Here is a 57,671-nt window from a genome sequence, read left to right as displayed (position 1 = left end):
TCAAGCGCAAATAGCATTTTTTCATAGAGAGCTCCGATGACATTAGTACGCTTCTTTGCTTGCCAGTTGTAGCTATCGATACAGGGTTTACCAATCGGTGCATAGCCATGAGAACGAATGGTTTCAGCCTCAAAGCCGCTTTCATCCATATAGACAATGGGATAGCCTTGCTGCGTAAAGCGATCAAGCCTACTCTGGAATATCGCTCTTTTTATCGGACACGCTTTTGGATGTTCCAAGGTCTTTTTTTTGACTGATACCAAGACGCTTTAAAGCATTAAAGATGCCCGTTTTACTACAGTTCAAGCGACGAGCTCTTTCATAGTTATAATCATCTGGGTATCTTTTTACGTCTTCAATCAATGCGTCATCAGGTATTTTAGTCGGTGCTTTATTTCTGGTTGTTTTAGGCGCTAATTTCTTCTGCCAGCTGTGAATGGTGCTGGTGCTAAGTCCATAAAATAGCGCAGCTTCTCGTATGGTCATACCATCAGTGATGCTAGAAAGTACCTGTTTGCGATAGTCTATTGAATAAGTCATCGTTTATTTCATTAAATGCAATTGTTAATAGGGTTGTATCGGTTTTATTTGGATTAGACTATAAGTTTAATCAAGTGAATTGATCTATCTTCTAGGAGTTCTTCAGAAATTATCGAAAAGAACTTTCCTCCTTCAAATTCATGTTGATAGATTGTGTCCAGTTTTGAGTTGAAAATAATTTCTTCTTCGGTGGGTTTGGTTAAAGGAAACATAATTGGTTTATCACTACTTTATAGACTATTGTTTATAGTAGAATGTATCATAAGTATGATTGCTAGTATTAAGTATTTTCTAGTTTAAGGAAAGAGATGACCCTAAAATCAACTTTCAAAGGTTTGCTAGGTGAGACCATCAACAAGTGGCGGCAAGCAAGGAAAACTTATGCCAGTCGCATATCACTATGAACACATGGGTTTTATGTTGAAATGACGATAGTACGTGCCTAGTGTATCCACTCTAAAACATGTTTATTATTGATATTGGTAGATAAACTTTGATAATTGTTAATAAGAGTTTTTAATATGCCGCATTTGACTTGTCCACACTGTCACAATGATGAAGTGCCTAGAGGTGCTTCGATATGCAGAGGTTGTCATGCAGAAGTGCACTACGGATATTCGGTAAAGGCTTACTGTTTCTTATTCATAGGAGCGGGTGTTTTAGCAATAATAGTCGATAGCACTATAGGAATTTTTGCTAATACAGCTTTTTTTATTGCCCTAATTGTTGGCTTCATATATATGCGTATAAAAGCTAAAGATAGAGTAATTTTTAGAAGAAGATATAGGACTTAGTCGGATTATTAAAAGATTAAGTGTTTTATCAATGCGCTGAGCATACTCTACAAACTAACCGCTATTTCATAATAAAAGCCACATCAAAATCGTGCGTTGGAATAAAATTGCTCTCTTTAATCTCAAACGTCGTCGCGCTTACCTTTTTGACCTTACCCTTTCCTTCCCAGCAAAACGACACTAATTCATCAGGATCGCGCTCTACGGTAAGTTTGAAATTGGCAATAGGTTTGGCCCAGTTAGCCCCCGTAGTCAATATATAACTCAAGGCATGATAGGGGCGACCACCATTCTTGTGAAACCCTCGTTGGGTTGAAGCATCCACGCAAAAATCTGGGAATTGTTCCTCACCTAGATGAACTGAGCCACCCACAAGCGGTGTATATGAATGCTTGATTTTGGTCATCGCATTGGCTTTGAATTTTTGCTTCCAGCTATAAATCATCTGCGAATCCCAAGGTATATCAAGACTTTCTCTATCATAGATGAATTTATCTAATGCCTTGTTATTACAATCTAAAAGCTGTTGATTGACATATTCAGTGTCCACTTGATATGTCCAAGGCCCCATCATATCAGCCTCGTTAAGACCACAGGACTTGAATATTTCAGTCGTATCGACAGAGGTGTTCGCATAGGTTCTATCACCGTCTTTGACGACTATTGGGTACATAAAAGTGCGAACATGTAGTTCTGGATTAATGAGTTTGCCATTGACCCAAAGTTTAAAATTATTATAAGTTTCGCTAGTATCAGCAAAATCTGAGCCTGTAAAACTAGGAACAGCGGGCATAGGAAATAAAACGGTTTCGGTAATATCCTTATTGCTTAAGTTTTTAAACTCATAATTGACGCGGATTTTATCTTTGGAGATATATAAGTCTTCACTGTGCATGCTGATATTTTTATTTTTAAGATATTCAACACCGCCTGTACCTATGTAGCCAGTAGAGTCGTTTGCTTGGGCAGCAGTCATTGCTAGCAGCACAGTGTAAGCTAATGTACCGCTAAACATCAGATGGCGCTTATCCATATATTTCTTCTAAACGTAAACAAGCCACCAATCGACCGTCCCACTCTCGCAGTTGTGGCTCTATTTCGCTGCACTGCGACTTGGCATAGGGACAGCGTTTGTGCAGGGCGCAGCCACTTGGTGGATTAAGCGGACTTGGTAACTCGCCTTGTAGGGTCAGATCGTTCTTGTGGCCATTCACAGTCGGTGCAGCAGCCAATAGGGCGATGGTATATGGGTGTTTTGGCGCATTATAGATTGCCTCTTTCGGGCCGTGTTCGACCGCTTGACCTAAATACATCACCATCACATCATCAGCGACATGACGCACGACTGATAAGTTATGCGAGATAAAAACGTAAGCAGTACGATACTCGTCCTGCAAGTCCATGAATAGATTTAGAACTTGCGCTTGAATGGAAACATCGAGCGCGGAAGTTGGCTCATCAGCGACGACAATTTTAGGATTGAGCATCATGGCGCGGGCGAGAGCAATACGTTGGCGCTGACCCCCTGAAAACATATGTGGATAGCGGCCAGCATGTTCAGGACGTAGGCCAACATTTCTCATCATCTCGTTGATTTTGTCACGCTTGTCGTCTTTAGACAGTTTGGTATGGATATCCAGTGGTTCAGTCAATTGATAGCCAATGGTATGGCGTGGGTTGAGACTGCCATAAGGGTTTTGAAACACCATTTGGATTTCGGTACGCAGCTCTTTTAGCGCTTTTCTGCTATAGCCAGTGGTGGCTTCATCATTGATAAATAGCTCGCCATCAGTAGGCTCTTCGATGAGTGTGAGCTGGCGGGCAAGGGTAGATTTACCGCAGCCTGATTCACCGACGACGGCCAGTGTCTTGCCAGCCTCAAGCTCAAACGACACGCCATTTAGCGCTTTAACATAGGCTTTTGCTTTACCCAAACCTTGAGATACAGGGTAATGCTTGTGTAGATTGTCTGCTTTTAGGACCACTTTATTACTCATACTTGTGACTCCAATATAGCAGCGTGAGAGGTAGATAGGTGAGAAGGTGAGCTTGGTAGGTCAGCGTGAATACAGCGTACTTTGCCATTGGGCGTATCTAAAATGGGCGGTGGAACCTCACAAGCGGCTTCTTTATACGGACAACGAGGAGAGAGTAAGCAACCGCTTGGGCGGTCATACTGGCTTGGCACCACACCCGGCAAACTATTCAGTCGATCTTGACCGATAGCCAGCTCTGGGATGGCTTGCAGCAACGCCTCAGTATAAGGGTGAGCAGGCTTTTGGAAAATCTCCGGCACGGTACTGCTTTCGACCACTTGTCCGGCATACATGACCGCGACATCACGCGAGTTTTGCGCGACCAAACCCAAATCGTGGGTAATAAGCACCATCGCCATTTGTTTTTCGCGTTGCAATCGGCTTAGCAAGTCCATGATTTGCGCTTGCACGGTGACATCGAGCGCGGTGGTAGGTTCATCGGCGATCAGAAGCTTTGGCTCACAAGCAATTGCCATCGCAATCATAACTCGTTGACTCATACCGCCTGATAGCTGATGCGGATAAACCTTGAGTCGGTTTTTAGCATCGGGCATCTCGACCAACTCTAACAGCTCTAGGATACGCGCCTGTACGGCTGAGCCACGCAAGCCTAGATGCTTACGTAATACTTCACCCAATTGCATCTCAACCGTGAAGCTTGGGTTTAAGCAAGACATGGCATTTTGAAAGATCATTGAGATATCTTTGCCAATGATGCCGCGTTTTTCTTTGGCTGACATACTGAGCATGTCTTTATCATCGAACATAACGCGCTTGGAACGGACAGTTGCAGAGGGTGGTAGTAGCCCCATTAGTGCCATCATAGTAACTGACTTACCCGAGCCAGATTCACCCACGACTGCGATGACCTCACCTTGTGTAACCTTTAACGACACATCATCGACTGCACGAAAAGCGCGCACCCCTTGCCCGAAAGTCACTGAAAGATTTTCAATATCTAACAGCAATGGTGATTCTTTTTTTGATGCGTCATTCATAGAAGTGTGAGTGGTAGGCGTTTTAATTAATGGTTCAGTCATCTTAGGTCACCTGCTTTAATTTGGGATCTAGCGCATCGCGTAGGCCATCACCAGTCAAGTTAATTGACAATGCGGCTAAGAAAATAGCGACACCGGGCCAAATAGCGAGCCAAACATTACTCTGAATATATTGACGTGCTGTACCGAGCATCGCGCCCCATTCTGCATCGGGTGGCTGTACACCAAAGCCTAAGAAACCAATCGCACCTGCTTCTAAAATAGCAGAGGAGAAAATCATCGTCGCCTGCACGATGAGCGGTGCCATACAGTTGGGCAAAATGGTGATAAATAACAATCTAAGCACACCAGCGCCCATCACTTGTGAAGAGATAAAATACTCACGCTGTAGCTCTACCATCGCAGTTGCGCGCGTCAGACGAATAAAAGGTGGCGTACAGACCAAAGCGATGGTAATAATCGTATTGGTCATAGAAGGCCCTAAGATAGCGGCAATGATGATCGCCAACAGTAAGCTCGGGTAAGACATCAAAATATCATTGACCAGCATGACCGCTTTGCCCCAAACCTTGGGCCAAAATGCAGCACTAAGTCCTAATGAAACACCGACTAACATGGCAAGAGTCGTCGCGCTCAGACCGATAAATAGAGAATAACGCGCGCCATACATCACCCGAGACAAGGTGTCTCGTCCAGCATCATCCGTGCCCAGCCAAAACATGGTATTGCCGCCATCCAGAAAGGCAGGCGGCAACTGCTCTTGACCAGTAAATAACTCGTAAGGGTCATGGGGCGCAATGGCAGGCGCAAGGATGGCAATAATGACCATCAATGCCAGTACAATAAAACCAAGCACCGCGCCTTTGTTACGGCAAAACGTCGATAAAAATAACTGCCAAGATGACGGCGGTGTGGCGGCCATAAGATTGACATCAGAGGGAAGAACAGAAGGCTTCATGAGCAGTTCCTATAGTGGCTAGCGCGTTGAAAGTATGCCAGTCTCGTTTTTAGCAAGCATTTAAAATGTGCTAAAACTTACTCAAGACCATACAAACACCAATAACCACTATTTATAATATGAGTATTTATCAATGTTAAATTAAGAAGTATGTCGAATACGCGGATTGATAAGACCATACAAAATATCAATAAATAAACTAACCAAAATCAGGGCAGTGGCGACCAATAAAATACCGTTTTGCACGATAGGATAATCACGAGTGAAAAACCCATCGAGCAGCCAATTACCAACACCTGGCCAACTAAAAATAGTCTCAGTGATAATAGCCCCCGCGAGCAAGGTCGCCATCTGTAAGCCAATCACCGTCACCACAGTGATTAAGGCATTACGCATGACGTGTACCAATATCACGCGGCGCGGCGATAGGCCTTTGGCGCGCGCTGTACGCACGTAGTCCTCATCTAACACCTCTAGCATCGCCGAGCGTGTCATCCGTGCAATCATCGCGAGTGGTATGGTCGATAAGGCAATAGACGGTAGGATAAAGTGTTTGACCACATCCCAAAATGCGCCAGGTTCGCCTGATGTTAAAGAGCCAAGTAGCCATGATCCATATAAAGGTTTGACGTCTAAAAACTGCGCGACAGATATGACGCCAGCGACGGGCAACAGGCCGAGATAATGGGCGAATATACCAGTCAGGATAGGCCCCAATAAATAGATGGGCATAGAGTAGCCAGCCAGCGCCCCTGACATTAGAGTGTAGTCAATCCATGTACCACGTCGTAGCGCGGCAAAGATACCTAAGCTCACACCGACAACACTGGCAATGACAATGGCACACAAAGCCAGCTCTAAGGTTGGTACGAAATGAGCAAAGAAGTCTTGTAATACTGGAGTACGAGTACGAAAGGATTGACCAAAATCACCAGTCAATATTCCAGTTAAGTAATCCCAGTATTGGACAATGAGGGGTTTGTCTAAGCCAAGTCTTTCTAACGCTCGAGCATGTAGCTCTGGATCGACCATACGCTCACCCATCATAATCTCGACAGCATCTCCAGGGACGAGCCGAATTAAGGTGAATGTCGATAGCGTTAAGCCAAGATAGACAGGAATTAGAATGGCAATGCGACGCAAAATGTAAAGTAGCATGGGCTGCTCAATTCAATAGTTGTGGTTCAATCGTTTGAGATCGATGAGTAGAATGTTGGCAGAGATGAGAGAGTCGGTGACAAAATGCTTAAAAAATGCTTAATAAGGCGCTTAATTCATATAAATACGGCTGGAGCAGAGTGTCTGACCCAGCCGAATATAAATTAAACAATCATGCATGCATGTCTTACCGGACGTCATCAGCTCAGGTTATTCAACCTTTACACCATCGAAGCGTATTGAGCCAAGCGGACTAATTTTATAATCGACGACGTTTGGTGCGGTGAATACCGTGACCACCGAATGCGCCATTGTCGTCCAAGGCAGCTGCTCTTTGAATATCTGCTGAGCTTGTACATAGTCGCTGACGCGCTCATCTTGATTGGTAATCTGACGGGCGTTAGTCACCAAAGTGTCAAAGTCTTTATTACACCAGCGTGAGTAGTTATTGCCACCGACCGCATCACAAGATAGCAACGTACCAAGCCAGTTATCAGGATCCCCATTGTCACCAGTCCAGCCCGCTAGAATGACATCAGGCTCACCTTTAGCAGCGCGGTTTAGATACTCGCCCCATTCATAGGTCACAAGCTTGGTATCGACACCAATTTTCGCCCAATCTGCTTGTAGCATTTCAGCCATGAGTTTGGCATTAGGATTGTATGGGCGTTGCACTGGCATATACCATAGATTAATGGCAAGTTTGTCCGCGCCTGCTTCTTTGATAAGGGACTTGGCCTTTTCTACATCGTAAGGCGCATCTTTGATAGATTTGTCGTAACCCCATTGTGTGGGCGGCATAGGATTGGTGGCTTTTAATCCTTCGCTTTGATAAACCGCATTGATAATGGCGTCTTTATTGATGGCCATATCTAATGCTTGGCGAACTTTAAGGTCGCTAAGCTTCGGTTTTTCAACGTTATAGCCCACATAACCGACGTTAAAGCCAGGTTGATCGAGAACGGTGGCCTTACCAGATTTTTTGACAGAGTCAATTTCGGCAGGTTTTGGATAAGCGGACACATGACATTCGCCTGCTTGCACTTTTTGCGCACGAACCGCCGAATCTTTGGTGATAACAAACACGAGATTATCGATATGAATATCGTCTTTGTTCCAGTAGTCTGGATTTTTGGTATAACGAATTTGCGCGTCTTTTTGATAAGAAGTAAAGACGAAAGGTCCTGTACCAACGGGTTTAGTGTTGATATCAGCAGCATTACCAGAAGCCATTAACTTTTCTGCATACTCAGCAGAATCGATATAAGCGAAGGGCATCGCTAGGTTCTGTAAAAATGGTGCATTGGTTTCGCTGAGGGTGATTTTGACGGTAGAGTCATCAACCTTTTCGATATTGGAGATAATATCAGGTAGCCCCATACCTACCGAATAAGGGAACTCAGCAGGATAGGCTTTATTAAATTCAAACTCTGGATTGGTGATACGCTCTAGCGTAAAGACAATGTCATCTGCGTTGAAATCACGGGTTGGGGTAAAGTAATCGGTCTTACCATATTTAACCCCTTTACGTAGGTTAAAGGTATAAGTCTTGCCGTCTTCACTAATATCCCAGCTTTCGGCTAAGGCTGGCTGAATCTCAGTACCATCTCTTTTGAATTCCACTAAGCCGTTGTAGATGGGAAAGGCGCTCGCATCAAAATCTGTACCTGCAGTGTACTGTGCGGGATCGAATCCAGCCGGACTACCTTCTGAGCAATAAAGTAAGGTTTTGGCTGCTTTAGCATCTGAGCTGGCAGCAGATTCATCGGTGGTTTTGTTGTCGCCGCTACAGGCACTGATGCCTAGAATAACTGTCGCCAACATCGTCAATTTGAAGAGTGATTTTTGCATTATTACATCCTATGTAATGATAAATAGTCGCCAATATATTTATAAAATCATTTTTGACCTATAAATATAATGAGCGTGCTTTTAATTCCCTTTAAAGCAATTGTTTATATCGTGTTTCTAATATGCAAAATAAAAAATATTTCAGGTTATATTAACCATTATTCAGATTTGCAAAAAATATCGATATAAATAAGTGGTTTAAATATACTCTGTTCAACAGTGGTAATGCAAGACATCCGTAAGCTAATTTGATAGAAAACGTTCTGTTTTAATATCTTTATTGCTGAATTGGTTAGAGTTCCTCCTTATTTTAGAAATGCTGATAAAATAATCACGAAAAAACAAAGGTTAAAGTTTTATATAATTCGCTTATTTTCATTTTATTGAATATAAAGTTTTAATATATAAGCTTCTTAAATAAAAATACTAATTATAATAGGCATATCTTCCCATGTTTTATGGCGTGATATCATTCGATATGACCATGATTTGCTTTGATAAGGTCTGCGAGTTTTTCGGCAATCATAATCGTTGGCGCATTGGTATTACCGCTGATTAAAGTCGGCATGATTGAGGCATCGATGACCCTTAAGCCATTTACGCCGCGTACTTTTAATTGCAAATCAACCACGGACTGGTCATCTGAACCCATACGGCAAGTGCCGACAGGATGATAAATGGTATCTGACTTGTTGCGAATATAGCCGAGCATACCGTCTTTTTCGATATAGGGAGCAGGGTAGTCTTCAGTAATATATTTGGCGATGGGTGATTCTTGCATGATGGCGCGCGTACGCTCCGCGCCTGCAATCATATATTCCACATCTTTTGGGTGCGAGAGGTAGTTTGGATCAATCAATACCGCGTCTGAGGGGTCGGCGGAGTCCAGTCTGACCGTACCGCGGCTTTCAGGGCGTAGGTAGCAACTGTGACAAGAGACCGCAAAGCCACGTCTGAGATCACGACCGTGCTCAATCACGCGGGATATGACAAAGTGCAGTTGGGTATTTGGCCACTCTTTTGGATCATCACCGACACTAAAGAACGCGCCCGCTTCAGCATAGTTGGTAGACAAGAGTCCTGTACCATCCTTTCTCCACTGCCGAATACTTTTGGTCAATGTCGAAATTGTCGCCATACCAATACCGATGACGTCAGTGGTATTGACCTCGTAATCAAAAACGACATCTAAGTGATCTTGTAGATTACCACCAACATCGGGCGCATCTACCACGACGTCGATGCCATGCGATTGTAGATGCTCAGCAGGTCCAATACCTGACAACATCAGGACTTTGGGTGAGCCAAAAGTGCCCCCAGATAATATCACTTCATGACGCGCCATAACCGCATGCTCGACGCCATCTTTTTCATAAGCGACACCAACGGCTTGTTTGTCTTCAAAGATGACGCGGTTGGCTTGGGCGTGGGTGATGACGGTCAGATTTGATCGGTTTTGTACTGGATGTAGATAAGCCGCTGCCGCAGAGCAGCGTTGACCTTGTTTTTCGCCATGAAAGTGGGTGACTTGATATAGCCCTGTACCGTCTTGCTTTTCGCCATTAAAATCTTGATTATGATCTAAACCATTGGTGATGGCGGCTTCTACGAATGCTTTGGAGATATCACGCGGACTCAGTAAGTCACTTACATGCAGCGGTCCGCTATCACCATGTAGCTCGCCGCTACCATGAATATTATTTTCTGCTTTGATAAAGTAGGGCAGTACATCATCAAATCCCCAGCCTTCGCAGCCTTGCTCAACCCAACGTTCATAATCGAGCGCACTACCACGCGTATAAATCATGGCATTAATAGCCGATGAGCCACCCAAGCATTGACCACGTGGTTGGAAGCCACGACGGTTGTTCAGATGCGCTTGCGGCGTAGTTTGAAAGCACCAATTATTCAGTTTCAGCGGCTTGCCTGGCACCATCAAAATCAGTCCGGCAGGGACACGGACAGCAAGGTCTTTGCCTTCACCACCATATTCTAATAAACAGACACTAATGTCTGGGTTTTCTGTTAATCGGCTAGCAAGTACGCAGCCAGCTGAACCACCACCAACGATGACGTAATCAAATTTTTTATCAAATTCCATTTTACATTCCTTCTAGCATCCATGCTGAGTAAAACGTGCTCGTTAAAACGCGTTTATTGAAATAGGGTACGCATTACAGTATCTATTATTTTGCTGGAATAATAAAATAAAAATGACTAAGGGGTGTTTATCGATCAACATATGGCATGGCAAAACAATACTAGGTCGTTAAAACGCTGGTGGATACTATTTAAACTTATATAGCACATATCTCTGAACGTACGATAAAGCGCTTACCTTCTGGTATTTCAAGCGAAAAACTGGCTCCGCGTCCATCGACCACATCTATCGTTAGATCGGTATGTTGCCAGAGCTTATGCTGAGCTTTACCCATATAAAATGGACAGCCAACCAGCTCACCGATGAGTACGTCTTGTCCGCCTACTTTAAATTCGCCCAATGGATAACACATGGGTGAACTGCCATCGCAGCAGCCGCCTGATTGATGAAACATCAGCTCGCCGTGCTTAGATTTTAGTAAGTCGATTAATGCTTTGCAGGACTCTGTTGCCGTGACTTTCATAATGATTTCCTTATCGTTAGACCCGAACGAATGTCTTTCATAATCATACTGAATAGAAAATAAAGGGTCGCATCATATTCACTCACATGATTTATCATATGTGGTTGAAAACGATACGACCCTTTACTGATGATTACTCTAGCCAGTCATTGAGACGATGTTATGAATCTCAAAATATCATAAAGCATGTGGCTAGATAATGGTTGCTACAGACTATAGTCAATGACAATGCGACCTTCGATTTTGCCATCACGCATACGATCAAAGATATCATTGATATTTTCTAGTGGCTCAGCGGCAACGGTGGCTTTTACTTTGCCTGCTGCTGCCATGTCTAGCGACTCTTGCAAGTCGAGACGCGTACCAACGATTGAGCCACGAATGGTAATACCGTTTAAAACAGTATCAAAAATAGATACTGGGAATTCGCCCGTTGGTAGACCGTTACAGACCAAAGTACCACCGCGTCGTAACATGCCTAGTGCTTGATCAAAGGCTTTTGAGGATACTGCTGTCACGAGCGCACCGTGAGCACCGCCGATTTCTTTTTGTAGATATTCAGCAGGGTCAGTATTTTTCGCATTGACAGTGACTTTGGCGCCCAGTTTTTTAGCGAATGCCAGTTTTTCGTCATCAATATCAACAGCAGCAACGTTCAATCCCATCGCAATGGCATATTGAACTGCCATATGACCGAGTCCGCCAATACCTGAAACAACAACCCAATCGCCTGGCTTGGTGTCGGTCATTTTAAGACCTTTGTAGACCGTGACACCTGCACATAACACTGGTGCAATTTCAATAGAGTCAACGCTTTCAGGAATGATGCCGACATAGTTGGCATCTGCTAGTACATATTCTGCAAAGCTGCCGTTTACAGAGTAACCAGAGTTTTGTTGGCTTTCGCATAAGGTTTCCCAACCACCTAAGCAATGGGTACAGTGTCCACAAGCAGAGTAGAGCCAAGGGATACCGACTCGGTCGCCTTCTTTGACGTGAGTGACACCTTCGCCAACGGCAGTGATAAGACCAACGCCTTCGTGACCTGGGATAAAAGGTGGGCTAGGTTTGACTGGCCAATCGCCCTCAATGGCATGCAAATCGGTATGACAGACACCTGATGCCTGCATTTTTACGACGATTTGACCAGCACCTGCGGTTGGAATATCTACTTCTTCAATTTCTAAAGGTTGTCCGAATTCATGCAGCACGGCCGCTTTCATTTTATTACTCACGTTGTAACTCCTTGTCATCGTTCTTTACATTAAGATGCTCGGCGAGCATCGAGGTCGCATTTTACGCTTTTGCCATAAAGTGCTTTGAAAAACAGAATTAAAAGAAGCCCATCGCTTTAGGACTATAAGAGACCAGCATGTTTTTGGTTTGTTGATAATGATCAAGCATCATCAGATGGTTCTCACGGCCAATACCAGATTGCTTATAGCCACCAAACGCAGAATGCGCAGGATAGAGATGATAGCAATTCGTCCAAACGCGGCCAGCTTTGATGCCACGACCGAAACGATAAGCACGAGTACCATTACGCGTCCAGACGCCAGCACCAAGACCATATAAAGTGTCATTGGCTAGCGCCATCGCTTCTTCATCGTCTTTAAAAGTGGTGACAGCGAGTACGGGGCCAAAGATTTCTTCTTGGAACACACGCATATCATTCGTGCCTTCAAAGATAGTCGGCTGCACATAATAACCGTTTGCCATATCGCCATCATGTTTGGCAAGTTCACCGCCCACAAGGACTTTTGCACCTTCTTTCTTGCCAATATCGAGATAAGATAGGATTTTTTCTAACTGATCTGAGCTGGCTTGCGCGCCAATCATGGTGTCGGTATCAAGCGGGTTGCCCATTTTGATAGCTTTTACGCGAGCGATACAGCGTTTCATGAATTCATCATAGATGCTTTCGTGTACGAGGGCGCGTGATGGGCAAGTACAAACTTCACCTTGGTTTAGCGCAAACATGACCAAGCCTTCGACTGCTTTGTCTAAGAAGTCATCGTCTTCGTCCATGATATCAGCAAAGAAGATATTTGGGCTTTTGCCGCCCAGCTCTAGCGTGACTGGAATGATATTTTCACTGGCGTATTGCATAATTAAGCGACCAGTGGTGGTTTCACCCGTAAAGGATACTTTATCGATACGTGGGTTGGAAGCGATTGGTTTACCAGCTTCAACGCCAAAACCGTTAATGACGTTTAGTACGCCTTTCGGTAAAATATCCGCCGCGCCTATGATGTCAAGCATGTATAAAACAGAAGCTGGCGTTTGCTCGGCAGGCTTGAGGACGATACAGTTACCCGCAGCAAGGGCTGGGGCAATTTTCCAAATCGCCATTAGAATAGGGAAGTTCCAAGGAATGATTTGACCAACGACACCAAGCGGCTCATGAAAATGATAGGCAACCGTGTCTTCATCAATTTGGCTAATGCCGCCTTCTTGCGCGCGGATAACGCCCGCAAAATAACGCAAATGGTCAATGGCGATTGGGATATCAGCGGCAAGGGTTTCGCGAACTGGTTTACCGTTTTCATAGCTTTCAGCGATAGCGATTGCCTCTAAATTGGCTTCGATACCGTCAGCAAGTTTGAGCAACATATTAGAGCGATCAGTGACACTAGTTTTGCCCCATGCGTCTTTTGCTGCATGAGCGGCATCTAGCGCCGCTTCGACATCGGCAGCTTTAGAGCGCGCAATCTGACAGAAGGTTTTACCATCGATTGGACTTGAGTTGTCAAAGTATTCACCATCGATTGGTGCGACCCACTCACCATTGATGAAGTTGTCATATTTTTTGCGGAATTGAACAGGACTATTTTCAGTATTGGGATAGGCGTATAACATTAACGACTCCTTGTTGTGTATTATGGCTAGTTAAGAACAAACGACTTAAGCATAAATATTTGGCCATCCTGACCAAGCTATGACCCTATCGTACTGAGCTTTAGCGATGAGCGATAATGACTTTTTATAATGATATATTTCGTATCGTATAACTTTAAGTTATGTGGCTTATCAGGGTTAAAGTCGTCCGCAAAACGCAAGTAGCTGCTATAATTGTTGGCAGCTTTTTCTCTTATTATTTGCTCTTAAGCTGTTTTTCTTATTACTATTAACTTAATTGGTTTAGATATATGCGTCAATCTTCTGCTCTTGATATCTTAAAAACGGGTCAAAATGTCTTTTTGACTGGCTCAGCAGGTTCAGGTAAGACTTATACTCTCAATCAATATATCGACTACCTGCGTGCGCGCCGTGTGCCTGTCGCCGTCACTGCGAGTACTGGTATTGCTGCCACACACATGAATGGCACAACGATTCATAGCTGGTCCGGCATCGGTATCAAAGATGAGTTAAGCGACCGCGATTTGACTACGTTATCACGCAAGCAGTTTTTGGCAGACCGACTAAAAGATACTGCGGTATTGGTCATTGATGAGATATCGATGTTGCATGCTAAGCAGCTCAATTTGGTCAGCCAAGTACTCAAGCATGTCCGCAAAAATGACAAAGCCTTTGGTGGCATTCAAGTGGTCGTGGCAGGGGACTTTTTTCAGCTGCCACCGATTGGTAGTAAGGGTGAAACCAACCGTGAAAAATTTGCCTTTATGTCTGAAGCGTGGCTTGATGCCAAGTTCCATATTTGCTATCTGTCTGAGCAACACAGGCAGGTTAGTGAAGCGGCAAATGGCGGGCTTGATTTGGACGATATTCTCAACCAAATTCGCCGTCAGGAAGTCACTTTTGAATCGATTGCCGCGCTGGAGGCGACTTTTGATCAAAATGTCGATATCAAACGTACCCGCCTTTATACCCATAATCTCAACGTTAATAGTATCAATGATAAAGAGCTTGCCGCGTTAGAGGGCGAGATGATGCGCTTTACCGCCACGTCTACGGGCGACAGTAAATTGGTTGAGACCCTTAAAAAAACGGTACGTACCCAAGACGATTTGGTACTAAAAGTCGGTGCTAAGGTGATGTTTATCAAAAACAATACCGAACTTGGCGTCTCTAACGGTACGATGGGTGAGCTGATTGGTTTTGCCGCAGTAAAAATTAATGATGATAGCAAAGACAGCAGTGATGATTTAATCGCAGACGATGACGACAGTGCTGAAAGTGAGACTGATAAGAATGTAAAAGGCAAAAGTAAAAAAGCCATAAAAGAGAAACCCAAAGCCAAAAAGCCAACGACGCAAAAAATGCCCGTGGTTCGGCTCAATTCAGGGCGTGAAGTTGTCGCTGAGCCTGAAGAATGGATTATCGAAGATGAGACCGGTGACGTGCTAGCAAGCTATGAGCAAGTACCGCTTTGTCTGGCTTGGGCAATTACCATTCATAAGTCACAAGGCATGACGCTAGAAGCCGCTGAGATTGATTTGTCACGCACCTTTGAGCTTGGACAAGGCTATGTCGCATTGTCACGGTTAAAGTCGCTGGCTGGTCTGCAGCTGCTCGGTATGAACGACATGAGTTTGCAGCTTGATCCGCTAGCACGCGGCGCGGACAAACGGTTTTTGGTGCTGTCAGAAGAAGCTGATGCCAATTATTCGATGCTTGATGAAGAGAGCATGACGCAGGCACATGAGAAGTTTATTTTAAAATCGGGTGGTACGCTGAGTAAATCAGTGATTGATGCTTATGCCACTTTGCAAAAAAAGCGCCGCGAGCAACAACAAGCGCAAATAGACAAAAAACAGAAACTGGGCAATCAAGTTTCTGATAAGTCAGACAGTACCTTGCTTGCGACGCGATTATTATTAGAGGAGAGCTTATCGATTGCAGAAATCTCACAAGCCCGTCAGCTTTCACAATCGACCATCATGCGTCATATTGCTGACCTAAAATCTCAAGATCCAAGTCTCGCTTGTGATCATTTGCGTCCAGAGGATGAGGTGATGACGGCCGTTGGTAATGTCTACGTCGCGATTAAAGTCGCCAATAATCCAAATGATTTCAATGATGATGGCAGTATTAAATTGCGTCCAATATTCGATCATCTTAAGCAAAGTATTGATTACAATGCCATTCGTTTGGCACTGATTTTTATAACGCCCTAATACTGAATGGCGTCTTGATACTGAGTATGACAATTCAGGGTTCAAGCATTCACCAAAGCCATTTAGCTTTTATATAACAATCCTTAGAGCCGATTAACGACTTGTTGGTTTTGTCTCATTGTAGCGCTGACTTTGTAGTGCTCAATTTTTTATCCCTTTATAGCGATATCTTTTTATGCCTGATTTTTCGAGCGCCACTTATCAATTAACGTCTGACCCAGTAGCAGCAGCGGCGTTTCATGCATCTAGTGAGCATACACAACCACTGAGGATTGCTATCAATGGTTTTGGACGTATAGGACGCAACGTTTTGCGGGCATTGCTAGAGCGCTTTGAGGTATTAGGCCGTGCGATCCATGTCGTGGCAATTAATGATTTAGCACCAGCGGATATTTTGCTGCATTTATTAAAGTTTGACAGCACGCATGGTCGCCTAAGTCGCCTTGGGGTCAGTGCTGATATTGTGGCGAGTAGCAACGATGAAGCGAGCGATGACGGTAACAATAACAGCGCCACACAGCTTTGTCTCACAAAAAACAATTATACCTACTGTATCAATTTATTCTCAGAATCTAACCCTGTACAGTTGCCTTGGCAGGCGCTGGGTGTCGATGTGGTGCTAGAGTGTACCGGACATTTTCGCTCTTATGAGCAAGCACAACTGCACATAGAGGCTGGCGCGCAGCAGGTGATTATCGGCGCAGCGCCATTCGATGATGTCGATGCTTGTATCGTTATGGGCGTTAATACTGATGAGCTAACACGTGAGTTGCCGATTATATCGAGCGTTTCTTGTACCACGCAGGCCTTGGTTCCCTTGATTGCGACGCTTGATACCGCATTTGGGGTAAAGTCAGCGATGATGACGGAGATTCATGCTGTCACCGCTGATCAGACAGTGCTTGATCAAGCGCACCGTGACCCAAGACGCGCACGAGCTTCTGGTTACAACATTATCCCGACCACCTCTAGCAGTATCGCGGCGACAGAGCGTGTGCTACCTGCTATGGTAGGCAAGATAAATGGGCATTCGATACGCGTACCTACCATTGATGTCGCAGCTATTGATGTGACTTTTGTTTTTGATACGCCCGATGTGTCTGTCGAGGCAGTCCGCGAGGCACTCAAATCTGCCAGTCAGGCACATTTGCGTGACATCATGGCTTATACGGATGAGCCACTGGTCTCTAGCGATTTTATCCATCAGACTGAGTCTTTGATCATTGATGGTCAGCAGCTCATGCAAGTGGGTAGCCAGTACAAGGTTTTTGCATGGTATGACAACGAATGGGGTTATGCCAATAGATTACTAGATATGTGTCTACATCTGGCTTCTCATAAAAAACCTATCGTCAATTCTCTATAATAGAGTGACCGCGCTAACCTCGCTGCAAGTATCATATATACCTCTGCATGCAGTTGCCTTGACTCTTTTTTAAACTGAATCAACGATAGCATCAAAATAATTTAAATTCGTGCAATTAATTGCTTGCATTCTTATGTTATATCGCTATAATAACGCACAAATGGAGACGTGGCAGAGTGGTTGAATGCACCGGTCTTGAAAACCGACAAGGGTTTGTAGCCCTTCGAGAGTTCGAATCTCTCCGTCTCCTCCAAATTCGAAAGCCGCAATCATTATTAATGATTGCGGCTTTTTTTGTTGCATTTTTATTTTATATCGTTATAATAATGCACAAATGGAGACGTGGCAGAGTGGTTGAATGCACCGGTCTTGAAAACCGACAAGGGTTTGTAGCCCTTCGAGAGTTCGAATCTCTCCGTCTCCTCCAAATTCAAAAAAATCCCCAATCAGTGATGATTGGGGCTTTTTTTATGCTGGATATTTATCCTATTATTTTATAAATATTCTGTAGCGTTTTTTTATTTCATTAACGACTCATCAAACTTAATTTCCTGCCCATTCTCCAATATCAATGTGCCTTTACTGATCATGATGGTCAAGTCTTTGGTGTTTTTAATGGCACGCATAACGTTGATGTCTTCAATACTGCTCTCGATGATGATCTTGCCAGACTGCTCTGGTTTAATAGGCGGGTCAAACTGTGTTAGTGGTACTTTAAAGCTTTTGCCCTGCGCCAAGTTAGCATCTTGCATGGTCAGTGTGCCCTTAAAGCTTCGAATGGCGACCTTGCCGTGATTAGAGAGCATAAACTGCAGTTTTACTTGATTTAAGCTGTCACTATCGCTGGTTTTGACTGGTAGTAGAGCGACAGGGTAGTTTTGCGCATTGGCACTATAAGCTGGCTGGCTGCTGACGATGGGGCTTTTTTTACCTGTTGGATTGTTTGGATGTAGTCGTTCGTATTCACGCTGTTGCACAAGGGCTTGCTTGATAGTGGTACGCGGCATCGCCCCCGACTCATATGCACCGCTGAGTTTCATTCGCAACATGTAGCGGCTGAGTAATTGCTGCTCAGATTGAGGTAACTGCTCAAAAGTGGTGCCGAGTTTTTTCTGCCACTGGTCAGAGTTGGTCGGTATGGTTTTTTTGGTTGGATCAGCGGTTGGCTGTGAGCAACCAGAAACGATTGGTAGTATCGCTAAGGCAATCGTCAATAACAAAGCTTTATTCAAGCGTTGATGTAAACTCGCCATCGTACACCTCCTTAAAAATCTTTATGGATAATAAAGAATGACAACAAAATAATGAGCTTTTTCTTAATATACCTCGTTTGATGAGAGGTTGTGTTTAATTATCGCTAAATGCTGTATCGCAAGCAAAATAGGTATATTTTTATTACGCCCACAAAAAAAGACTGAGTTTGCTTAACAGCACTCAGTCTTTTTTATTAACAGCAGTAACAGCTAACGACTGTTTGAATAGTCAGTCATGAGCTTGGTCATTTTCTTGCAGCTCAGATAGTGAGTGAGTAATATTATTATTGTGGGTCACAACAATGGCCTCATCAATAATACGCTGGCTGACTCCGCGTTTACGCAGGCTTTCGATGAACACCTCGTCATGGGCTAGGGTGTAGTCTTGATGATCGCGGTCAAGCCCTTGGCGAATATATAAACGAATAAGCCCTTGGATGCGTTTAAACCCCAACTCTTTTGAAGTGGCTTCTAATAGCGAAATCATCTCTTCAGACAAACGAATACTGATCGGGCGCATGATTTTTTGCGGATGATCAGAAAACTTATTTTTCACACGTACAGGTATCATAATAAACCATTATTTTTAGTGAGTAGGAGTAAAGCACTCAGACAAAAACTAACCCAATCAAAACTATCCTTACCATACAACAAAAATGCCTAAAAGAACACCGTAGCCATGCCAATCGTACTAGGGCGTGTCCTCAATTCAATCTATTAACCTTTAAATGGGCTAAAAATGGCTAAATTTTACCAAACATCGTCAAATAGCTTATTAATATCTCGATATTATTTGTGCTACTGTCCTTGTCTGACGGCAATTTATCTCATTTTTGTCACCACTTTTAAAATGAGGACACGCTCTAAGATTGCGGCTATCCTCTTAATTGAAAACGGCAACCATAAAAAAACCTTCATCAAATAATGATGAAGGTTTTTAGTATATGGCTCTCCAACCTGGGCTCGAACCAGGGACACACGGATTAACAGTCCGTTGCTCTACCAACTGAGCTATTGGAGAATAAGTTGGTATAACGATAAGTTAGATAAGCGCTATTGCTTGTCTTGTTTGCGTTATGTGGGGCACATTTTAGCCAAGTTGTTATAGGCTGTCAACCTTATTATGCCATTAATTATAAATATTGTTGTTAACTGTCAAAAATAACCAATAAGCCCTTATAAAGCGGGCTGTTTTGGCAGATTTTGACCGCTAAAATATTATTTGCTGACTAGGGCGTGTCTTCAATTCAATCGATAAATCTCTAAATGGGCTAAAAATGGCTAAAAGTGGTCAAAACCCTTATTTATGTAAGTTGGATATAAAATCTAGCGGTAATTTGATTAGACAAGTCGCCTATCTTTTTGAATAGTAAAACAATCTGTACCTCCCTCGAAACAAAAAAATCAGAAACAGCCCTTCACATTGCTAGAATATTTCTATAGAATACCGACCGTATGGTTTCTTTAATGTATATACATTATTAATATGTGATCAACTTTAAACAGGTAACCTAATTATGAGTCCCACCACTATTGCCTACGGTTATCTAGCCATCGCCATTATTTGCGAAGTGGTTGGCACGACCTTTTTAGTCAAGTCAGAGCAGTTTACGCGTTTGGTGCCGACGCTGATTATGGGTGTGCTTTATGCCATCTCATTTTACTTATTGACACAAACCATCAAAACCATACCGCTTGGTATTGCTTATGCACTGTGGGGTGGATTAGGAATTGTGCTGACATCGTTCGTTGGCTTGATGTTTTTTAAGCAAAGTCTTGATACAGCAGCTGTGGTTGGTATCGCTATGATTGTGGGCGGTGTCGTGGTGATGAACTTATTCTCTAACTCTGTGGTGCACTGATATGGAAATGGAAAACGCTTACAAACGTAAAAAACAGCCTGAAGTTGTCCGTCGTGCGCTACTCGATCAGGCAGCGCGAATCACGTTAGAGCAGGGCTTATCAAAAGTGACGTTTCAGGCGGTCGCTGATGCGGTCGGGGTGACCAAAGGCGGGGTGATGCATCATTTCACCACTAAAAATGCACTCATTCTTGAAGTGTTTCATGATGCGATGGCGAGGTTTGAGGCAGAAGTCAATCAAGCCATGGCAGAAGACCCTGTGCGTTACGGCTCTTTTACTCGTGCCTATATCAATGCCACGATTAGCTTAGGCGAAAAGGGGCAGGAAGAGCTCGATAGTCAAGCAACCTTATATGCATTGATGCTAGGCGATAGCGAGTTACGTGAGTTGTGGGCCAAGTGGGCAAATGCACAATTAAAGAAACATCAAGCAACCGACAATACCGAAACATTATGTATGGTGCGTCTGGTGGCTGATGGTATTTGGCTCTCTGATTTTTCAGGCATTAGTATCTCAGATAAAACCTCTATTCATAAGCGTTTGATAAAAATGACGCAACCTGAGAATGAATAAAACACTGTTCTTAAATGATTGATCAAATAAGCTTTTTTATTAAAAAATCATTGAAAGACAGGCTTGTAGCAATAGGCTATATAAATTTATTTTAAACATTTAACCCATGACGACATCATTTAGCATTAGCTTGCTTATAAGGCTTTTGCCAGTCGTTAATAGGAGCACCGCATGACAGATTCAAAAACACACCTAAACAACTTAACAGACATCATTGATTTACAGAAGGTTCAAACTGCTTATATTAATGGTCGTTACTTAGCAATCGACGAATCGCTTGCTACTTTTGAAGACATCAATCCAGCCACGGGTGAAGTGTTAGCTACCGTTCAGCAAACGACCAGTGAACAGATTGATGAAGCCGTAAAAGCAGCACAAAAAGGTCAAAAAGTTTGGGCGGCGATGACCGCGGTTGAACGCAGTCGTATATTGTTAAAGGCGGTTGCGATATTACGCGAGCGCAATGATGTACTCGCATTGCTTGAAACCAAAGACACGGGTAAAGCGCTCTCTGAAACCAAATATGTCGATATCGTGACTGGTGCTGATGTCGTTGAGTATTATGCAGGGCTTGCGTCGATGATTGAAGGTCGTCAGATTCCATTGCGTGATACTAGCTTTGTCTATACTCGCCGCGAGCCACTTGGCGTCGTCGCAGGTATCGGCGCGTGGAACTATCCTATTCAAATCGCGATGTGGAAAGCAGCACCAGCATTAGCCGCTGGCAATGCGATGATTTTTAAACCTTCTGAAGTCACGCCTCTAACTGCGCTAAAACTGGCAGAAATATTGACAGAAGCAGGTCTGCCAGATGGCGTATTCAACGTCGTGCAAGGGGATTATAAAGTCGGCGAAGCGTTAACACAGCATCCTGATATCGCAAAGGTATCATTTACGGGTGGCGTACCAACGGGTAAAAAAGTGATGGCAAGTGCCGCATCTTCGTCGCTCAAAGACGTGACCTTGGAGCTTGGCGGTAAGTCGCCCTTGATTATATTTGATGATGCGGACATCGATACCGCCGCTGATATTGCGATGATGGCGAACTTCTATAGCAGTGGTCAAGTCTGTACCAATGGCACGCGCGTGTTTATCCCTAAAGCCTTACAAGCCAAGTTTGAAGAAGCCATATTATTGCGTGTCGAGCGTATTAAATTGGGCGATCCGATAAATGAGAGTATTAATATGGGTCCATTGGTTAGCTTCCCACATATGGAGCGAGTACTTGGCTATATCGAGCAAGGTAAAGCGAGGGGCGCTCGTCTGCTAACAGGCGGTGACCGTGTTACGACTGAAAGGCTTGCGAATGGTGCATTTGTCGCACCAACCGTATTTACCGATTGTAGCGACGATATGACTATAGTACGTGAGGAAATCTTTGGTCCAGTGATGTCGATATTGACTTATGAGACTGAAGAAGAAGTGATTCGCCGTGCCAATGATACCGAGTATGGTTTGGCTGCAGGGGTCGTGACCGCAGATTTGACCCGAGCGCATCGCGTGATTGCACAGATTGAAGCGGGTATCTGCTGGTTAAATACATGGGGCGAGTCGGCTGCACAAATGCCAGTGGGCGGTTATAAGCACTCAGGTATCGGCCGCGAAAACGGCATTGAAGCCCTTGAGCATTATACGCAGACCAAGTCTATCCAAGTAGAGCTTGGTAAGTTTGAATCGGTATTTTAATCACTTGCGCTGTGAAATTTTTAAAACGGTAAGGTTTGCGTGTTAGGACTAATTTGTCTTTTTGGCACCGCCTTACTGATATGAAATGATGGATTTTTTAATATTATGGAGCGTTTTATGACATCAACCACACCTGAATATGACTACATCATCGTCGGCGCAGGCTCAGCAGGCAATGTGCTGGCCACCCGTTTGACCGAAGATGCCAACATTAAGGTGTTGCTGCTAGAAGCGGGTCGTCCAGACCATCGCTTAGACTTTCGCACGCAGATGCCAGCAGCGCTCGCTATGCCGTTGCAAGGTACTACTTATAACTGGGGTTATAAAACCGATCCTGAACCCTATATGAATAACCGCGTCATGGATTGTGGTCGCGGTAAAGGGTTAGGTGGCTCGTCTCTGATTAATGGGATGTGTTATATCCGTGGTAATGCCTTAGATTTTGACGATTGGTCTGAGATTAAAGGTTTAGAAGATTGGACCTATTTGGACTGCCTGCCTTATTTCAAAAAGTTAGAAAATCGCGATGCTGGTGAAAATGACTATCATGGCGTCGGTGGTCCCGTCGAGATGACCACGTCAAAGCCAGGAGTCAATCCGCTGTTCCAAGCGATGATCGAAGCAGGCGTGCAAGCAGGCTATCCAAGCACGGATGATTTAAACGGCTATCAGCAAGAAGGTTTTGGGCCGATGGACCGCTTTGTCACGCCTAATGGTCGCCGCGCTTCGACTGCTCGCGGTTATCTCGACCGTGCCAAACCGCGTAGCAATATCACCATTTTAACGGGTGCATTGACTGACGTGATTTTGTTCGATGGCAAACGTGCTGTCGGCGTTAAAGTCGCCCATCAAGGTCAAACCAAGAATTTTTACGCGTCTCGTGAGGTGATTGTTTCATCAGGTGCGATTGCCTCGCCGCAATTATTGCAGCGCTCTGGTATTGGTCCTGGTCAATGGCTCAAAGATTTGGGTATCAATGAGATTTTAGATTTACCGGGTGTTGGTAATAATCTACAAGACCATTTAGAGCTGTATATGCAGTACGAATGTAAGCTACCAGTGTCGATTGCGCCTGCCAATAAATGGTGGAATAAGCCAGCCATTGGTGCCGAATGGTTGTTCAATGGCACAGGACTTGGCGCCTCAAATCAATTCGAAGGTGGCGGTTTTATTCGTACCGATGAGAAATTTACCCATCCTAATATTCAGTACCATTTCTTGCCATTAGCAGTGCGCTACGATGGTCGTAGTGCAGTGAAGTCGCACAGTTTCCAAGCGCATGTGGGCTCATTGCGCTCGCCAAGTCGCGGTCGCGTCAAGCTGACCTCAAAAGACCCAAGCGCGCATCCGAGCATCTTGTTTAACTACATGTCTCACGACCAAGACTGGCACGAGTTCCGTGCGGCAATGCGCATCACTCGTGAGATTATGCATCAGCCAGCACTTGATCCTTATCGTGGTCGCGCCATTGCGCCAACCGATGACTTGGTGACCGATGCGCAGCTAGACGAATATGTTCGTAATCATAGCGAAACGGCTTATCATCCGTCGTGTACTTGTGCGATGGGTGAAGGTAATGATTCAGTGGTCAATGGCGAAGGGCTCGTACATGGTATCGATGGCTTGCGCGTCGTTGATGCGTCGATTATGCCAAATATCATCAGTGGCAATCTAAACGCCACCACCATTATGCTTGCCGAAAAAATCGTCGATAAGATGCGCGGCAAGCAGCTACCACGCTCGACCGTAGATTATTACGTTGCTAATGGTGCACCGCTTAGAACTGAGCCGATGCGCGCTTACCGATCTACTGTCTAAATAACTATATAAGCAATTTCAATAAGAAGACCTTTCCACGCAAAGGTCTTTTTCATCAGCACTAACGTATTAAGTATTTTTAATACTGTTGTGGCTGCCTTTGATTGTCATTTAATTTTTTATTTACATTGCAGTTTTCATTTATTGGTACTGCTTTGTGCGTCATACAGTCATTAAGTTATGACGGACAAATCAATATCAGACCCTGTTTAATTTACCTATTGAGGTCTTTTATGTACAGTTCGCCATCAAAAGATGCGACGAAACCCCTGACTCTAAACAAGACGGTTTTTTTAGGTTCAGCTATTATTTCTATTTTATTAATTATCTGGACGATTGCGTTTCCAGATTATAGTGAGACACTATTAAGCTCAAGCATGGCATGGGTATCAGAGAGTTTTGGCTGGTATTACATGCTGGTGGTTGCCGCTTATAGTATATTTGCACTATTTGTTGGTTTTTCTAAATACGGCGATATCAAGCTTGGGCAAGACCACGAAAAAGCCCAGTTTCCTTTCCTAGCATGGGCCGCGATGCTGTTCTCCGCGGGTATCGGTATTGATTTACTGTTTTTTGGTGCCTCTGAGCCATTGATGCATTATTTAACGCCGCATACGGGGCTGGAGCCTGCCAGTGCAGAAGCGATGCGCGAAGCACTTGCGCAAACCTTTTTACATTGGGGTCTACATGGTTGGGGTATTTATGCCTTAATCGGTATGGCATTGGCGTACTTTGCGTATCGTAAAAACATGCCATTGGCACTGCGTTCACCACTGACGCCTATCTTTGGCGAGCGCTTGATCAAAGGCTGGCTTGGCGATGGCATTGATACCTTTGGTGTTGTTTGCACCTTGATGGGTATTGCGACCAGTTTAGGCATTGGGGTATTGCAGGCCAATGCTGGATTGACCCATGTTTTCGGTATTGAATCTAGCAAAACAGTGCAGACGCTTATTATTGTAGGTGTCGTTGCTGCTGCGGCTATTTCGGCGATGACAGGTGTGGAAAAGGGCGTCCGCCGCTTATCTGAATTTAATATGTTATCGTCGATATTGCTATTAATCGCCATATTGGTGATGGGTAATACGGTGTACTTGCTGAATACTTTTACCCAAAATATTGGTCAATATTTCCAAACCATTCTCTTTAAAACTTTTGATGTATATGCATATGACGGTACTGCTGGTGCTGATTGGAAGTCAGGATGGACGATATTTTTCTGGGCATGGTGGGTCGCTTGGGCACCGTTTGTAGGCTTGTTTATCGCGCGTATTAGCCGTGGTCGTACCTTACGTGAGTTTGTCTTTGGCGTGATGTTTATTCCGCTTGGTTTCATTTTTGCCTGGTTCTCTATCTTTGGTAATTCGGCGATAGACTTGGTTGCTAATGGGGCAACTGAGCTTGGCGAAATCGCCGTCAATGATGCCGCGATGGGCATGTTTGCCTTGTTTGAGTATTTTCCTTACAGTGACGTTTTATCATTCGCTGGTGTAGTCATTGGTTTAGTGTTTTTTGTGACCTCAGCGGACTCAGGCGCGTTAGTATTAGCGAATTTGAGCTCACGTGGCATGACCAATGACACTGACGCTCCTGTTTGGTTGCGCCTGTTTTGGGCAGCAGCAACAGGTCTTATCACTTTGGGATTATTATTTGCTGGTGGCTTTGCGTCATTGCAGTCAGTATCTGTAATTGCAGGTTTGCCATTCTCACTCATTCTTGTGCTCTATATGATGTCAATGTGGAAGTCGCTAAAAGAGGAAGGCAATAAACGTAAAGCCAGCGCGATTGGTACGGCTAATGTGCTTGATAGTGGTAAGAGCTGGAAAGCACGCTTGCAACGTATTGTCAGTTTCCCTAGACATGCACAAGTTGAACGCTTTTTACAAAATGTGGTTAGACCTGCCATGACGGAAGTTGAAAAAGAATTTGCGGCAGGCGGTCTAAAAACCTCTTTGGACATCCGTAACCCTGAACATATCGGACAAGATATAGATGAAGGCATGGATGAGAGTAGCGGTCAAATAGATGGTCTAAAATTACGGGTTGGACACGGTGATGAAGACGACTTTATTTATGAAGTGAATTTGATCAAAGCTGAGCGTCCTAACTTTACATTGAGCACCTCAACTAAGAATGCAGAGTACTATTATCGTGCGGAAGTGTTCTTAAGTGAAGGCTCGCAAGAGTATGACTTGGTTGGTTACTCCAAAGAGCAAGTGTTGGTCGATATCTTAAATCAGTACGAGCGCCATTTGCAGTATCTACATTTAGAGCGTTAATTGATTTATCAACACGTCCTGAATATTTAAGTAAAAACACTTAAGTAAAAATATCGTAAGAAACAACCCCGTAAGTTGAATGCAGCTTATGGGGTTATTTTATGAAAAATAAAATAAGTAGATATAGGGTAAAATATATAAAGATACGTTTCGGATTATCAGTTTCGAAATATTAGCAAAGGATAAGTTTGTGACCACATTAAAGTACATCGCTCATTATTCTGAGCAAGTTCAGACCCAAGCGGCATTGCTGATTAGCGATGGTAAATTGGGCGCATATCTAGAAAAAAAGTATCCCACTCAGCACCAAATAAAAAGTGATAAGGCGCTTTATCAGTATATCAATGAGATAAAAAACCAGTATATGCGCAAAGTGGGACAGCTATCGAATGTCAGCTATAGCAGTAAATTAACGGTTCTCAAACATGCGCTAGGTATTCATACCACCCAGTCTCGCATACAGGGCAGTAAGCTAAAATCGCATAACAGCATCACGGTAGCGAGCTTGTTTCAAGAAGCGCCGCCTGAGTTTTTGCGCATGATTGTCGTGCATGAGTTGGCGCATTTTAAAGAGCATGAGCACAACAAAGCTTTTTATCAACTGTGCTGTCATATGGAACCAGAGTATCATCAGTTTGAGCTTGATACGCGGTTGTGGTTGCACTGGCGCGAACTGAGTTGATCGCAGTGCTGTATTCTTTTCTTCTTAAAATGAGGCCACGCCACAGATTGTATTTCTTATCATAACTTTCTTATCATAAATAATATTATACCTTTTATTAATATGTTTTAGTATATAATTTAATAACGATGATTTTAATAATTGTTGATAAATGGAGAAGATGATGAAACGGATAGTTGCAACTGCACTTGCTATAAGCACCGCCTCACTGATGGTTGGCTGTACAGCGACCAATGCCATGTCACAAAAGAGTGACGTCATTCCAGAGAATAAAAAACCGACGCCATCGGTGTTGATAAATGTGACATCAGACGATGCTCAAGTGCAGCTCATGTCGATGGTACTGACCATGCAGTCAGCGCAGCAAGGTGCCAATACTCGAGTATTGCTCTGCGGTCCAGCCGGTGATATGGCACTCCGTGATGCGCCAAAAAGTGTGACCACAGCACAACCGCCTAGAAGTATGAGCCCACAGGGTTTGATGCAAATGGTTATGAAGAATACCAATACCAAGGTTGAGGTTTGTGCACTTTATCTACCGGGTAAGGGTATTGACCAATCGGCACTGATTGACGGCGTGAGTGCTGCTGATCCTGCTGACATCGGGGCGTTAATGGTCGATCAAACCACCAAGATAATGAGCTTTTAGGCAGATAAAAAATAATTAGTAGTTTGATGAATAAAAAGGGTGTGATATCGACTATCGCATCCTTTTTTTGTGTCAGTCATTTTGGCTAGTGGAATTGCGTTATAATCCCAGCTAAGCACTGTTTACCAAGTAATATTCGCCAAGTACTCTTGGCTGAAAAACAAGTACCATAGATCCTAATTCATAAAAGGTTATGAGCAATGATTAATACCAAAATTTATAAAGCAATTTATACTTTAGCTGAAGAGTTATTGGAAGCTGATCGTATAGGCAATCAAGCAGCATTTGATGGGTTTTATGCTGAATTAGAAGCCATTTGTAACGATAATGAAAATACCGATAAAGACCATCCAGAACAGTGGGAAACATTGGCTGACTTTACCGAAGATTTAGACGAAGCCTTAGTTATTTATGACAAGGCCTTAGCCAAAGCGACTGCGATTAATTCAAAAGATCATTTGTCGTCGATTGCTTTTTCTATGGCAGTGTTACAGCTTGAGACAGGTAACAAAGAAGCGGCTATTCAAAGTCTACAAAATGCCAAAATTACGGCTAATAAGATTGAAGATAAAGAATTTAAGGTTGAGATAGACGAGCTGCTTACCAAGTTGTTGGCTGAGTAACTTCGATACTGAGTACTGAAAAATCTTCAACTAAGCAGGAATGATTTGTTATGCAAAACCTACCTATTGCAATTATCGGTGGTGGCTTGAGTGGCTTATATGCAGCGTTTTTGTTAGAGCAACAAGGTATCGATTATATATTGCTTGAGGCGCGTGATAGATTGGGCGGGCGCATCGCTGTTGCGAAATCATCAGTAGATCAGAATGCTAGTAGACAAAGTGTCGATAATGAAAAATCAAACGATGGCTTTGATTTAGGGCCATCGTGGTTTTGGCCAGAGTATCAGCCGCAGTTGAGTAGTCTTATCGAGGCATTAGGTTTACCACGTTTTGCGCAATTCGAAGACGGCGACATGATGATTGAACGTGCTGCCAATGAGCTGCCTATCCGTACCCAAGGCTATCAAAGCTCGCCACCGTCTATGCGCCTCGTCGGTGGTATGGCAGCGCTCATTGATGCTCTGTATGCGCGCTTAAATCCTACGCGCATTATCACGGGGCAAATCGTAAAGTGTGTAATCAAGACTGATCACTATATCGACATAGAGAGCGAATGCAGCTCTGAACAGATGACAGCTGGTCAAATAACTACTTATCAAGCGCAACATGTGCTCCTTGCGCTACCACCTCGTTTGGCGGCGAGTAACATCAAGTTTGAACCTGCTTTACCACAGGCGTTGATAACAGAGTGGCAAGAGACCGCGACATGGATGGCGCCACATGCCAAATATGTGGCGGTTTATGATTCGCCATTTTGGCGCAATCAAGGACTATCGGGTTCAGCGAGAAGTGCAGTAGGGCCACTTACTGAGATTCATGATGCGTCCTTGGTAGAGGGCAAAGGTGCATTGTTTGGCTTTTTTGGGGTTCCTGCTCACGTCCGTCAAAGCGTCTCAGAAATGGAGCTAAAAGCCCATTGCCGCGCGCAGTTGGTACGTTTATTTGGCGCACAGGCAGAGACGCCAACGGCTGAGTATCTGAAAGACTGGGCGCAAGATTCATTGACCGCGACGCCTGCTGATGCCAGTGGCGCAGGTCAACATGCCGTAGCACCTACCGCTAAGCCGAATACAGGTGCATGGCAAAACTGCCTAACGGGTAGCGCAAGCGAATGGTCAGAGGCGTTTCCTGGTTATATTGCTGGTGCTATCGACGCAGCAAATAAGGCAGTACAAGGTTTAGATTTAGGTTTGTCTGATGAGCTATCGTCATCAGCGTCGCTACCAATAGGATAGTTGATGAGTGAGTCTTTAGAACAGCAAGCTTCTCGCAACACCAGCACATGGCTCATCCCTTTTGCTTGCTTGTTAGGCGGAGGAGGTCTGATTGGTATTTCTACCAATTTGGCAAAATATGCTGGTGAGATAGGTATTACACCACTGGCATTTCTCTTTTGGTCCATCACGGGCGCTGCTGCTATTTTATTGATCGTTGCATTAATACGGCACGAATTACCTCCCTTAAATGCGCGTAGCTTTGAATACTATTTTGTGGCCGCGCTCATCAGTGTTGCAGGTTCTAATTTACTACTGTTTTCGGCTATCCCACATGTGGGTGCAGGTTTCGTCGCGCTCATTATCTCGCTTCCACCATTGTTGACTTATCTTGGCGCATTGGCACTGCGGATGGAGCAGTTTAATATCGTCCGTGCTTTGGGTGTGGCCGCGGCGCTTCTTGGTGCAGGAGTATTGGCAGCGCGTAAGTTTTCGACGCCAGACGCCAGTACTTTTTGGATTTTGATCGCGCTTTGCGGGCCAGTATTATTGGCTATTGGTAATATATATCGTACCTTACGCTGGCCTGATAAGGCATCACCTAGCGCACTCGCGCCAGGTATGCTAATCGCGGCGTCGCTGTTGCTGCTGTCATTTAGTGTATTGCCTAATTTTTCAGTGAATATGCCGCTAGACTGGTTGCCGCTAGGTTTGATTGGCATACAAGCCGCCGTATTTGCGGGTCAATTCTTATTGTTGTTTTTATTACAAAAAACCGGTGGTCCTGTTTTATTAAGTTTATTAGGCTCGGTCGGCGCAGTTGTCGGTGTGCCAGTGGCTATTTTTTTGCAGGGTGAGATGCCGCCAGAAGGTTTGTTTTTGGGTGCTTCATTGATCGCACTGGGCGTTGGTTTGGTGACATGGGGCGGGGTGAAAATGGCGACCACATCGACAGAAACTACGTAAATATGATTATTGGGATATAGCGCTCATAAATACGCCAACCTATAGACTAATGACCCTACTAGAGCATATGTTTGCACTGCAACTATCCAAAAGTGTAGCCATGGAAAAATGTCACTATTTAAAAATGTCACTCTTTAAAAATGCCACTCTTTAAAAATGCCACTCTTTAAAAATGCCACTATGCAACCCTCATAGTGATCATTTTTTATCTAATCCAACCTCACAAAACCTCGTTAAAACGTAAATATTACCGTCACTGCCAATCTATAATTTATCTGCAACCATTTTAGCAATCAGCATGGCTAGGTATGAGTGTTCAACAGGGCATCATAATTGGTTACGATTATCTCAAATCAGTTTTTGTGAGTAACACAAAAAAGGAGTATAAATATCGTGGTTATTCCTATCATGGATTAGGGCGATGCATGCAGCCAAGCGTTATCGATTGTTAAATAATGTCACGATTGTCATTAGTATTATCGGCGTAGCCATTGCTTTATTAGACAGTGGTTTCACGCTGCCGATGTGGCTACAACAGGTTTTCCATATTTTTTATCTGGCGATTATCTTTTTAGGCTTTGTTGTGACGGCAGGTCGTTACCTCTATAGCAAAAAGCCGCTGACCCTAAATAAAGTCGCCGTCTTTGACTTATTGACCAGTATCGCGATTGTTATCCTATTGGCAGCACATTTCACTGATTTAGTGCGTTCTGGGATGTCGGTCGCTGTTGATGGCTTTGTTGCCATCAAAATTGCCGTCTTTGTGACCTTTATTCGTGAAATATCTGACCACGATTTTAATCTCAATCGTACCTTTTTAAACCCTGCACAGTTTTTTATCTTAAGCTTCTTGTCATTGGTATTGGTCGGTGCATTGCTACTGATGATGCCCAATGCAACGACGCAGCCGCTGTCTTTCATTGATGCGCTCTTTACCGCGACCAGTGCCGTCTGTGTGACTGGTCTTATCGTGGTAGATACGGCGACTTATTTCACCACATTTGGGCAAGTCATTATCATGGGGCTGATACAGATTGGTGGCTTAGGTATTTTGACTTTTGTGACCTATTTTAGTTATTTCTTTAAAGGCGGTGTCAGTTACGAGACGCAGGCGAGCATCAGTGAGATGTCTTATATGCCCGGTATGGGCGATGTGGTATCGACCCTGAAATCCATTCTTTATGTGACATTTGCCGTTGAGGCAGTGGCTGCGGCACTCATTTATATTAGCATTTATGATTTGCCAAATATGGACCTCTCTGAGCAGCTATTCTTCTCAGTCTTCCATGCTATCTCCGCCTTTTGTAATGCTGGATTTTCTACATTTAGCGCTGGCATGTACGATGACGCGCTACGTTTTAACTATCCGCTACAACTGATTATCGCGACGACCTTTATCTTCGGTGGCATGGGCTTTGTTATTGTGGTCAATGTGCTACGTTACTTGCGCTATCGCGCTGAGCGCTTGATCTATCGCCATGATCAACGTTACGTCTATCGACCTTGGCTGCTGAATATCAATAGCCGTATTACTCTGATTACAACAGGCGCATTGCTACTGATAGGTCTAATCGGGGTCATGATATTTGAATATAATAATGTACTCGCAGACCATACCAGCTTTTTTGGTAAGTTAGTGACGGGACTGTTCACTGCTTCCACGCCGCGAACCGCAGGTTTCAACACCGTTGATATGGGCGGGCTAGCATTTCCTACCATCATGCTGACCATTTTTTTAATGTGGATTGGTGCGTCTCCTAACTCAACGGGTGGTGGTATCAAGACCAGCACCTTTGCGATAGCGCTACTCAACACTTTGAGCCTAGCACGTGGTCAAACCAAAGTAGAAGTGTTCAAACGTCAGATTGCTGATATCTCGATTCGCCGTGCGTTTTCTATCATGTGGCTGTCTTTATTGGTCATCGGTATGGGCGTGACGCTCATCAGTTATAACCAGCCAGAGCTTGATTTAATTAAAGTAGTGTTTGAGTGCTTTTCAGCTTATAGCACGGTAGGGCTAAGTCTAAACTTAACCGCTGACTTATCAGATTTTAGCAAAATGGTGGTGTCTGTCATTATGTTCGTTGGGCGAGTCAGTATGCTGACCATCTTTATTGCCCTGCTCAAAAACAGTCGTCAGCGCAATTATCGCTATCCAACGGAAGAAATTACGATTAACTAAATGCTCGCAAAAAAACTATTTCATCATTAAGAAATATTGAACAAGGTTAATAAAGTTATGAGATATATCATCGTAGGATTAGGGAATTTTGGCTCATCGTTAGGTATGGCATTGACCAGTCAAGGTCATGAAGTGATTGCTATTGATAGCAGTATGCAAAAGGTCGAAGCGTATAAGGAAGTCATTTCTCATACCATCTGTATGGATGCGACAGATGAATATACGGTCATGGGCTTACCAATTATCGATACGGATATCGTCATCGTTGCCATCGGTGAAGACCAAGGTGCAAATGTCATGGCGACGGCACTATTTAAAACGCTAAAAGCCAAGCGTCTGATCAGTCGTAGTATCAATCCGCTGCACGAAAAAGTGCTGCAAGCCATCGGCGTTGATGATTTGATTCATCCCGAAAAAGAAGCCGCCAACCGCTGGGCGAAACGGCTGTCACTACGTTACTTCGTCGACTCGTTTGAGCTGAGCGATAACTTTAGTATCGTAGAGATTAGTATTCCAAGCGCCTTGATTGGTCAGACGGTTGATCACTTGCAGCTGGAGCAAAAGTTTAATATTCGATTGCTTAGTACCCTGCGCTATGAGTATTATGAGGACAGCTTCGGTCGTATGCAGCGTAAGCCTAGTATTAAAGGTATGGCGGCACCTGAGCAAGTATTGCAAGACAAAGACGTATTGATTATTTATGGTGCTAACAAGCATATCAATGAGTTTCTACGCAGTGTCGGTGTAAAAATTAAGTAACTATTTGCAATGGCTGTGACATAAAAAGGCAAGGGGGAGCTTATGAATAAGCGCAATATCTCTATATTACTAATCGCTACGATGGGGCTGTTGTCTGGCTGTGATCAGCCAACACAAAACCCAAATGTTTTATATTCAGAGAAGCACCAAGACCCCATTCAAGAACTTGAGATGACGACAGCTGTCGATCGAAGTCAGTTCGCCTATAAACAAACCTTTTATGTGCCGATTTATTCTGATATTTATACCGATAGAGACAATCGTAAAGTATTGCTATCAGCGACACTAAGCGTACGCAATACCACGCTAAAAAAATCGCTATATATCAATAAAATTGACTACTATGGCACTGATGGAACCTTTATTAAATCCTATTTAAACAAACCGATTGAGCTTCCAGCAATGGCTACGCTCAATTATATCGTCGAAAAAGAAGAGGATAAAGGCGGATCGGGTGCCAACTTTATCATTGAAGTCGAAGGGATAGACGAGACGGTCAAGCCCGTCATTGAGGCGGTGATGATCGGTAATTTTAGCAATAAAGGCTTTTCATTTAGTACAGAAGGCACACCAGTGGTGCATTGATCAAGGATAATGAAATCCAAGGAAGGAATATGTCTGCAACCAAAGAAGAGATTGTCGCCTTTATGGCGTTAGAGTTTCCGCAAACCAAATGCGTGATTGAAGCAGTCGGCGATAATGGCGCGACGTTAGCGCATAATATTGGTACGGATGAATTGCGTCCCGGTGGTACGGTCTCCGGACCAGTATTGATGAGCATTGCTGATGTGGCTATCTATGTGGCGATACTTGGCAAGATTGGCATCGTACCATTAACGGTAACGACGAGTTTGACTATTAATTTCTTGCGTAAACCCTCAGCAGAGGCACGTATTATCGCTGAATGCACGTTGATGAAAGTCGGGCGCACGCTTATCGTAGGCGAGGTTTCTCTTTACTCAGAAGGTTCTCGCGACATGGTGGCTCACGTAGTTGGTACGTATTCCGTACCGCCTCAGCACGTTTAGCTATTTTTAGCCCATTTTTAAAATGAGGATAGGCTCTAAAAAAGCAGTGCTATAAAAATTAATGTCATAAAATTAACGCTGATAAGGACTGCTACTGTTTGGTTGCCTCGACCTGAATGTTTAAGTGAAGGTTTTTAGTGACGCCAAACCACGCATATTTATCGATATTCCATTTGGTGCGATCAATCATCGCCGTAAAATCCCCACCACAAATATCTTTTTTGAGCGCAGGGTGTAGATAACAGTCAAACTTAGTCGCTGTTAAGCTAATAGGGTGGGTTTCGCCATGCAGCGTTAGATGACCTTCTACTTTTGTGACCATTGGGCGTGATTTGTCTTGGCTAAAATACCATTTGTTAGAATCAAAACGTGCCAACGGAAAGCGTTGCATATCAAAGAAGCTAGGGCCTGTCAAAGTCTGGTTAAATGCTTTATTTCCCGTATTTAGAGAGCTGATCGGAATGACTAAGGAGATATTGCCAGTTTTTAAACTTGAGTCATATTGCAGTTGACCTTGGACATTATAAAAGCCGCCCGCAGTGGCAGGGGATTGGAAGCGTTCAATGGCAAAGCGCACATGGGTGCCAGCAGGATTGATGGTATAACTGGCGGCATGGCTGCTATGTGCAGCGCTTATTATTAATAATGGCAGTGCCGATGTCAATGTCAATGTCAATGTCAGTAAAGGGTAGATATTTGATTTTTTTAGAATAAAAGATAGGATGCTCATAGCTACATTCCTTTGCGGGCTATTGATAAATAAAGAACGTCGTCGACGAGCGCAATCCATGCTGTTACTCAATATTAAGTCAGTCAGCAATAACTATTTATACATTATTTATCAAATGCTTAGTAGCTTTATTTTCATAAGGGTATCATTGTTAATTTGGCTATTATTCAACAGTTAAGATTGGGTTTTCGACGATTTTTGAAAGCTTGCCGTATCAGATTTTTTGCCATTAGCATTGATACTGTTGGCTTTATTCGCTGCTGGGTATTTAAAAAATAGCGTTGCAAGTGCGCAGGTTATGGTCAATGACAGTAGCATCGATACTAATGTATGACTAAAAAAGTGATCACCAAATAGCATCTTATACAGTCCCATCGTCCATCCTATGACCGTGACTATTTCAAATATTCTATAGCGATACTGATGCAGAGTGGGTAAAAAGGCCAAGCCATACAGAGAAAATCCTGCACTGGCATGAGCCGCTGGGAAGCACTTAGCAGGCGTGTTAGCGACTATGTTTTGCCAAATATTTAGATAAGGCAAGTCGCCACCAAATAGTATTAAATGATTGGGGCAACTGACATGAGTCACACCTTTGAGTAGCGCAATCATACTGGGAACGGCAATTAAAACAAGCAGTAGATAACTTATTTCACGCGTGGATAAAGGCGTGAGCAGTTTATCGTACTTAGCATTTTTTATTACCAGATTGATATCTGAATCCTGTTTATGTCTCAGAATTAGAACGGCTATGAGATAAATGCCAAGTAAGATGAGTAGCAATTTAGGCAAGTCATAAAAAATAAAGGCAAAAGGTTGTGTGCCTTTTTCTAGTAGCCAGTGTCCATTAGTGTAAAAAAGCTCACTAATATGAATGTCTAATTGGCTGTGCTCAAACAACAGTGTCGCTATGATGGTCAAGCATAGGAGTTTAAGCCAGACTCCATTGGCTGAATATGTTTTCAAAATACAACACTCAATAATGCCATCATCCACAAGATAAATAGCAGTATTAATGCCAGAAATTGCGCCGCAGAGCCAACATCTTTGGCTATCTTTGCGAGTGGATGCTTGACGGTCGATGTGTGATCGACACTGGCTTCGATTCCAGTGTTAATGAGTTCGACGATTAATGATACAAAAGAAGCGACGACCAGAAGCATTTTGACGCTGATAGTGAAAGGGCACAATATAATAGCCATCAATAATATGAGATTGAGCCAAAATACTTGTCGAAAAGCCGCCTCAAATTTGTAAGCTGCTTTGAAGCCGTCCAGAGAGTAACCAGCGGCTTTTATAATACGGTAAAATCCTGTTTTACCCTTGGCATCACTGGCATAGCTATGAGGTAGCAGTTGTTTTTTGCCTGTTATTGGGCTTAAACCCCCACCACTCGTCGACTGGTTTTCAAGATTAATAGGATTTGCTTTATTCATGTCAAATGCTTCACAGTCTATTAATATCAAGGTATGCGATAAATTTTAATCATTCAATCATTCAATCATTCAATCATTCAATCATTCAATCATTCAATCATTTAACTATTTAACTATTTAACTATTTAACTATGTAATCGTGGAAAAAATAAATGGACAAAATAAATCAGCAGATATTAAGTATAAGCGGGCAGGCATTAAGAAAACGTTAAGCTTTTTTTAAATAGAGATCTGCTCTAATGATAATTGATGATAAAAGTACTGCCACCTAACGGATTGACTTGATGGGTAAGCTGCCAGCCCATATGTGTCATGATGCGCTGTACAATACTGAGCCCCAAGCCTGTGCCTTCTACTGGATAATGGGCGTCAGCTGCCAATGACGATTCTGTATCCAATGAGATGTCTTTATACTGCTGCTCTAGACGTTCAAATCTCTCATATAGCAGCTGCATCATCACCTCAGGAATACCTAGACCAGTATCAGTGACGGTGATTTTTTCAGCATCGATAGTGATGATGACCTCACCCTCATCGGTGTACTGAAACGCATTTTTTATCAAATTACCCAGTGCCATTTTTAGCAGTTCAGGTCGTACGTGTGCGACATACAGCTGTTCTGCGACTATTTTACAAGTGACTGACTTATGGCGAAGCAAGTAATTTAAGCGCTGTACTTCATTTAACGCGATGTCATTGATAGACGTTGGCGGTGCATCCAGTTTTTCAGGAGCACGAGACAGCAATAATAAGGCGCTGATAATCTCCGAGGTTTCTTTGGCGGTCGTACTGATACGAGTGGCAAATGCGCTCAAGTGAGGGTCGTTTTCTAGTTGTGAGGACAATACCTCTGATGCCCCCATGATAATCGTCAAAGGCGTGCGCAGCTCGTGACTGACATCACCAGTAAATAGCTGCTCGCGTTTGAGGTACTGCTCAAGTTTGTGGTTTTTTTCATCGATTGCGCGTGCTAACACGCCAACCTCGGAGGGCAGATGCGTCAATTCCGTCAAGTTGCGATGATCTGTTTCTACGGCTTGCTTTAAGTCTAATAAAGGTTTAATGATTTGCTTGGAGGACAGCGATGAAAATATCGCTGCAATCAATAAGCTCAAAATGACCGCTATTTTTAGGGCGTTGGCAAATATGTCTTCTAAATGCTCAAATATGGCTAAAACAGGGTAATTCCCCATCACCATTTCAGTATTTTCTAAGTAGGTTAAAATGTAGTTTTCTTTGTCTTTTTTATAGTTAAAAAAATGTAACTCTGTTGTCGATTGACCATTTTTAGTGGTGACAGTGACGGGCATTTCTTGTACGGTTTGGGTGGTCAGTTTTTGCAGATTGCTCGGTGCGTTATCGAAGCGATAAATTTTAATACCCGGTTCAGCGCTATAAATAGGCTGATCGCCTTCTTTTTCTTGGCTAAGCTCTAACTGTTGCAATAAGCGAGCTTTGACCAGCTGTTGCTCCATTCTGACTTCGGCATACATGAAAATACTGACGAAAGTGGCACACAGTAATAGGGCAAATAACAAGTAGGAGAGTCGAAACTTATTGGCGATGGAGTCGATATTAAACATGGTATTTACTTCGTTGTGAAAGACGATATGAAAGACGTTGAGAGTCAAATAAGGACATCAGACGATGGTTTTTTAGGCTTTATCTGGATCGATAATCTGGTAACCGACACCGGGCAACGTGACTATCATGATTTTATCGAACGGCTTATCTACCTGCGCACGGACCCCATGCATGTGAGTGCGCAGTGCATCACTGCTTGGTATGTCTTCGCCCCATACCTTTTCTTCCAGCTCGGTTTTGCTAACCACGCGCGGCGCCGCACTCATCAAGGTATGTAGTATTTTGAAGCCTGTTGGTGTGAGTTTTAGCGACTTGCCTTCACGTGTAATCGTATGCTCACTATGGTTTAAAGACAACGTGCCAACAGTTAAACTATGCTCAAAATGATCATCTTTATGTCGGCGTATGAGAGCCTTAATACGAGATTCTAATTCCACCAATGAGAAAGGCTTAACCAGATAATCGTCAGCGCCACTATCGAATCCTGCCACTTTATCTAAAATCGTATCGCGAGCGGTCAGCATCAATACTGGCGTTTTGTCATGCCGCTCTTCCCTGAGCTTTTTGCACAGTTTAGTGCCGTCCATACCCGGCAGCATGACATCTAACAAAATGACGTCATATCGATTATTTGATGCGAGCGTTAAGCCACTAATGCCATTATGGGCATTGTCTAGCTCAAAGCCTTTCGGCTCAAAAAAAGCATAAATATTGGCGACGATATCGGGATTGTCTTCAATGATGAGTATCTTGTACATGAGTATTATTACCTAAAAAGGCGGAGCGATGATAAAGAATTCAATTAGCCACTTTAAAAAAGGTGGGTGCTGCTTTGGTTTCGTCAGTGGTGATACCAAAAAACTGAAGCAAGGTTGGCGTAATAAAATCATGTGATACGGGCTGATCAATCATGTTAGCTAGGCTAGTCTTAGCAATAGTGCTGCTATCAATGCCGTTGCCATTCGGTGACCAAATAATCACTGGCACGTGCTTTTGAGCATTTGGCGCAATAGCGTATGGCAGACCATGCAAGTAAATATTGTTTTCGCCCAAACTTTCTCCATGATCACTAATATATACCATCACCACCTCATAATCTTGCTCATAAGGTTTTAAGATGTCGATCACGCTATTTAAAAAATAATCTGTATAACGAATGGCATTGTCATAACCATTGATAACCGATTGGTTGTCGCATTTTGATAGCTCATTGGTCATACAGACGGGCTGATATTCTGCAAAATCTTTAGGGTAACGCTTAAAATAAGCGGGTCCATGATTGCCCATTTGATGCAGCAAAATAAGTGTGTCTTTAGGTGTCTCTTTCTGTGAGCTGCCTGACTTAACCAGTTTATCAAAACCATCAAGCATGCCTATGTCTCGACACTCAATATCACAATCTGGATTGAGCGCGGCTGTTTTATAATCCTCAAAAGTTACGCGGTCAGCCACCCCTTTGGCGCTAGAGTTATTGTCTCGCCAAACGACCTTGACGCCTTGCTTGTGTAGTGTATCGAGCACGTTTTCATTATAGCTAGCGCTATCAGGGTCATAATTTTCTCTATTGGCGTAGCTAAACATGCAAGGTACTGAATAGGCGGTGGATGTGCCGCATGACGAGGCGTCTTTAAAGCTGTAAATGTCTGATTGTTTTGAAAGCAAAGGCGTGGTGTTGCGCTCATAACCGTTTAAGCCAATATGGTCAGCGCGGACGGTTTCTCCTACTACAAATACCATCAACTTAGGTTTTACAGCGCTGTTGCTAGTGTTAAAAGAAATGCTGCGTTTTGCATCTGTGGCATGGGGGATTAGCGTATCGGGACGACGGCGCTCAGCGATATAATCAGTACCCAGTTTGATAACAGAATAAACAGGGGTAATAGGATTGACATAACTACGGACTATTTTGTGCTGGCGAAAAAAGCTGGCGTATTGGTCACCAAATGGCACTAGACACACCGCTACCAATACGATAGGTAATAATAGGGTGACTGATTTTTGAAGGGTTGCTTGTTGCCAAGACAATCGCTTTAGACGAATGTTACCAATCATAAAAGCAGGCACTATACCTAATAAAAACAGGCGAATAAATAGACTGGGTGCCATTAATCCCATAGCTTCTGCTTGATCGGTTTGTAAGCCGTTAATGAGCATATCACGATTAAATATCGTCCCGTAGGCGTCGGTAAAGTAACCACAGATAGCTGCAATCAGCACCATTATGATAAGCACTACTTTTGCTGTTGAGCGATAACACAGCAGTGACAACACCAACCATATCAGCCCAAATAATAAGCCTATGATGGAAAAAATAAAGCCCGCGTTTGTGCTAAATGGATAAACGCTGAGTACTTGCTCAAAAAAGCCAATATTCGCCGACGCTACTAAATACAGAGCAACGACTATGATCAGATGATTGAGATTAATCTCGCGATTATAGAGCTTGCTTAGGGAGCGGCTTTTTTTATTAGCATTGGGCGCATTGATTTTGGCGGCTTGAGATATTGACATACAAGTACTTCTCAACAGGATGGTAAGGAGTGTAATGCCTTACAGTAACAAGTACGCTGTTAAGAAGATGTTAAGGTGGTTGAATTCAATAAGATATTAGGACATATTAGGGTCTGTTGAACATTCACAAATAGGCACTGCTGATTGATCAAATCGTTTCAGACAAGGCGCAAATTGAAGATAATGCTCGTGCCTTAGCTAGACTTGCAACACAGTATGAAGCGATTTTAACATCAGCTCAAAGAGACAGGACTCTTTTTTGCCGCTTCGTCATTAAAAACATCCGCTTAGAACGACTAAACTAGATATTTTTAATCTAAAATCGACTAAAAAATAGTCACTGTCAGTGCCGTGGTCGAATGTTCAACAGACCCTAATAACCTAAACGATGACACATCCTAATTTAAACCTGTGCGAAAGAGCGTGCCAACGACAACAAAGGCGACAGAAAACAAAGTGACCAATATGATATTGATTGAAAATCCTTGCAGGGTGTGAATAGACAATCTGGGTATTCGATAGAAACGAGCGTGCAAGGCAACCAGAACAGTCATTAGTAATAATAGTAATTTGAGAGTAATAAGAATACTAAAATCATTATCAAGTTTAAACCATGCAGCAATGTTGGGTAATAGCTGGTAGGCCATCCAAAGTCCAGTGATTATTTGCAGCACCAAAGCTGGCATCCCAACCCTTTCAAACAGCTGCTCAAATTGCATCAGGCCATCAATATTTCGGGATGATAGCGCTTTTGGTAAGACCACCAAGGTCAAAATCAGATGACCACCTGTCCAGACAGTAGCGCCTAACAAGTGTAGTATGAGTATATAGTTAAGCATAGATAACAATCCTTAAATGCCACTGACATAGGGCTTTATGTCGATTAACTGAGGTACTTAATCATGAAACGCGTCGCACAGTTACAACCATTATCTCGTCAACATCATCTAGGTCTGAATCTATCTCGCCATGCTAAAGAGTGTGCTGATGAACCTAACGCAATTGCCGAGCATTGGCTAAATATCACGTCTTATATTAACGAGATGCAACAGCATTTTCAGATTGAAGACAATCTAATGGCTCATGCCTTACAGCCTCATAGCAGCTCCAAACCTGAGGTGGCATCGGTACTAAATACACTTGATGCGCAGCACAAGTCCCTGCATGCACTCATGGCAGAGGTTCAAGATTTGCCGCACTCTCAAAGCAATCACGTCACCGTTGGACAAGTCAAAAAACTCGCCACCTTGCTATATGATCATATTCGTTTTGAAGAACGAGAATTGTTTCCTATCGTTGAGCGCTATCTGACAACAGAAGAATTAGAGGCTATTTATGATGCCAGTCCAGACAGTATTAAACGCTCCGATGAGAACCGCTAGAGCGCATTTTTTATCAAAGTTGTCTTACTCTATAGCAAGATAACCTGCGTCAGAAAAATACTGTTGTCCAGCAGACGAGCGCAGATAGTTTGAAAAATCGGTCGCGGCAGTAGTGTCACTAATCACCAACCCGTCTTGCAAAATAGGAGGATAAGCGTCTGGCGCTAACGTATAGAACTGCTCAGGCGTGGCTTTAATCGCTGTCAGTTGTGATTGAGCGACAAAGCCATAATCGACATTACCAGTGTGCGCATATTGAAACGCTTGCCCTATATTTTCAGCTTGAATAATGCGACTTTGCTCAGTGAGCGTGTCAAAGATATTTTGCGTTTGTAGATAGGCTTGTGCCGACTTGCCATAAGGGGCGAGTTCTGGATTGGCAATGGTGATTTTGCTATCAGACTCAGACATCAATAATGCATTTAAAGTAGTAGGGTTGAGTCCTTTAAGAGACTTGTTAACACTATAAAGTGCCAGCTGACCTTGGGTATAAGTAAAGGGCTCGTGGGTTGCTTCGTCAGCAGATTTTGCGTTATCTAGTTTTTCTGTGGCAAGCTTGGCAGGAAATTCTTGATTGGCGGATAAAAATATATCGTAAGGTGCGCCAGAGGTAATCTGCGCATATAACTTACCTGAAGAGGCATAAGTCACGTCAATCGCTTGTGCAGGCAAGTTCTTATCCATTTTATAACCCGCAATAATTTCAGGCAATACATCTGATAAGTTGGCAGCCGCTGCGATGCGCAGTGTTTGACTTTGCTCAGTGGCATTGTTGGCGTCCGATTGAACAAGCTCAGCGGTTTGCTCTTTGCTACAAGCGGTTAGCGTTAATGCTAAGCAAGCTGATGATATCGTTATTATTTTAATCATTATTATGAAGCCTTCTTATTATTGCTCGCCAGTGTCGCTCACTGTTATTGCTAAAGGTTAGCTATCGCTTTAAGTAGTCATTTGAAGCGCATTATTACCCATTATTACTAAGCCATTTAGATGAATCGTCTTGGTAATATTCTTGCTTCCAAACTGGAATGTCGGCTTTAATCGTATCCAATATCCAGCGACAAGCATCAAAGGCAGGATAGCGATGGGCGGAAACCACGCCAACCCAAATAGCGACATCACCAATCTCTAATGCACCGATACGATGGATGGCAATGGCATGGGTAATCTCAAAGCGCTTTTTGGCTTCTTCAATAATGGCGCGACCTTGATTAATGGCAAGATCTTCGTAGCCATAATAGGTCAAACGATTGACGCTACTGGCATTATTGTGATTGCGTACCCGTCCTTCAAAGCAGACAAACGCGCCGCAACTGTCATTATCAAGGGTGCTTTTAAGACGAGTTTCATCAATATCGGTATCTAACAGCGCAAAACCATCACGTTCAGCGATGAGGTATGCCTCATCAATGGTACGTTTAATGCTCATCGATTGACCGTGTACATTGTCTGTCATAACCATTTTCTCTTATTGTTTTTAAGATTCTTAGTGATACAAATGATATTTAAATGGTTTTAACCACCAGCCACTGGGGTGATAAAAACCACACTATCACCCTCATAAATCTCATCTGTCCACTTGGCAAAATAGTCATTGACCGCCACGCGTAGCTCCGACTGCGGACGACTAAAGCGATGCTTTTGGCTCAGCTGTTCATACAGCTCGGTCAATGAAGTCGACTGGGGCACAGTGACTGTTTCTTCATGACAATTGGCTTCATCAGCTAAGCTAGCGAAATATAAGACGTTAATATTCATCGTGGTGTCTAGCTTAGAATTTGTATTGCTTTCTATTAAAGTGCTCATAGCAATCTCCCTTATTTATAAACTGCTTAACTTTATAGTTTTCAAATTACTTTCAGGTATGTTGATAGTCGGACTTACCGCCCGTTTTTTTCATCAAATGAATATTATTAATCACAATGTCATGCGAGATGGCTTTGGTCATGTCATAAATGGTCAAGCAAGCGACACTGACGGCGGTTAATGCTTCCATTTCTACCCCAGTTTTATGAGTAACTTTAACCGTGGCGGTCACGGCAATGCTATGGTTTGCATCATCGTATGCAAAGCTTAAGCTGATTTTATCTAAGGGCAGAGGATGGCAAAGTGGAATCAAGTCGTGGGTACGTTTGGCTGCCATGATACCGGCAATATGAGCAGTCTGAGTGATGCTGCCTTTTTTTGTCATGCCGTCAGCGGCTTTGATTTGCATATAAATGTCTGTAGGAAAAACCACTTGTCCGCTTGCATGTGCTTCTCTGGTGGTGGGCGTTTTGCCACTCACATCGACCATGGTGATATCACCGTCGCTGTCTAAATGGGAGAGACCAGATTGGTTTCTTGGCTGCTTGCTTGGTGGATTACTGTTTTTTTGACTATCGCTATTCATTTTTATTTCTCTTAAATGGTCAGTTTTTCTGAAAGCTAGTTTCTCTCAATAAACCTTTTTATAAGTCGTTTAAAGCTAAATAGGCATGCTCAAAATCTTTAGGCGTATTAAAATTGGTTAAATACTGCCAGTCTTTTGCAAAAGGGACAGGCTGCACAAGCGGCTGAATAAACTTCATCACTTGCCGCTGTCCAGCGTCAATATACTGCTTTAACTCAGGCTCAATACTTAAACGATATAAACCTAACAAGGGGTATAGGTGATGTTCATCGGTTAGGCAGATGACAGATTTACCATCAGCTTGCGTAATATAAGGTTGCAGTTTTTGCCATAAATCGGTGACAGGAATCAAGCTATCACAGCTAATAACCAGCAGCCAAGAGGATTGTATGTCTGGCATTTCGGTTAGTTCAGGCGCATTTGCTAATATCTTCAATGACTGCAACGCTGACTCAATCGCTACCAACGCGCCACCTGTTTCAATCGGCTTATCATCATTGCTTGACAGAATCTTGTTAGAAAGACTGTTAGCAGATAGATAATCCCTAATATGAAAAATTGATGACTTCGAACTCTTAATCAAATTTGGATTGATACTAAATCCACGCCCATTATCCGCAATCATAATAGGTAAGTTACTTGTCAATGCAGCACTCAATTCAAGCGCTTGTCTAACATGATAATCAACTAAACGCTCACCTGTCGGGAGTATCAACTCAGCTTTTGGCGTTCCCATACGTTTGGACGCGCCGCCTGCCAAAATCACAATACCTACTAAATGATTGCATTTATCTATCTTTATTAAGCTATCCGCAACTTCAAGCATGAATTAATCGTGACCTGGATTGGTGCGCATAAAGTGTGGGACAAAATTACAGGGGCGTGTGCGGCTATCAAGCTGCTCTTGTAAGATACCTTCCCAAGCAGTGCGGCAAGCGCCTGATGAGCCGGGTAAGCAAAAAATGCCCGTGCCATTTGCCATGCCAGCCACAGCGCGAGATTGGATGGTAGACATGCCGATATCGTCTTTTGAGATTAAGCGAAACATCTCACCAAAACCATCGACCGATTTATCAAACAATACGCCAACCGCCTCTGGCATGCTGTCTCTAATATAAAAGCCAGTACCGCCAGTGGTGATAATAGCGTGCACATCTGGGTCGGCAATCCAACCGCTGATGACGGCTCTGATTTTATAAATATCATCAATAATCAGCTGACGATCAGCCAGCTGATGACCTGCTGTGGTCAGTTGGTCAACCAAATACTGCCCTGAGGTATCTTCTGCAAGAGTACGACTATCAGAAACCGTTAAGATGGAGATATTAAGCGGGGTAAAGGGTGCTTGCAGCTTACTCATGAATAATCCTTAATAAATACGCTTGTTATGGAAATAGAAGTTTTTATTATTGGTAAATTATTGATTTTATCCACCAATCATCGACAAATTATTCATCATGCCGCTGTTTGATTCGTGAAGATGATGATGTTCAGGTTTGATTGGCATAAAGCTATGGAGGGTATTAACAAGTCCTGCGACATCGTCTTGCTCTAGGTGCTGACGAATATCGTAATTACCTTGATCAAACAAGCACAAATGCACCTTGCCTTGACTACTGACCCGCAAGCGATTGCAGCTATCACAAAAATGCGCAGCATAAGGGGCAATCATGCCAATACGCCCTTGATAATCTGGATGGCTGTATTCTATCGCTGGTCCATCGTTGCTGCCACGTATATGAGTTTGCCAGCCATTTTTTAATAAGTAATTGGTAATAATATCGGACTGTGCATGCTGCGCAAAAAATAAATCGCTATTATCACTGGTCTGCATAAATTCAATAAAGCGATAAGTGACCGCTCTATCTTTGATATATTCGATGGCATTCATCAAATTTTCAAAGGCGGTTTCTGCCATTAAAATACTGTTTATTTTTAGCTTGATATCTGTGGTTGCAAGCAAAGTATCCATATCAGCCAAGAGCTGCGGCAACATATCAAAGCCAGTCATTTTATGGAAGGTTGCGGCATCAAAGCTGTCCATACTGATATTAAGCTGATTCAGTCCAGCCGCTTGCCAGCTGGCTAAGTGCTTACCAAGTTTATAACCATTACTGGTCATGGCAACCGTTTCAATGCCTTTGGTGTTTTTGATGGTTTTAATAATCTCTACCACATCACGGCGTATAGAGGGTTCACCGCCAGTAATTCTGACTTTTTTAGTGCCAACTTGGGCAAAGCCGCGGATTAACGTGGCAATTTCGCTGACACTGAGCTCGTTTTGTGGTGGTTTGCCTTGATAGCCATCTGGCAGGCAATATTCACAGCGAAAATTACAGAAATCAGTAATCGATAGACGCAAATAGGTGAGACGTCGTGCGAAACCATCGGTTAATGGTTGAGAGAGCGTGACCGGAAAATACGTCGACGTGCTAGCAGCTTTTGTCGCAACGTTCGATGATGAGTCACCATCAAAAATAACGGGTGCAGCGGCAGGCGAATACAATTGCGCATTACCTAGGGTAGGGGCAAGATGGTTCATAGATGATTACCATTAATATTAAGTATAGTGTGTACTTTTAGGCGTTGCCTCAGGTTGTGAGTGGGAAGTTCTATTTAAACACGATTATGACAGCTTGCTAGCAAATAACCATTCACCGTAAGTGACCCAAAAACTACCACTAAAGTAGTAGATGCTACTTGGTTATGATTTTTAAAATCAAGATACGCCCCAAGCAGTTTCTCATGATTCATGGCTAATCAACAGTATAAAGAATGATTAACTGTGTAACGCTTTATACCATTGATTAGCCATGCGGCTTTTTAGCTATACCGTTATTAATGACTCAATTATTTAGCTGTTGTTTAGCGATTATTTAGCAATGTAACCAAGGGAAAGGTTGCACTTTTACGGTTTCACCAGCGGCTACATTGCCAGAATCTTGTGCTAGTACAATAAAGCAATTGGCATGGCTTAGTTGTTTGATACGGTGTGATTGTTGCTTAGTAAAGCTTTCAACTTGGAAATCACCAAGTTCGTTTTGGGACAATATGCCTCTTTGAAAATCCATCCGTCCCGCTGATTTTTTGACATCATTTTTAAGCGTTGCAGTGAGACTTAACTGCATAGGTCGCTCTTGTGGCGCAGCGCCTGCCATTTGCCACAAGGCTGGGATCACAAATTGTAGACTACCAACGATGGTCGATAGCGGATTGCCGGGTAAGCCAAAATATAGTACGGGCTTGGCAAGATCTTTAGTTAGCTCGCCAAAGACAAATGGCTTACCGGGCTTCATCGCAACTTTATAGTGATTAATTTGCCCAAGCTGCCCAATGACAGTGGTTAAAAAATCATAGTCGCCAACCGATACACCAGCGGTAGAGATAAGGACGTCGCACTCTTGCATGGCTTGGGTTACGGCGGTGGTGGTTTTATCTAAGTCATCAGGGATAATGCCATAATCACGAATAGTGATGGGCAAATCAGCGAGTAAGCTTTTTAGGGTAGGCGTGTTCGAGTTATAGATTTGCGCCAAGGTGGTCAGCTCATTACCAATCACAACCAGCTCATCACCGGTTGCGAGCACACCAACGATTAAAGGCTGATATACCGTCACTTGACCAAAGCCCAAATTAGCCAATAAGCTAATATCAGCAGGATTTAGGCGTTTACCCTTTAATAAAACCGCTTCACCAGCTTCAATCTCTTCGCCTTGTTTACGGATATTGTCATCATGCTTAGCGTCTTGACTGAGGGTAATAGCATAAAGCTGCGATTTATCAATGCTGCATTTTATGGCGGCAAAGTTGGTGTTTTCTTGCATGATGACCGTATCACAGCTATCAGGAACGACCGCACCGGTAAAGATACGCACCCCTTGTCCTGCTGAAATGTCGCCACTATAAGGACTGCCCGCTTGTGATTCACCCACGATATCAATCGTGCTATCTGCTGAGAGTATGCTGTCTTTAGCGATCGCATAACCATCCATCGCCGATAGATTTTGTCTTGGTATGGCAAAAGGCGAGACAATATCTTCTGCCAATATATGATGACGGCTGTCTAATAAATCGTAGCTTGCGACCGCTCTTTTATGTAGCGGACAGTCGTTAGTATTATAAGCTTCTATGCGCTGCTGTATTTCAGAGATTAGCTCTGCAACCGTAATCATAAACGTCTACTCATTTTATTAATATTGAACTGTGTTATTGATATTGAACGACACATAGCATAAAAAGGGTGTTGTATCACAAGAACCTTTATAACATAAGAATTAAGTGACCGACAGCGGACTGCTTAGCCGCGGAAGATATTCTCTTGCTCAAGCGTCATCTCGATACCTTCGATATCCGCCTCATTCGCTAAGGTAAACAAATAATCGCATAATGCTTGGTGAAAGGCTTGCTGGCTCAATTTATTATGGATTGCAGGGCTGACTTGCTCGTAAGTCATCTGAATACCAGGTTGTTTATTGAGCACCTCAACGATGTGAAAACCGTAACGGCTTTCGATAGGACTTGGCGCAAGTCCTTTATCTAGCTTAAACAATACACCTTCAAATTCTGGTACGGTTTGTCCTTTGCTAATAACCCCCAATTCGCCGCCTTGCTCTTTTGAAGGGCAAGCCGAATGCTGGCGTGCCAATTGGATAAACTCGGCATCAGGATTGGCGTTATTTTTGATTTGTTCGATAAACTCGTACGCGGTCTTTTTAAGCTTTAAGCGCTCATCGCCATCTTCAGGCGGGCATGCCAATAAAACATGGCGTACCGTCATGATGGGATCGGTCTTAAAGTCCGTAATATTCTGGCTATAATAGCGCTCACAGGTTGCCATATCTGGCATCGTTGCTTGAACGTTTTTGTCTATTAAAGTAGAGATAGCTTGCTCTTCGTCGTTTTCCCATGCTGCTTCACCAAGGCTTGGCTCATCTAAAACCGCCAATCTCAGTAATTCGCGCACAACCAGTGCTTGCGTCGCTAAAAAGACGGCGTCTTCTTTGTTTTCTGCTGGATGATATTGCAGCTCTTGGGCGATATTGGTTCTATCTATCATCACCCCATTGACCGTCACTGAAGGCAGCTCATCACGGCTAGAGGCAATCAGGTTTTTATGGTTACTGCGCTCTTCTGCCATTGCTTTTTCGATGAACTCTTGGTCAGAATGCGGTTTTTGCAAATCAGACAAGGTTGGCATTACTCTAAGAATATCATCACCGCGACCAGTAGGAGTGTGATCGGCATGACTGTGACTGTGACTGTGACTGTGACTGTGATTGTCATTATCATGGCTGTGATGTTTACCACTGTGCACATGAGCGTTTTGGTTGGTCGCATGGTCGGCTGGATTGTAGGTACTGACAGTCATGGCTTTGCTCCACTAAGGATTCTGGTAATAGAAATTCTAAAATATAGCGCGTGTTGATTCATCGTCAAAGGTAGGGTAAAGAGCAATATCTAGGTGAGGATAGGGTTAAAAATGCCATTCCATTTAGATACGGCTCTATAGCCTTACTGAGAGTTCTTTTGTCTGACAATTTGATAGCGACGGCCGAAATACCAAATTGGTGCGCTAATGATATGAATAAGCCGTGTAAACGGAAATATCGCAATCAGGGTGATGCCGAGCGCCATATGCAGCTGATAAATTAAGTCAGTTTGCTCAATGCGCGCCGCTGCCTGCAAAGGTCTTAAGATTGTGATGTCCTGTGCCCAGCCTGCCAAATTCATCATGGTATAGCCATCTAAATGTTTCACTGACGTAAAGATGGACAGCAGACCTAAGTTCAGCTGGATAAATAACAGCACCAGTACCAGCTTGTCTGAGAACGATGAGGTGTTTGAGATACGGTCATCAGTAAAGCGTCGCCACATGAGCATGACCAAGCCAAACCAGCAAAACACCCCTGCGATACCCCCAACGACCACCGCTAAGATCTGCTTATGTCCGGCGCTGATAAAGCGGTCATAGAGAAAATGCGGCGTCAACATGCCAAATAAATGACCCAGCAAGACCACGATAATGCCAACGTGGAATAAGTTGCTGGCAAGGCGCATGTTTTTGCTTCTGAGCATTTGCGTCGAGCCTGTCTTCCATGAATACTGAGATAAATCAAAACGTACCCAAGTACCAATAATAGCGATGGTCAATGCCACATACGGATAAACGCCAAAAAGGAAAATTTGTAGCCAGTTTAGGTTGGCTAAAGACTGCACACTAGGATCTGCGATATTCATGTCCTTTCTCCTTATTATGATTTAACCGGCTGGTTGGTTTTAAAATCTACCCAGTGCACTGGAGCATCGACTGCATTTGTAGCAGAGGCATTTTTTATACCAGCTTTTGCTGCAAGATTTTGTGTACTTGTTTGTGACGGGCAGCGCTCTTCTTGTTGCGCATCTAAAAACGTCACCACTTCTTCTTCCCATTCTTTGTCTAATGCCTCAAAGCTGTCATCACGCTTTTCTTTGCTGATTTTTTCTTGGTACTCTTCAACGATATCGAGCGGTTTACCAGCGATTTGCAATAGCGCATTAAAGCAGCCTTTATACAAGCTACCGCGACCTTCTAATCTGGCGGCAAGCAAAGCGAGGATATGGCTAACATCAGCGATATCCATACGAATTTGAATGTCGTCTTCGATAATGGTTGCTTGATACGCTAAAAATTCAAGATACAAAGGCAGATAATCAGGCAGCTCTTTAACGCTAATCTCAAAGCCCGCTTCTTGATACTGACCCATCAAATCGACCATCGCTTGACCACGGTCGCGCGACTCGCCATGTACATGCTCAAACAACCATAGTGATAAAGAACGCCCGCGCTCAAACAAACCGTCATAACGCGCTTGCGCCTCAAGAGAGCCGGTATCGATTAAATCTTCAATCAAGTCGATGATTTGCGTCCGTACTTCTGGGCTAATCAGTGTTGATTTGGCGACAATTTCGGTGCAATCGGCAAGCGTATCGCCGAGAAACAGCTCATTGCTTGGATAATCGATAAGTAGACTGAGTACCTTGAGTAGCTTCAAATCCGAGTTGCCGATGGTTGGTTGGGTAATTGGCTCATGCACTGAACTGCTGTTATTAAGTTGAGTAGTTTGCATTTTATGACTCCCACTTTTGGACAGTATCGATGAAATCGCGGCGATTGGTTTTGCGTTGTCCAAACATGCTATTGTCCGAATGTCCTGAACAGCCTTCGCCAAAGGTGAATCCGCAACCATTACGCTCAGCGAATGCATCACTCAATGCTTCTTCACGATGCGCCGTTGGAATCACAAAGCGATCTTCGTAGTTGGCGATAGCCAAGTAGCGGTACATCTCTTCCACTTGCAGCTTGGTCAAACCCACATCATCCAAGATACTTTGGACTTCTTGTTTTTCAACCAATTGCATACGCTTGTAGCTACGCATAGCCAGTAGGCGCTTCAATGCTAGACGTACTGGCTCTTCATCGCCTGCGGTAAGCATGTTTGCTAAATAGCGCAGTGGAATACGTAAACTGTCGACATCTGGAATCAAACCATCCATACCGACTTTGCCTGCTTCAGCAGCATTTTGAATCGGTGATAATGGCGGTACATACCAAACCATCGGCAGCGTGCGGTATTCAGGATGTAGCGGTAGCGCAAGCTTCCAATCCATCGCTAGCTTATAAACTGGTGAGCGCTGGGCTGAATCAATGACCGATTGCGGTACACCGTCTTTTAATGCTTGGGCGATAACCGCAGGGTCATTTGGATCTAAAAATACGTCTAGCTGTGCTTGATAAAGGTCTTGCTCGTTAGGTGTGCTTGCTGCTTCAGCGATTTTGTCAGCATCATAAAGCAAGACGCCCAAGTAGCGGATACGACCAACACAGGTTTCTGAACAAACGGTCGGCAAGCCGGCTTCAATACGGGGATAACAGAAGATGCATTTTTCAGATTTCCCCGACTTCCAGTTGTAGTAAATCTTTTTATACGGGCAGCCTGAGATACACATGCGCCAGCCGCGACATTTTTCTTGGTCAATCAAGACAATGCCGTCTTCTTCACGCTTATAGATCGCGCCACTTGGGCATGATGCGACGCAAGTTGGATTCAAGCAATGCTCGCACAGACGTGGCAAATACATCATAAAGGTGTTTTCGTACTCGCCATAAATCTCCGCTTGAATGTTGTCAAAGTTCTTATCTTTGCGACGTTTTTCAAACTCTGAGCCGAGGATTTCTTCCCAGTTAGGACCCCATTCAATCTTTTGCATACGCTTGCCAGTGATGGCTGAGCGCGGGCGGGCGATAGGTTGATGATTACTGATAGGCGCGGTATGCAGATGCTGATAATCGAAATCAAACGGTTCGTAATAATCATCAATCTCTGGCAGGTCAGGGTTGGCAAAGATATTGGCCAATACTCTAAATTTACCGCCGATACGCGGATTGATGGTGCCATTGGCATTGCGTATCCAACCGCCTTTCCATTTGGTTTGGTTTTCCCATTCTTTGGGATAACCGATACCGGGTTTTGATTCAACGTTGTTAAACCACGCATACTCCATACCTTCACGGCTGGTCCAGACGTTTTTACAGGTGACTGAGCAGGTGTGACAACCGATACATTTATCAAGGTTAAGCACCATGCCGACTTGCGAACGAATTTTCATGGATCTGTGCTCCAAATAATAGTAAAAAAGCAGCTTTATGTTCTTCATAGATATCCTGAAATCAGGATATCTTTTCGATAGAAGAAACAGCTTTACCCTTCAATGCTGGTTGGTAATGGACGTGGCAATTCGTTATCTGGCTTATCTTCTAGCCAGTCGATTTTTGACATTTTACGAATCACGACAAATTCATCACGGTTACAACCGACGGTGCCATAATAGTTAAAGCCATAAGACTGCTGGGCATAGCTACCAATCATGTGGGTCGGCTTCAAAATCGTCCGAGTGACCGAATTATGGATACCGCCGCGCGTGCCTGTTTGCTCAGAACCGGGAATATTGACCAGTTTTTCTTGGGCGTGATACATCATGGTCATGCCTTCTTTGACCCGCTGACTAACGATGGCACGGGCAGTGATTGCCCCATTAGCATTGAACAGCTCAATCCAGTCGTTATCGACGATGCCAGCTTTTTGCGCATCGACTTCTGACATCCAGACACAAGGTCCACCGCGACTTAGGGTCAGCATCAGCAAGTTTTCAGAGTAGGTACTGTGGATGCCCCATTTTTGGTGCGGTGTTAAGAAGTTCAGTACAATCTCTTTATTGCCATTTGGTTTAGCGTCTTTGAGCAGCTCAGTGGTTTTGGTATCAATCGGTGGACGATACTGCTGCATTTGCTCACCAAACGCCTGCATCCAAGGATGGTCTTGATAAAACTGCTGGCGACCAGTAATCGTACGCCATGGAATCAGCTCATGGACGTTGGTATAACCGGCGTTATAACTGACCTGATCTGACTCAATACCTGACCACGTTGGGCTTGAGATGATTTTGCGTGGTTGGGCAACGATATCTTTAAAGCGGATTTTTTCGTGCTCGCTAGATTTGGCAAGATGAGTATGGTCGCGACCAGTAAATTCAGAGAGTGCAGCCCAGCCTTTTACCGCCACATGACCATTGGTCTCAGGCGCGAGCATCAAAATCATCTCAGAAGCGTTAATCGCCGTATTAAGACGCGGTCTGCCTTCAGAGATACCGGTTTCAGTGACGCGGTGGTTTAAATCCCCCAGCTGTTTGACTTCGGTTTTCATATCCCAATTCAAGCCTTTTGAGCCATTACCCAGTTTTTCTAAGGCAGGACCCATAGAAGTGAACTTTTTATAAGTGCTCGGATAATCACGCTCAACCACTTTAATCATTGGGCAGTTTTTACCCGGTACAGGTTTTTCGCCAGCCGTTTTCCAGTCAGTGCCACCAAATGGTTGTGCCAATTCACCTGGGGTGTCATGTTGCATTGGCAAGGTGACAACGTCAGTTTCAACACCTAAATGACCTTTTGATACTTCTGAGAAGCTCTTGGCAATGCCTTTATAAATTTCCCAATCGGTCTTAGATTCCCACGCAGGGTCAGTCGCGGCGGTTAATGGGTGAATGAATGGATGCATGTCTGAGGTATTCATGTCATCTTTTTCATACCACGTTGCAGTCGGTAGTACGATGTCAGAATACAAACAGGTAGAAGACATGCGGAAGTCTAACGTGACAACCAAGTCTAATTTACCAGTCGGGCCTTTTTCTACCCAATCGACTTCTTTTGGTTGTAGGTGACCTTCTGCATTTTCTTTATTGAGCAAGCCGTTTTTGGTGCCCAAGAAATAATGCAGCATATATTCATGACCTTTACCGGATGAGCCCAATAGGTTTGAGCGCCAGATAAACATGTTGCGAGGGAAGTTGGCTGGGTTATCAGGTGATTCACAAGCAAAGCGTAAGCTGCCATCTTCGAGAGAATCGACCACATATTCTTCCACGCCTTTGCCACTTTCTTTGGCTTTAGCAGCGATGGTCAGTGGGTTGCGGTTGAGTTGTGGTGCTGAAGGCAACCAACCTGCGCGCTCTGCTTGAATATTGTAATCAAGCATATGCTCAGGGAAGAATTTTTTATCGACGAGAGGCGAGAGTATCTCATGGGCAGAAATGGTTTCGTGACGCCACTGTGAGCTGTGATTGTAAAAGAAGCTCGTGCCGTTCATATGACGCGGCGGACGATGCCAATCAAGCGCAAATGCCAATGGCAACCAACCCGTTTGAGGACGCAGTTTTTCTTGCCCAACATAATGTGCCCAGCCGCCGCCAGATTTACCGATACAACCACATAGCATCAGCATGTTAATCACGCCGCGATAGTTCATGTCTAGGTGATACCAGTGGTTCATACCCGCGCCGATGATAATCATCGATTTACCATGAGTTTTATGAGCATTCTCCGCGAACTCACGTGCGACTTGGATGACGCGCTCACGGCTTAGACCGGTGATGACTTCTTGCCAAGCAGGCGTGCCCGGTACGGTTGCATCGTCATAGTCATCAGTGACATGCTCGCCACCAACGCCATTATCCACCCCAAGATTGGCAACGGTTAGATCAAAGACGGTCGCAACGATAGCGGTGCTGCCATCGGCAAGGGTAATGGTTTTACAAGGAACGGTTTTTTGCTGTATCGCTTCGCCCGGTACCGAGGTGAAATGTGGATGATCCACATGACCAAAGTAATCAAAGCCGACTTTGCAGGTCTCATTACTGTCTTTTAAAGTCAATGTTAGGTCAATCTCTGCGCCTGTCGTACCATTTTTTTGCTCAAGGTTCCATTTGCCTTTTTCGCCCCAACGATAGCCAATCGAGCCGAGTGGAGAAACCAGTTCACCATCACTATTTAGACCGATGGTTTTCCATTCAGGATTGTTTTCTTGACCTAAATTGTCGATTAAGTCAGAAGCGCGTAGATAGCGACCAGCACGGCGTGCGCCTTCTTCACCCTCTAGCATCACAAGGACTGGTAAATCGGTATAGCGTTTGGCGTAATCTAAGAAATAGTCACTTGGCTGCTTAAGATAAAATTCTTTGATAATGACATGACAGAATGCTTGCGCAACAGCCGCGTCAGTACCCTGTTTTGGATTTAGCCATAAGTCAGTTAACTTAGAAACCTCAGCATAATCAGGGGTGATGGAGACTGTCTTAGTGCCTTTATAACGAACTTCGGTAAAGAAATGCGCGTCTGGTGTACGCGTTTGCGGGACGTTTGAACCCCAGGCAATAATATAATCAGAGTTATACCAATCGGCTGATTCTGGCACGTCGGTTTGCTCACCCCAAACCATTGGCGACGCTGGTGGCAGGTCACAATACCAGTCATAGAATGATAAGCAAACACCGCCGATAAGTGATAAATAGCGACTACCGGCGGCGTAACTGACCATCGACATCGCAGGAATCGGAGAGAAACCAACGATACGGTCAGGACCAAAAGTTTTGGCGGTATAGACATTACTGGCAGCGATAATTTCATTGACTTCTGCCCACGTTGAGCGAATAAAACCGCCCAAACCGCGCTTGGATTTATACTGTTCTGCTTTGATAGGGTCTTGGACAATGCTGCCCCACGCATCGACTGGATCAGGATACTGCGCTTTGGCTTCACGCCATAATTTTAGAAGCGGCTTACGTACTTTAGGATATTTCACACGGTTCGCTGAATACATGTACCAGCTGTAGCTTGCGCCACGAGGACAGCCACGCGGTTCGTGGTTTGGTAAGTCTGGACGGGTTTCAGGATAGTCAGTTTGCTGCGTCTCCCACGTGACCAAGCCGTTTTTTACGTAAATTTTCCATGAGCAAGAGCCGGTACAGTTGACCCCATGCGTTGAACGCACGACTTTGTCATACTGCCAACGGCTACGATACACATTTTCCCAGTCACGAGACTCATCGCGCGTCTCACCATGCCCATCGGAGAATTCGCCCTTTTTACGTTTAAAAAAACGGAATTGGTCGAGTAAATGGCTCATTTCGCTATCCTCTGTATTATTGCCTATGGGGTATCTAAAGCTGAATGGCGTGGTAAAAACAACCCTTTGCCCAAGCTGTAAATATTTTTCGATGGTATTATTTTAAGTAAGCCATCGCCCTCTTGCTATCCGCTAACATGAGCAGAGCACTACCACCTTAG

General features: G+C 43.8%; 51 protein-coding genes and 3 tRNA genes (1 of these 54 only partly in view). 19 read left to right on the top strand and 35 right to left on the bottom strand.

Translation table 11 applies throughout. The features are described from left to right. The 12 genes from JFC08_RS13690 to exaC all read right to left on the bottom strand — a co-directional run. On the bottom strand, window positions 1-239 hold the 5' end (the start) of the coding sequence (locus JFC08_RS13690; RefSeq protein ID WP_420825196.1) for an IS630 family transposase. 304 nt of this gene lie to the left of the window's left edge; only the first 239 of its 543 coding nucleotides appear in the window; its start codon is at window positions 237-239; its stop codon lies off the left edge, out of view. After that, window positions 190-540, bottom strand: a complete 351-nt coding sequence (locus JFC08_RS13685; protein ID WP_101204408.1) for an IS630 transposase-related protein — start codon at window positions 538-540, stop codon at window positions 190-192. Before JFC08_RS13685 ends, JFC08_RS13690 begins: the two co-directional genes overlap by 50 nt. 855 nt (window positions 541-1,395) lie before the next feature. After that, the gene (locus JFC08_RS00755; protein ID WP_198329337.1) at window positions 1,396-2,367 is read right to left on the bottom strand and encodes a DUF4424 family protein; all 972 of its coding nucleotides are present in this window, start codon (window positions 2,365-2,367) and stop codon (window positions 1,396-1,398) included. Beyond that, the gene (locus JFC08_RS00750) at window positions 2,360-3,331 is read right to left on the bottom strand and encodes a peptide ABC transporter ATP-binding protein (protein ID WP_198329336.1); all 972 of its coding nucleotides are present in this window, start codon (window positions 3,329-3,331) and stop codon (window positions 2,360-2,362) included. Before JFC08_RS00750 ends, JFC08_RS00755 begins: the two co-directional genes overlap by 8 nt. Continuing rightward, the gene (locus tag JFC08_RS00745; protein WP_244656484.1) at window positions 3,328-4,410 is read right to left on the bottom strand and encodes an ABC transporter ATP-binding protein; all 1,083 of its coding nucleotides are present in this window, start codon (window positions 4,408-4,410) and stop codon (window positions 3,328-3,330) included. The genes JFC08_RS00750 and JFC08_RS00745 overlap by 4 nt, the downstream gene beginning before the upstream one ends. 1 nt (window position 4,411) lies before the next feature. Further along, window positions 4,412-5,326 (bottom strand): ABC transporter permease, encoded by a 915-nt coding sequence (locus tag JFC08_RS00740; protein ID WP_198329335.1) that lies wholly within the window; start codon window positions 5,324-5,326, stop codon window positions 4,412-4,414. 141 nt (window positions 5,327-5,467) lie between these two features. Further along, entirely contained in the window at window positions 5,468-6,484 is a 1,017-nt protein-coding gene (locus tag JFC08_RS00735) for an ABC transporter permease (RefSeq protein ID WP_045453107.1), read from the bottom strand. Between the two features lie 210 nt (window positions 6,485-6,694). Continuing rightward, window positions 6,695-8,335, bottom strand: a complete 1,641-nt coding sequence (locus JFC08_RS00730) for an ABC transporter substrate-binding protein (protein WP_198329334.1) — start codon at window positions 8,333-8,335, stop codon at window positions 6,695-6,697. Between the two features lie 469 nt (window positions 8,336-8,804). Continuing rightward, window positions 8,805-10,436, bottom strand: a complete 1,632-nt coding sequence (locus tag JFC08_RS00725; RefSeq protein WP_198329333.1) for a GMC family oxidoreductase — start codon at window positions 10,434-10,436, stop codon at window positions 8,805-8,807. Between the two features lie 196 nt (window positions 10,437-10,632). Continuing rightward, window positions 10,633-10,959: a DUF779 domain-containing protein gene (locus tag JFC08_RS00720; RefSeq protein ID WP_055125119.1), complete on the bottom strand. Its 327-nt coding sequence runs from the start codon at window positions 10,957-10,959 to the stop codon at window positions 10,633-10,635. A gap of 206 nt (window positions 10,960-11,165) precedes the next feature. Continuing rightward, the gene (adhP, locus tag JFC08_RS00715; RefSeq protein ID WP_198329332.1) at window positions 11,166-12,194 is read right to left on the bottom strand and encodes an alcohol dehydrogenase AdhP; all 1,029 of its coding nucleotides are present in this window, start codon (window positions 12,192-12,194) and stop codon (window positions 11,166-11,168) included. 97 nt (window positions 12,195-12,291) lie between these two features. Beyond that, complete coding sequence (exaC, locus tag JFC08_RS00710; RefSeq protein ID WP_198329331.1) at window positions 12,292-13,818, bottom strand: acetaldehyde dehydrogenase ExaC; 1,527 nt, start codon at window positions 13,816-13,818, stop codon at window positions 12,292-12,294. Window positions 13,819-14,108: 290 nt separating this feature from the next. Between exaC and JFC08_RS00705 the strand changes: the two genes are divergently transcribed. The 4 genes from JFC08_RS00705 to JFC08_RS00690 all read left to right on the top strand — a co-directional run bounded on the left by JFC08_RS00705 (window position 14,109) and on the right by JFC08_RS00690 (window position 17,830). Next, on the top strand, window positions 14,109-16,037 hold the full coding sequence (locus tag JFC08_RS00705) for an AAA family ATPase (protein ID WP_198329330.1): 1,929 nt from the start codon (window positions 14,109-14,111) through the stop codon (window positions 16,035-16,037). Window positions 16,038-16,212: 175 nt separating this feature from the next. Next, window positions 16,213-17,403, top strand: a complete 1,191-nt coding sequence (locus tag JFC08_RS00700) for a type I glyceraldehyde-3-phosphate dehydrogenase (protein ID WP_198329329.1) — start codon at window positions 16,213-16,215, stop codon at window positions 17,401-17,403. Window positions 17,404-17,565: 162 nt separating this feature from the next. Then, window positions 17,566-17,656: transfer RNA gene (locus tag JFC08_RS00695), tRNA-Ser, on the top strand. An 83-nt stretch (window positions 17,657-17,739) separates the two neighbouring features. Next, window positions 17,740-17,830 (top strand) — tRNA-Ser (locus JFC08_RS00690). A gap of 91 nt (window positions 17,831-17,921) precedes the next feature. Here the strand turns inward: JFC08_RS00690 and JFC08_RS00685 are convergent. The 3 genes from JFC08_RS00685 to JFC08_RS00675 form a co-directional block, all read right to left on the bottom strand. After that, a complete protein-coding gene (locus JFC08_RS00685; RefSeq protein ID WP_198329328.1) occupies window positions 17,922-18,656 on the bottom strand; it encodes a hypothetical protein in 735 nt (244 codons plus the stop codon). Between the two features lie 229 nt (window positions 18,657-18,885). Next, the gene (locus JFC08_RS00680; RefSeq protein WP_055125114.1) at window positions 18,886-19,227 is read right to left on the bottom strand and encodes a hypothetical protein; all 342 of its coding nucleotides are present in this window, start codon (window positions 19,225-19,227) and stop codon (window positions 18,886-18,888) included. Between the two features lie 374 nt (window positions 19,228-19,601). Further along, window positions 19,602-19,677 (bottom strand) — tRNA-Asn (locus tag JFC08_RS00675). Between the two features lie 496 nt (window positions 19,678-20,173). Between JFC08_RS00675 and JFC08_RS00670 the strand changes: the two genes are divergently transcribed. The 14 genes from JFC08_RS00670 to JFC08_RS00605 all read left to right on the top strand — a co-directional run bounded on the left by JFC08_RS00670 (window position 20,174) and on the right by JFC08_RS00605 (window position 34,978). Beyond that, on the top strand, window positions 20,174-20,518 hold the full coding sequence (locus JFC08_RS00670; protein ID WP_198329327.1) for a DMT family transporter: 345 nt from the start codon (window positions 20,174-20,176) through the stop codon (window positions 20,516-20,518). Window position 20,519: 1 nt separating this feature from the next. Next, on the top strand, window positions 20,520-21,092 hold the full coding sequence (locus JFC08_RS00665) for a TetR/AcrR family transcriptional regulator (protein WP_055125112.1): 573 nt from the start codon (window positions 20,520-20,522) through the stop codon (window positions 21,090-21,092). Window positions 21,093-21,302: 210 nt separating this feature from the next. Beyond that, complete coding sequence (gene betB / locus JFC08_RS00660) at window positions 21,303-22,778, top strand: betaine-aldehyde dehydrogenase (RefSeq protein ID WP_244656487.1); 1,476 nt, start codon at window positions 21,303-21,305, stop codon at window positions 22,776-22,778. Window positions 22,779-22,895: 117 nt separating this feature from the next. After that, window positions 22,896-24,596, top strand: coding sequence for a choline dehydrogenase (gene betA, locus JFC08_RS00655; RefSeq protein ID WP_198329325.1), 1,701 nt, complete (start codon window positions 22,896-22,898; stop codon window positions 24,594-24,596). Between the two features lie 233 nt (window positions 24,597-24,829). Next, window positions 24,830-26,875 (top strand): choline BCCT transporter BetT, encoded by a 2,046-nt coding sequence (gene betT / locus JFC08_RS00650; protein ID WP_198329324.1) that lies wholly within the window; start codon window positions 24,830-24,832, stop codon window positions 26,873-26,875. Between the two features lie 190 nt (window positions 26,876-27,065). Continuing rightward, a complete protein-coding gene (locus JFC08_RS00645) occupies window positions 27,066-27,557 on the top strand; it encodes a M48 metallopeptidase family protein (RefSeq protein WP_045447188.1) in 492 nt (163 codons plus the stop codon). Window positions 27,558-27,720: 163 nt separating this feature from the next. After that, window positions 27,721-28,206 carry a DsrE family protein gene (locus JFC08_RS00640; RefSeq protein WP_198329323.1) on the top strand — a complete coding sequence of 162 codons (486 nt, stop codon included), beginning with the start codon at window positions 27,721-27,723 and terminating at the stop codon, window positions 28,204-28,206. A gap of 200 nt (window positions 28,207-28,406) precedes the next feature. Then, a complete protein-coding gene (locus JFC08_RS00635) occupies window positions 28,407-28,829 on the top strand; it encodes a hypothetical protein (RefSeq protein WP_055125108.1) in 423 nt (140 codons plus the stop codon). Between the two features lie 50 nt (window positions 28,830-28,879). Further along, window positions 28,880-30,064 carry a flavin monoamine oxidase family protein gene (locus JFC08_RS00630; RefSeq protein ID WP_198329322.1) on the top strand — a complete coding sequence of 395 codons (1,185 nt, stop codon included), beginning with the start codon at window positions 28,880-28,882 and terminating at the stop codon, window positions 30,062-30,064. Window positions 30,065-30,067: 3 nt separating this feature from the next. After that, on the top strand, window positions 30,068-31,009 hold the full coding sequence (locus JFC08_RS00625) for a DMT family transporter (RefSeq protein ID WP_198329321.1): 942 nt from the start codon (window positions 30,068-30,070) through the stop codon (window positions 31,007-31,009). A gap of 421 nt (window positions 31,010-31,430) precedes the next feature. Then, on the top strand, window positions 31,431-33,191 hold the full coding sequence (locus tag JFC08_RS00620; protein ID WP_198329320.1) for a TrkH family potassium uptake protein: 1,761 nt from the start codon (window positions 31,431-31,433) through the stop codon (window positions 33,189-33,191). A 57-nt stretch (window positions 33,192-33,248) separates the two neighbouring features. Next, the gene (locus JFC08_RS00615; protein ID WP_198329319.1) at window positions 33,249-33,950 is read left to right on the top strand and encodes a potassium channel family protein; all 702 of its coding nucleotides are present in this window, start codon (window positions 33,249-33,251) and stop codon (window positions 33,948-33,950) included. Window positions 33,951-33,992: 42 nt separating this feature from the next. Continuing rightward, window positions 33,993-34,535: a DUF3124 domain-containing protein gene (locus JFC08_RS00610; RefSeq protein ID WP_198329318.1), complete on the top strand. Its 543-nt coding sequence runs from the start codon at window positions 33,993-33,995 to the stop codon at window positions 34,533-34,535. Window positions 34,536-34,564: 29 nt separating this feature from the next. Then, on the top strand, window positions 34,565-34,978 hold the full coding sequence (locus tag JFC08_RS00605; protein WP_198329317.1) for a PaaI family thioesterase: 414 nt from the start codon (window positions 34,565-34,567) through the stop codon (window positions 34,976-34,978). A gap of 91 nt (window positions 34,979-35,069) precedes the next feature. Here the strand turns inward: JFC08_RS00605 and JFC08_RS00600 are convergent, their stop codons facing one another. The 7 genes from JFC08_RS00600 to JFC08_RS00570 all read right to left on the bottom strand — a co-directional run bounded on the left by JFC08_RS00600 (window position 35,070) and on the right by JFC08_RS00570 (window position 42,078). Continuing rightward, a complete protein-coding gene (locus JFC08_RS00600) occupies window positions 35,070-35,708 on the bottom strand; it encodes a YceI family protein (protein ID WP_198329316.1) in 639 nt (212 codons plus the stop codon). Window positions 35,709-35,882: 174 nt separating this feature from the next. After that, entirely contained in the window at window positions 35,883-36,674 is a 792-nt protein-coding gene (locus JFC08_RS00595; RefSeq protein WP_227697566.1) for a PAP2 family lipid A phosphatase, read from the bottom strand. Then, a complete protein-coding gene (locus tag JFC08_RS00590; protein WP_198329315.1) occupies window positions 36,671-37,144 on the bottom strand; it encodes a diacylglycerol kinase in 474 nt (157 codons plus the stop codon). Before JFC08_RS00590 ends, JFC08_RS00595 begins: the two co-directional genes overlap by 4 nt. A gap of 236 nt (window positions 37,145-37,380) precedes the next feature. Continuing rightward, window positions 37,381-38,727: a sensor histidine kinase gene (locus JFC08_RS00585; protein ID WP_198329314.1), complete on the bottom strand. Its 1,347-nt coding sequence runs from the start codon at window positions 38,725-38,727 to the stop codon at window positions 37,381-37,383. Between the two features lie 72 nt (window positions 38,728-38,799). Next, window positions 38,800-39,486, bottom strand: a complete 687-nt coding sequence (locus JFC08_RS00580) for a response regulator transcription factor (protein WP_198329313.1) — start codon at window positions 39,484-39,486, stop codon at window positions 38,800-38,802. A 40-nt stretch (window positions 39,487-39,526) separates the two neighbouring features. After that, a complete protein-coding gene (locus tag JFC08_RS00575) occupies window positions 39,527-41,239 on the bottom strand; it encodes a phosphoethanolamine transferase (protein WP_198329312.1) in 1,713 nt (570 codons plus the stop codon). Window positions 41,240-41,637: 398 nt separating this feature from the next. Further along, on the bottom strand, window positions 41,638-42,078 hold the full coding sequence (locus tag JFC08_RS00570; RefSeq protein WP_198329311.1) for a CopD family protein: 441 nt from the start codon (window positions 42,076-42,078) through the stop codon (window positions 41,638-41,640). A gap of 63 nt (window positions 42,079-42,141) precedes the next feature. Between JFC08_RS00570 and JFC08_RS00565 the strand changes: the two genes are divergently transcribed. Then, entirely contained in the window at window positions 42,142-42,621 is a 480-nt protein-coding gene (locus JFC08_RS00565) for a hemerythrin domain-containing protein (RefSeq protein ID WP_198329310.1), read from the top strand. A gap of 24 nt (window positions 42,622-42,645) precedes the next feature. Here JFC08_RS00565 and modA read toward each other — a convergent pair whose 3' ends face one another. The 13 genes from modA to JFC08_RS00500 form a co-directional block, all read right to left on the bottom strand. Then, window positions 42,646-43,491, bottom strand: a complete 846-nt coding sequence (gene modA / locus JFC08_RS00560; RefSeq protein ID WP_198329309.1) for a molybdate ABC transporter substrate-binding protein — start codon at window positions 43,489-43,491, stop codon at window positions 42,646-42,648. Window positions 43,492-43,585: 94 nt separating this feature from the next. After that, the gene (locus tag JFC08_RS00555; RefSeq protein ID WP_198329308.1) at window positions 43,586-44,077 is read right to left on the bottom strand and encodes a molybdenum cofactor biosynthesis protein MoaE; all 492 of its coding nucleotides are present in this window, start codon (window positions 44,075-44,077) and stop codon (window positions 43,586-43,588) included. A 59-nt stretch (window positions 44,078-44,136) separates the two neighbouring features. Further along, window positions 44,137-44,427: a MoaD/ThiS family protein gene (locus JFC08_RS00550; protein ID WP_060491602.1), complete on the bottom strand. Its 291-nt coding sequence runs from the start codon at window positions 44,425-44,427 to the stop codon at window positions 44,137-44,139. Between the two features lie 52 nt (window positions 44,428-44,479). Then, window positions 44,480-45,013, bottom strand: coding sequence for a cyclic pyranopterin monophosphate synthase MoaC (gene moaC / locus JFC08_RS00545; protein WP_198329307.1), 534 nt, complete (start codon window positions 45,011-45,013; stop codon window positions 44,480-44,482). 58 nt (window positions 45,014-45,071) lie between these two features. Beyond that, on the bottom strand, window positions 45,072-45,839 hold the full coding sequence (mobA, locus tag JFC08_RS00540) for a molybdenum cofactor guanylyltransferase (protein ID WP_198329306.1): 768 nt from the start codon (window positions 45,837-45,839) through the stop codon (window positions 45,072-45,074). A gap of 3 nt (window positions 45,840-45,842) precedes the next feature. Next, complete coding sequence (moaB, locus tag JFC08_RS00535) at window positions 45,843-46,373, bottom strand: molybdenum cofactor biosynthesis protein B (protein ID WP_198329305.1); 531 nt, start codon at window positions 46,371-46,373, stop codon at window positions 45,843-45,845. A gap of 66 nt (window positions 46,374-46,439) precedes the next feature. Then, entirely contained in the window at window positions 46,440-47,555 is a 1,116-nt protein-coding gene (gene moaA, locus JFC08_RS00530; protein WP_198329304.1) for a GTP 3',8-cyclase MoaA, read from the bottom strand. 334 nt (window positions 47,556-47,889) lie between these two features. Then, entirely contained in the window at window positions 47,890-49,185 is a 1,296-nt protein-coding gene (locus JFC08_RS00525) for a molybdopterin molybdotransferase MoeA (protein WP_198329303.1), read from the bottom strand. A 125-nt stretch (window positions 49,186-49,310) separates the two neighbouring features. Beyond that, window positions 49,311-50,210 carry a peptidylprolyl isomerase gene (locus tag JFC08_RS00520; RefSeq protein WP_420825200.1) on the bottom strand — a complete coding sequence of 300 codons (900 nt, stop codon included), beginning with the start codon at window positions 50,208-50,210 and terminating at the stop codon, window positions 49,311-49,313. A 314-nt stretch (window positions 50,211-50,524) separates the two neighbouring features. Next, entirely contained in the window at window positions 50,525-51,250 is a 726-nt protein-coding gene (gene narI / locus JFC08_RS00515) for a respiratory nitrate reductase subunit gamma (RefSeq protein ID WP_045447153.1), read from the bottom strand. 14 nt (window positions 51,251-51,264) lie between these two features. Beyond that, window positions 51,265-52,119, bottom strand: coding sequence for a nitrate reductase molybdenum cofactor assembly chaperone (gene narJ / locus JFC08_RS00510; RefSeq protein WP_198329301.1), 855 nt, complete (start codon window positions 52,117-52,119; stop codon window positions 51,265-51,267). Between the two features lies 1 nt (window position 52,120). Then, window positions 52,121-53,659, bottom strand: coding sequence for a nitrate reductase subunit beta (gene narH / locus JFC08_RS00505; RefSeq protein ID WP_055125087.1), 1,539 nt, complete (start codon window positions 53,657-53,659; stop codon window positions 52,121-52,123). A 92-nt stretch (window positions 53,660-53,751) separates the two neighbouring features. Continuing rightward, window positions 53,752-57,510 (bottom strand): nitrate reductase subunit alpha, encoded by a 3,759-nt coding sequence (locus tag JFC08_RS00500; RefSeq protein ID WP_198329300.1) that lies wholly within the window; start codon window positions 57,508-57,510, stop codon window positions 53,752-53,754. Window positions 57,511-57,671: the final 161 nt, after the last annotated feature.

Origin of the sequence: Psychrobacter cibarius (assembly GCF_016107535.1) — a bacterium.
Lineage (GTDB): Bacteria > Pseudomonadota > Gammaproteobacteria > Pseudomonadales > Moraxellaceae > Psychrobacter > Psychrobacter cibarius.
Note: the sequence above shows the minus strand (reverse complement) of the source record. Positions and strands in the feature narration are given on the sequence as shown.

Coding starts and splice junctions, on each gene's coding strand:
- JFC08_RS00500 (WP_198329300.1), bottom strand. CDS start 57,510: ATGAGCCATTTACTCGACCAATTCCGTTTTTTTAAACGTAAAAAGGGC.
- JFC08_RS00570 (WP_198329311.1), bottom strand. CDS start 42,078: ATGCTTAACTATATACTCATACTACACTTGTTAGGCGCTACTGTCTGG.
- moaB (WP_198329305.1), bottom strand. CDS start 46,373: ATGAGTAAGCTGCAAGCACCCTTTACCCCGCTTAATATCTCCATCTTA.
- JFC08_RS00750 (WP_198329336.1), bottom strand. CDS start 3,331: ATGAGTAATAAAGTGGTCCTAAAAGCAGACAATCTACACAAGCATTAC.
- JFC08_RS00635 (WP_055125108.1), top strand. CDS start 28,407: ATGATTAATACCAAAATTTATAAAGCAATTTATACTTTAGCTGAAGAG.
- JFC08_RS00685 (WP_198329328.1), bottom strand. CDS start 18,656: ATGGCGAGTTTACATCAACGCTTGAATAAAGCTTTGTTATTGACGATT.
- JFC08_RS00620 (WP_198329320.1), top strand. CDS start 31,431: ATGCATGCAGCCAAGCGTTATCGATTGTTAAATAATGTCACGATTGTC.
- JFC08_RS00665 (WP_055125112.1), top strand. CDS start 20,520: ATGGAAATGGAAAACGCTTACAAACGTAAAAAACAGCCTGAAGTTGTC.
- moaA (WP_198329304.1), bottom strand. CDS start 47,555: ATGAACCATCTTGCCCCTACCCTAGGTAATGCGCAATTGTATTCGCCT.
- JFC08_RS00630 (WP_198329322.1), top strand. CDS start 28,880: ATGCAAAACCTACCTATTGCAATTATCGGTGGTGGCTTGAGTGGCTTA.
- JFC08_RS00720 (WP_055125119.1), bottom strand. CDS start 10,959: ATGAAAGTCACGGCAACAGAGTCCTGCAAAGCATTAATCGACTTACTA.
- JFC08_RS00670 (WP_198329327.1), top strand. CDS start 20,174: ATGAGTCCCACCACTATTGCCTACGGTTATCTAGCCATCGCCATTATT.
- narI (WP_045447153.1), bottom strand. CDS start 51,250: ATGAATATCGCAGATCCTAGTGTGCAGTCTTTAGCCAACCTAAACTGG.
- JFC08_RS00745 (WP_244656484.1), bottom strand. CDS start 4,410: ATGACTGAACCATTAATTAAAACGCCTACCACTCACACTTCTATGAAT.
- JFC08_RS00550 (WP_060491602.1), bottom strand. CDS start 44,427: ATGAGCACTTTAATAGAAAGCAATACAAATTCTAAGCTAGACACCACG.
- JFC08_RS00625 (WP_198329321.1), top strand. CDS start 30,068: ATGAGTGAGTCTTTAGAACAGCAAGCTTCTCGCAACACCAGCACATGG.
- moaC (WP_198329307.1), bottom strand. CDS start 45,013: ATGAATAGCGATAGTCAAAAAAACAGTAATCCACCAAGCAAGCAGCCA.
- JFC08_RS00725 (WP_198329333.1), bottom strand. CDS start 10,436: ATGGAATTTGATAAAAAATTTGATTACGTCATCGTTGGTGGTGGTTCA.
- JFC08_RS00520 (WP_420825200.1), bottom strand. CDS start 50,210: ATGCCAACCTTGTCTGATTTGCAAAAACCGCATTCTGACCAAGAGTTC.
- JFC08_RS00585 (WP_198329314.1), bottom strand. CDS start 38,727: ATGTTTAATATCGACTCCATCGCCAATAAGTTTCGACTCTCCTACTTG.
- JFC08_RS00700 (WP_198329329.1), top strand. CDS start 16,213: ATGCCTGATTTTTCGAGCGCCACTTATCAATTAACGTCTGACCCAGTA.
- JFC08_RS00640 (WP_198329323.1), top strand. CDS start 27,721: ATGAAACGGATAGTTGCAACTGCACTTGCTATAAGCACCGCCTCACTG.
- betA (WP_198329325.1), top strand. CDS start 22,896: ATGACATCAACCACACCTGAATATGACTACATCATCGTCGGCGCAGGC.
- JFC08_RS00615 (WP_198329319.1), top strand. CDS start 33,249: ATGAGATATATCATCGTAGGATTAGGGAATTTTGGCTCATCGTTAGGT.
- exaC (WP_198329331.1), bottom strand. CDS start 13,818: ATGTTATACGCCTATCCCAATACTGAAAATAGTCCTGTTCAATTCCGC.
- JFC08_RS00565 (WP_198329310.1), top strand. CDS start 42,142: ATGAAACGCGTCGCACAGTTACAACCATTATCTCGTCAACATCATCTA.
- JFC08_RS13685 (WP_101204408.1), bottom strand. CDS start 540: ATGACTTATTCAATAGACTATCGCAAACAGGTACTTTCTAGCATCACT.
- JFC08_RS00755 (WP_198329337.1), bottom strand. CDS start 2,367: ATGGATAAGCGCCATCTGATGTTTAGCGGTACATTAGCTTACACTGTG.
- JFC08_RS00580 (WP_198329313.1), bottom strand. CDS start 39,486: ATGTACAAGATACTCATCATTGAAGACAATCCCGATATCGTCGCCAAT.
- narH (WP_055125087.1), bottom strand. CDS start 53,659: ATGAAAATTCGTTCGCAAGTCGGCATGGTGCTTAACCTTGATAAATGT.
- JFC08_RS00525 (WP_198329303.1), bottom strand. CDS start 49,185: ATGATTACGGTTGCAGAGCTAATCTCTGAAATACAGCAGCGCATAGAA.
- narJ (WP_198329301.1), bottom strand. CDS start 52,119: ATGCAAACTACTCAACTTAATAACAGCAGTTCAGTGCATGAGCCAATT.
- JFC08_RS00610 (WP_198329318.1), top strand. CDS start 33,993: ATGAATAAGCGCAATATCTCTATATTACTAATCGCTACGATGGGGCTG.
- modA (WP_198329309.1), bottom strand. CDS start 43,491: ATGATTAAAATAATAACGATATCATCAGCTTGCTTAGCATTAACGCTA.
- JFC08_RS00730 (WP_198329334.1), bottom strand. CDS start 8,335: ATGCAAAAATCACTCTTCAAATTGACGATGTTGGCGACAGTTATTCTA.
- JFC08_RS00555 (WP_198329308.1), bottom strand. CDS start 44,077: ATGACAGACAATGTACACGGTCAATCGATGAGCATTAAACGTACCATT.
- JFC08_RS00740 (WP_198329335.1), bottom strand. CDS start 5,326: ATGAAGCCTTCTGTTCTTCCCTCTGATGTCAATCTTATGGCCGCCACA.
- JFC08_RS00590 (WP_198329315.1), bottom strand. CDS start 37,144: ATGAATAAAGCAAATCCTATTAATCTTGAAAACCAGTCGACGAGTGGT.
- JFC08_RS00735 (WP_045453107.1), bottom strand. CDS start 6,484: ATGCTACTTTACATTTTGCGTCGCATTGCCATTCTAATTCCTGTCTAT.
- JFC08_RS00575 (WP_198329312.1), bottom strand. CDS start 41,239: ATGTCAATATCTCAAGCCGCCAAAATCAATGCGCCCAATGCTAATAAA.
- JFC08_RS00600 (WP_198329316.1), bottom strand. CDS start 35,708: ATGAGCATCCTATCTTTTATTCTAAAAAAATCAAATATCTACCCTTTA.
- JFC08_RS00705 (WP_198329330.1), top strand. CDS start 14,109: ATGCGTCAATCTTCTGCTCTTGATATCTTAAAAACGGGTCAAAATGTC.
- betT (WP_198329324.1), top strand. CDS start 24,830: ATGTACAGTTCGCCATCAAAAGATGCGACGAAACCCCTGACTCTAAAC.
- JFC08_RS00680 (WP_055125114.1), bottom strand. CDS start 19,227: ATGATACCTGTACGTGTGAAAAATAAGTTTTCTGATCATCCGCAAAAA.
- mobA (WP_198329306.1), bottom strand. CDS start 45,839: ATGCTTGAAGTTGCGGATAGCTTAATAAAGATAGATAAATGCAATCAT.
- JFC08_RS00605 (WP_198329317.1), top strand. CDS start 34,565: ATGTCTGCAACCAAAGAAGAGATTGTCGCCTTTATGGCGTTAGAGTTT.